Here is a 57,281-nt window from a genome sequence, read left to right as displayed (position 1 = left end):
CTGAAGAAGTAACGACGCTAGTTACGTATCTGTCTGTATTACACAATCAGTTTCTTACTGACCGGTCCAACTCAGCCTTCACCAATCAGGCTATGCGCGTACTAAATCACGAACATATTTTCGTTTATCCCTTTTTGGCCGAAAACGGATTTGACCTGAACACGGTGCAGGATGGGCTTCAAAAGCTGGCCGTGCCTTATAAAGAAAACACGACATTGGTTGAAGCTGCTCGTATGTTGGGGCAACGCTACCTGGCCAATGGGTCGGGTGAAGCTGTGACCCTGCTGCATGGCGATTATTATCCCGGAAGCTGGTTGCGAACGGCTGAGGGCGTGAAGGTAATTGATCCCGAATTCTGCTTTTATGGCCCCGCCGAGTTTGACCTTGGAGTGATGTTGGCGCACCTGCATATGGCTCAACAGCCCGACACTGTTCATGAGCAGGTGTTGGCTGGGTACGTTCGCCACGAGGCGTTTGATGAACAATTACTGCGGCAGTTTACCGGTATCGAGTTACTTCGCCGCCTCATTGGATTGGCCCAACTACCGCTCTCATTGTCGCTCAGGGAGAAAGAGGAGTTATTACAACTGGCCGAAAAACTGGTGTTGAGTTAACCTGTATGAAGATCAAAAATCAACGAATGTCTTTGCTGGCAGGCGCTATGCTGGGTACGTTGCTGGCCTTGCCATGGCTGAGTATGGCCCAGGCCACCATTGGTACCGGTCAGAAACCGGTTCAGCAGGCAACCTATGCCAATCGAACACCCCGCCGTATCTGGCTGGATACCGACATCATGGTGGGAATGCCCGATAAACGGGGTGCCCGTGAGGTTGATGACGCCATTACGCTCATGATGGCTCTGCGCCACACTGATAAAGTGAAACTGGTGGGCATCAGTACCGTTACCTACGTTGATTACGGGTATCAGGTGACGCAAAAGCTATTAGGATGGTATAACAAGACGGGGCAGCAAATTCCGGTTTACCGCGGGTCTGATACGTTGCGCGATATTGGCCGGGAAACAGATGCCAGTCGGGCAATGGCGGCGGCGCTTCGTCGGGAACGGATGCCGATTTTGGCCATTGGGCCGGTTACCAACGTAGCCACCGTTATAAAAAATCATCCCGAACTGGCCACGCAAATAGAAGAGGTGGTTGTTTGCGCGGGTCGTACGCCCGGTTTGCCGTTCCGCCCCGGTCTGGAGTCGGCTGCGGTGGGTGATTACAACTTCGAAAAAGATCCGGAAGCTTTTCGAGTGCTGTTTGAGGCCGGCGTGAAAGTGGTATTGTCGGGATATGAGTGTAGCGTTTACACGTTTTTGGGCCGTACCGATCTGGATTTTCTGGCCCGGGGATCGGAAGGTGATCAATGGCTGAGTAAAACAATCAGGCCGTGGCAGTTACTGAATAAAAATTTCTTTGGAACCGATGGGTTTGTTCCCTGGGATACTACTCCGCTCGGCTACCTGACTCACCCGAACTACTTCAAATATTACGAGTCTATTCCGGTGCGAATCAACACCCGGGCTGATGATACGGGCCGCACCAGCCAGAAACCATATCTGGAAGTTTCTTACGACTATAAAGACACCCCCTGGCGCGCCACCTACGCCTATAAAACGCTCCCCGGTTTCGAAGAAATCGTGATTGAGAGTTTGAAGAGGTGAGTAAGGGGTGAGGGGTGAGGGGTGAAGGGTGAGGGGTGAAGGGTGAAGGGTGAGGGGTGTTGCTTTCTCGAGAGCATTACGCTTGCGAAAGCAACACCCCTCACCCTTCACCCTTCACCTAATTCTCTATATCGCTCCATTGTGTTTTCCGGTACGAGCGGAGTAGCACAAAGGCGACGCCCGCCATGATGGGAATGGCAATCCAGCGGGCGTAGGGAACGTAGGTTAGGCCCCAGTGTGCAGCGCCAATCAATCCCAAAATAAACAGACTCAGAAAGCTGCGGGATGTGGCGTTGTTGCGGAGAACATCCTGTTCCATTGAGAAGGGGAGGTGTCGCTTGCTTACGATGGCAGAGACCAGCAACATGACCAGCGAATTGACAAACGCCAGGCAAATGTCGGGTAACACGCTACTGCCTTTCAGGTAAAGTACATAGGCCGCCAGTACCATGAAGTAAGGAACCATGAGCTTGACGACCAGAGCTTTCAGTGCACCCACCAGCAAAATGCCCGGTTCGCGCATGGGGGCCGATTCGTAAATCCAGGCCGCCTTGAAATTGTCGGAAATAGCGATCTGCATCAGCGCGGTCATGATGTAAATACCACCGAAGTACAGGATCAACAGGAAAAAACCATCGCCCTGCGCCATTGCCGATTTATTGTTCGTCGTCATGATAACGGCGTAGACCAGCCCAAAGCCCAGGCCGGGGTAGGTACGTAGTTTAAACTTGCGGTCGCGGCCTGTGATGAACCATACAAAGGTGAAGCCCGCCTTTTCGAGTGGGCTACTGGTAAGCCAGTTAGCCATACGGTTTGCGAATGAAAGCGATGGTTTCGACGCGTTGCTTGTCTTGACAGGGGCGGTTGTGGGTTTCGCCGTTTCGTCCTGATCGAGGTTGGCTAGTTGGCTGCTGAAGGCGGGCCCCAAGACCCGGATCATGATGTACAGACCAACAAACGGCATGGTCAGGGCCAGACCCAGCAAGCCCCAATGCTGCCCATCGACCTGTCGGTTAATGACTATGTCGAGGCTACCGGCACTCCAGAGCGGGGGAAGAAAGTAATGCCAGGCCTTCCAGATAAACGGCTGAAACCGGGCATCACCGTCGCTATTGATCAGGCGGGGGAGTATCTGATAGCCGCCGTAGAAGACCACGCCCATGCCGATCTGTACATAATTGATCACTTCCCGGATGCGCTCGTTGCTAACAAACTGCATGAGTCCCAGATAGATCACATTTGTCAGAAAAACGGCTAGTATGGCCATGAGCAGGCACATGACCAACGTCAGCAATCCGGCTACACTGCCAAACCGGTAGCCAATAACCAGAATGCCGGCTACGCCAACAGCCAGGGCAATGGCAAACAGGTAACTGACGATGTGTACAATGCGCGCCACCAGCATAGTCCGGCTGTCGACGGGCCTGAACAACATAATCTGGTTATCTGCCGAGTCGAGGATCACCGACGAGAAATCGCTGATGAGCGACATGGTGCAGATTGCCAGCACGTACCCAAAGAAGAGTGCGGCTGGCTTAACAATACCGGTTGGAGGCGCAAAACTCAGGAACATGGCGAATAGCAGGCCCAGAAACGCATACATGCCCAGCGATAGCCAGTACGAGTTTTTGGTTTCGCTGGCCTTTTTCCACTGGTTGAACGCCACAGGTCGCCGGTTATCAAGTGTCAGTTTAACCAACAGAATAGCCCGTAGCTGTCCGTAGTTGACGCCGAGAAAGCGCCACAAATACGGCAATCGGTCAGTGATGAGTAAGGTAGGTGGGGTCATTGGTTCAGCGCGTAGATAAACTCTTCGGCGGTGGTGTTGTGGCTATCAGAGCCAGTCAACTGACCAAAGAGCTGTTCGAGCGAACTGCCGGTTTCGCGTTGCGCCTGGAGTTCCGAGAACGACCCGTCGGCAATGATCTCACCGGCGTTGATGATGATAATACGGTCCGAAATTTTCTCTACCACATCCATAATGTGCGAACTGTAGAATACCGTCTTGCCCGAGTCGGCCAACTGGCGAATAATCTGTTTCACCAGCACCACCGCGTTGGCATCGAGGCCGGAAAGGGGTTCATCCAGAAAGACCAGATCGGGGTTGTGCAGCAGGCCCGAGATGAGCAGTACTTTCTGACGCATGCCTTTCGAGAAGGTCGTCATACGGTCGTGGGCCTGGTACTCAAGGCTGAACAAACGAAGAAGTTCAAGTGCCTTCTTTTCGACGGCTGCCGAATCCAGTTCATAGAGTTGCCCCACAAAATTGAGGTATTCCATGGGGGTTAGCAGGTCGTAGAGGGCGGCGTTCTCGGGTACGTACCCAATGCGCCGTTTTATCTCCATGGCTTCAGTACGTAGGTCGAGACCCAGTACCGTTGCTTCACCCTGAAAATCAGGTAGTAAACCAATCAGCGTTTTGATGGTGGTCGATTTGCCGGCACCGTTGGGGCCAATATAACCCACCACCTGGCCAGGGGCCACGCTGAGGTTAATTCCCTTCAAAATCTTTGTGCTTCCGTAATACTGAGTCAGCTCGTGGGTGTCGATGACGGGCGTCATAGCGATAAAGTCGGTTTTGATGCAGGAAGATACTATTCTTGTGGTTGAAACAACGAACCAGCCTTCGCCATCGTTAGTCAACACATGATACCAGCCCGCCTCTGCGCCAGTCTTTTCGTACTGGCTACGCTCACTTTTGCCGCCTGTACCTCGGCCAACGAGCCAAACTACGTACCTAAACCCAAAGGCTACCCCCGCTTCGATTTGCCAGCCGCCAGGTATGTTAGCAGTCCGGCGGGGCATCCGTACCAGTTTGAGGTAAACCGCATTGCCCGCGTATTGCCCGATACGTTTCCCCGCGCCGAGCCCCACTGGATTTTTGTGTATTATCCTACTCTGAAAGCCACCGTTCAGATCACCTACAAACCTGTGCTGAACGATGTGGAACGGTTGCGCGGTCTGCTGGCCGACGCCTATAAACTGACGGCCAAACACAACGTGAAAGCCTCGCTGATTGAGCAGCAGCAGGTACGTCTGAAAAACGGTCTGGCCGCCAGCCTGATCACGCTCGAAGGGGAAGTGCCCAGCCAGTTTCAGTTTGTAACCACCGACAGTACACGTCATTTTCTGCGTGGTGCCCTCTATTTCGACACCGCCACCGCCAATGATTCACTGGCACCAGCCATAAAATACGTTCGGGCCGATATGATGCAGTTGCTCAATACGCTGAAGTGGAAATGAAAAATACTACCGAAGCTCTAGCTTCGGCGCTACACAACATGAATAAGTATAAGTTTTTGACCCAGGTAAAAGAGCAGTACGATCAGGGAAATAACGTAATCGGGTTTCTAAAGAAACTGGACAACAGCACCACCAACTCGCTCGAAGATATTCTGATCAGCTACGATTTCCAGGCGGGCTCCTACGTACAGGGATACCGGCAGAACGCCGATCTGAAAGAAGCGTACTGCCAGAATATCGTGAAGGTGTTGCTTGGGTTGGGGTCGTTCAATTCTATTCTGGAGGCCGGCGTTGGCGAAGCTACTACCTTAGGCCGGGTAGTGCCGCAGTTGCCCCACGCCATAGGGCACGTGCTGGGGTTCGATCTGTCGTGGTCACGCATTCACTACGCGCTTGGTTTCATGCGTGAGCAAGGCATAAAGCACCCTACTTTGTTTACGGGTAATCTGTTTCAGATGCCACTGGCCGATAATTCTGTTGATATTGTGTACACCTCGCACTCGGTTGAGCCCAATGGGGGCCGCGAAAAAGAAGCTTTAGCCGAGTTGTACCGGGTAGCCAACCGATATGTGGTGCTACTTGAACCCAGTTACGAATTGGCCGGCGAAGAGGCCAGAGCGCGGATGCTACACCATGGGTACGTTACCAGTCTGGTGTCGGCGGCGCAGGAGTTGGGCTATAACATCATAGAACACCGCCTGTTCGATGTGTCGATTAATCCATTGAATCCGACGGGCTTATTGGTGATTGAAAAAAACGGCTCAACAACCGAAGCTGCTGAGCCGTTTCTGGCTTGTCCGCACACAAAGGCCAGGCTAAAGCCGTTCGATGATTCGCTTTTTGCCGAAGATAGCCTGTTGGCGTATCCCAAAATTCAATCAATTCCGTGTTTGCTACCTCAGAATGCTATTCTGGCCACTCATTTTTTGAACGCGTACGAGGCGTTATAGGGAGGGAATCAAAGCAACACAGCACCATTACCATCAATTAACTGAGCCTACTGCTCGTTCAAATCCCAATTGTAGGTCTGGTACGAGATTTTGGTGGCGTCGGTGATCTTGTTTTTCGAGAACTGATTTACCACATCTTTTACCGACTGTCCTTTCATTTTCTGAAAATCACCGCCATACCAGTCCAGAATTTTGGATAGGCTGGCTTGTTTGGCCGTCACCGAATTTTTGGCGGGGTTGTTCATAAAGTCAACGCCCTGGTCTTCCAGTTGCGCATCGAGGCGCTTGCCCTCAAAGGCTTCGTTGCGTAACCGTGGGCACGATTTAGCGGCGCAGACCAGCGCAAAGTGAATGCGCGGCTCCGAGAATTTTTTGCGGATAATGCCGTGTTCGATATTGTTTAGATCGTAAGTCTCGCCGCCGATCTTGATGAACTTCACATCCCAGGGCGTGTTCACAAACGGAATTTTGATCTTCGAGCCAATGTCTTTAATGCTCTTCACCGGGTAGTTATCAATGATGAGCTGAATGGTGAAGGCGTTATAGGCATTGATCCAATAGGCAAGCTGGTCATCTTTACTCCAGTTGCTGGCCGGGGCATTCTTGCCGAGCATATCGGTATACGCTTTCAGATCGGCTTTGTCTTTCTGAAACCCTTTGTAATTGACCATGCCCGACGCGTTGACGTGAGCTTTCAGCAGTTTGTCGAAGGCGGCGTGGCTGGGCGCAGCGGCAACGGTGACCGATGGCTCGTGAATGGCCGTGCGATGCGCCAGATAGCTGCCCGACAAGCTGATAGCCAGGCAAATGCAGACGCTGAGTGAAAACAGAAACTTCATAGTTGTGTGATGGTTTTAGATAGATATACGCTGGGAAGGTCGTAAAGGTTTTTCGGGTACGTTGCCGGGTGCGTTAACTTTGCTTGCATGAACCTCGATCTCACTCAAAAAACGGCTCTTGTCTGCGGCAGTTCACAAGGCATAGGCCGTGCCACCGCCATTGAATTGGCCCTGTTGGGGGCCAACGTGGTCCTGATGGCCCGCAATGCTGATTCGCTGGAAGCCGTGAAGCAAACACTCGACACCAGTAAAGGGCAGCAGCATCATATTTCCGTAGCCGATTTTAGCCAGCAGGGCAGTGTGAAAGCCGCTCTTACTGAGTTATTAACGACACATCCAGTTATCCACATACTTATCAACAATACGGGCGGGCCAGCGGGTGGGCCGCTGATTGAAGCAACCGATGAGGCCTTTGTGCAAACGTTTCATAATCACCTGATCAATAACCAAACGCTGGTGCAGCTATTGGCAACAGGTATGCGCGATGCCGGTTATGGCCGGATCGTCAATATTATCAGCACGTCGGTGAAGCAGCCAATCGTGGGACTGGGCGTATCGAACACGATTCGCGGGGCTGTGGCGCAATGGGCCAAAACGCTGTCTCTCGAACTCGGCCCCTGGGGTATTACCGTCAACAACGTGTTGCCGGGCTACACGCGCACTGCCCGGCTGGATGCTGTTTTGGCCATGCGGGCAACGTCATCGGGCAAAACAATTGACGAAGTAGCCGATCAGATGAAGCGTGAAATTCCGATTGGTCGGTTTGCCACCGCCGAAGAAGGTGCCGCCGCCGTTGCTTTTCTGTGCACACCGGCCGCCGCCTCTATCTCTGGCATCAACGTACCTGTAGATGGTGGCAAAACGGGTGGATTATAAAAAGATAATATTTTTTAATTCTCATTTTTGGCAAAATATTATACTGATTTATGGCTTAAGTTGATCTATATTATTTTACTTAGGGGTAAATATAAAAAATTATGCCCATGAGTAACTTGTACAAGAGAAAGAATATTGTCATGCTGTTTGTCTGCTTCCTGCTGACAATCAGTTGTGTTCTGGCGCAAACCGTTCGCGGCCGGGTCATCGATTCGGGAACTGGCAACGGTATTCCTGGTGCCAGTGTGGTAGCCATGCGTACTCAGATTGGTACCAGCGCCGATGGTGATGGAAATTATCTGCTCCGGCTTACACCCGGTACTTACCAGTTAGTGATCAGTTTTGTAGGCTATCAGAGTGTCACGGTTCCCGTTACGGTACCAACCAGCGGTGAAGTGAAATTGACGACTAAATTGGTTGAAAGTCAGTCGAGTTTAAGCGAACTGGTTGTGATCGGTTCGCGGGCTGCAACTGCTCGGATAAACATCGAAAGCGTTGTGCCGGTAGATGTAATTACCACGAAAGAAATGAAAAGCTATGCACAGGTCGATGTAAGTCAGATTCTGAATTTCGTAGCGCCTTCGTTCAATTCGAACCGCCAAACCGTTACCGACGGTACCGACCACATTGATCCGGCCTCGTTGCGGGGTTTAGGGCCTGACCAGACGCTGGTACTGGTAAACGGTAAACGGCGGCACAATACGGCCCTTGTCAATATCAACGGTTCGGTGGGCCGGGGTTCGGTAGGTACCGATATGAACGTGATTCCGGTAGCCGCCGTAGAGCGCGTTGAAGTGCTGCGCGATGGTGCGGCGGCTCAATACGGGTCTGACGCCATTGCGGGTGTGATTAACGTGGTGCTGAAAAAGAATTACGAAGGCCTAACGGCGTCGCTGATGACTGGGGGGAGCGTGTCGACAATGAATTATAAAGTGCCGGTGCTGGGTGGCGGAAGTGTAGATAAGAGCCAAAGTTTGCGCGACGGTAAAGTTTTTCAATTCGATATTTCGAAAGGATTTCGGATTGGTCAGCGTGGATCAGTAACGGTGTCGGGACAGATTGTTGACCGGGAACGGACCAACCGCTCGGCCGAAGACAATGCTCCAACTATTTATCTGGGTGCCTCGGGTGGTTTCCCGGGTACGGGTTTAGTGCCGGTTGCCAACCGTCCTGCGCTGCTGTCTGCTGATGCCCAATTGGTTAGTCAGCGCGGTTACAATCGCCAGAACATGGTGGTAGGTAACTCATCGGCCCGTAACTACGGCGTATTCGTCAATGGATCGTTGCCGGTTGCCACCAATTCTGAAGTGTACTTTTCGGCGGGTGTAACGCATCGGTCGGGTACTGGCTACGGTAATAACCGAATTCCTGTTTCGCGCACGCAACAGCCGCTTGGGGCCGACGGCTCCCTGTTCTATCCGGATGGGTTTCTTCCCGCCATTGAAGCCACATTAGATGATCAGTCGCTGGTGCTGGGTTACAAGACAAAACTGGGTGAGTGGAACGTTGATTTGAGCAATGTATACGGCCGAAACAGTATCCGTTTCGATGTCCTGAATTCGGGCAATGCCACGTTGCCAAGTGCTGCCAGTCAACAGACCGATTTTTATGCAGGTACGTTAAAATTCAATCAAAACACGACCAACCTCGATTTCTCGAGATTATACACGAAAGTGAGTGGATTCAATACCGTTAACGTGGCGTTTGGTGCTGAATACCGTCGTGATGGTTACCAGATTGTGGCGGGCGAATCAACGTCTTATTCAGGCGTGACCAAAGTGATTCCGCTGGCCTCAATGACCATTGGTGGCCCGTCGTCGGGTACAGGGCTGGCTTTACCTGGTGCGCAGGTTTTTCCCGGTTATCAGCCTGATAACGAATTGAATGAATCGAGAAGTAACATCAGTTTGTATGGTGATGTAGAAGCCGAGATAACCAGTAAGTGGTTGGTTGATCTGGCGGGGCGGTATGAAAACTATTCTGATTTTGGGTCGCAGGTGACGGGTAAACTGGCGTCGCGCTACAAGTTTGCCGAGTTCTTTAGTCTGCGCGGAGCGGTCAGCACCGGTTTCAGGGCGCCGAGTCTGCAACAGCGCTATTTCAACAACACCAGTACTCAGTTCGTCAATGGATTGCCTTCCAATACGTTGACGGTCAACAACGAAAGCCCGATTGCCCGTACTGTTATTGGGGTTGATGCCCTGAAACCTGAAACATCGGTCAACTATACGCTGGGCTTCGCCGGTCGAGTTGGCCGGAACTTCACCATGACGGTCGATGCGTACTTGATCGACATCAAGGATCGCATTCTGTATTCAGGTCCGTTTAGCCGGACCTTGTTGGGATTTTCGGCTACCGATTACCCTGGTGTAAACATTGTTCGCTTCTTCGCCAATGCTGCCAATACCCAAACAAAAGGGCTTGATATCGTAGCCACAGAACGACTCAATCTGGGTAAAGGTCGGCTGACCTTGTCGGCGGCTGTGAACTTCAACCAAACCAAGGTGACGGCAATTAACCCGTCGGCGTTCCTGAACAGCACGGCGAATAACGAAGCCCGAGGCGGTAACCCGGATAGCTGGCCCCGTACGTTGTTCTTCGACCGGTCGCAGGTGGCGTTGCTGGAAACGGGTTTGCCCCGCAGTAAGTTTAACCTGAGCGCAGCTTACACCGCCGGCAAGTTCGATGTCTCGTTCCGGACGGTTCGTTTTGGCGAAGTACGCAACCTGACCACGGCTGACCCAACTACAATTAACGCCGCTACGGGTACGTACTGGAACACGCAGTTTGCCCGCGACGCATCCGGCAACGCCTTGCTCGACCAAACGTTCGGTGCCATCTGGATTTCAGACATTACGGTAGGCTACAAGCTCACCAAGATTCTGAATTTGCAAGTAGGTGCCAACAACGTATTCGATGTGTACCCAGATCAACTCTACGTTGACCCTCGCAACGCCCAGGGTTCGCTCGATTACAACTCAGGCCGTGACCTCTCGAACCGGGGCCGCTTCCTGTACCCATCCAACCAGGGTGGTTTCAACGGCCGTTTCCTCTTCGCCCGCTTGTCGGCGACGTTGTAGGGAGGGAAGATCTAATGTTTAACGTTTAATGTTTAACGGGCTTTGCCTATTCACGATCTGTGAGTAAGCGAGGCCCGTTTGAGTTAACTCAAACGTATTAAATAAGGAATGGCCTTGCTCACACACATATCATGAATGAACAGGACCATTTGAACATTGGACCTTAGACGTTGAACGATTAAAAAAGGGCTTCGCTCACTCACAAACCGTGAATAAGCGAAGCCCTTTGAACATTGAACTTTAGAAAGTTGGACTCTAACTCCTACGCGCTCGTGCCTTCTTTCAACCGCTCAGCGTTCTCGGCGATGCGCAGTTGCTCAATGAACTGACCGATGTCGCCTTCCATCACCGCAGGAAGATTGTACACCGTCAGGCCGATGCGGTGATCGGTGACGCGGCTTTGGGGGTAGTTGTAGGTACGTATCTTATCTGACCGGTCGCCGCTGCCCACCATCGTTTTGCGTTGCGAAGCAATGGCGTCGTTATGCGCCTGGAGTTTGATCTCGTACAGGCGAGAACGAAGTACCGTCAGGGCTTTATCGAAGTTTTTCAACTGCGACCGTTCGTCCTGGCACTGCACCACAAGGCCCGTTGGAATGTGGGTAAGCCGCACGGCCGAATAGGTCGTGTTTACCGACTGACCACCTGCGCCCGACGAACAGAAGGTATCTTTCCGAATGTCGTTCATGTTGATCTCGACGTCAACTTCTTCGGCTTCAGGCAGAACGGCCACGCTGGCGGCTGAGGTGTGAATCCGGCCCTGCGTTTCGGTGGCGGGTACGCGCTGCACCCGGTGAACGCCCGACTCGAATTTCATCTTGCCGTATACGTCTTCCCCTTCAATCTCGGTGATAATCTCTTTATAACCGCCCGACGAGCCTTCGGTAAAGTCGACGAGGGTCATTTTCCAGCCCATTTTCTCGCAGAAGCGCTGATACATGCGGAAGATATCGCCCGCAAAAATGGCGGCTTCGTCGCCGCCGGTACCACCCCGAATTTCCAGAATGATGTTCCGGCTGTCGTTGGGATCTTTCGGAATCAGCATTTCTTTTAGCTGTTCTTCCAGTTCATCGCGGCGGGGAATCAGTTCGTCGAGTTCGCCTTTGGCCATATCGCGAAACTCTTCGTCTTTTTCCGTGGCGATAACATCGCGGGCATTCACAATTTCGGCAAGTACCTGCTGATAAGCCCGGTACTGCTGCACGATCTTATCAAGCTCTTTATATTCCTTGCTCAGCTTCATGAAGCGCTTGGGGTCCGCAGACACCTCAGGCTGCACAATCTGTTGTGCTACTTCGTTAAAGCGTTCGCTTATCGATTCAAGTTGTTCAAGCATACCGCAAAGGTACAAAAAACAGGGCTAAGGCAGGAAGGGTATGCCAGTGCGACAGTAAACGGATTAAGGTTTGTTATTTTGTACACAAATCAGAATCAGCCATGAGCCAATCATCACGCAGAACATTCATCAAGGGTAGTGTTGCTGCCGGAGTTACCGCCGGTCTGCCAGCCGTTGCCGCTAAAGAGACATTCGTACACCACGTACTTTTTTATCTGAAAAACCCCGGCAACGCCGCCGACAAAGCCAAGTTACTGGAAGGGTTAACTATGCTGGCAAAGGTGCCGACTATCAAGATGGTGCACATTGGCGAACCTGCTGCCACCAACCGCGCCGTTATCGAGCGGAACTATACCTATTCGTGGCTTTGCCTGTTCGACAGCGCCGCCGACGAAGAAATCTACCAGAAACACCCAATCCACGACGATTTTCGGAACAACTACGCGACCCTCTGGGAGAAAGTCGTGATCTATGACGCGATTGGCCCGAAGCGGAAGTAACGGCTGGGTACGTTGTTTTTTGTCATCCCGACGTCAGGAGGGATCTTAAGTTTTCTTAACCTGATGACAGGCCAAACTCAAGATCCCTCCTGACGTCGGGATGACAAAAGCAACGTACCCAATCTCTAATACAAAAACGGCCTCTGCACCAGTGCAGAGGCCGTTTTTGTATTAGCTATATGCCGGTTTATCGATATCCGGTTTCCCACCATCATTGCGATTGGGGTGTGTCATGGGTACGTTTTCGGCAGGCTCATCACCATCCATATACTTGTCTTCCATTTCGTTAGCGGGTAATTCGGGCGCATCAATCTCAGCACCGACACCACTGTTTCCTTCGGCCGACTGGTCTTCCAATCCGGCAGGGCTGATAGCCTGTTTTGCCCGGATCTCATCCTGGTTGTCTTGATTTTCCATAACGTTGGTTTTGTTGTCTAGTTATTTACTAGGCTAAACCCCGCCCTTGGTACTTTGTTAGCCCGCCCCCAAATTTTTACGTAAATTTGATTGTTATCTATAGCTGGGTGATGGCAAATAAACCGGCTAACCGGTGGTCTACCAGCCAGCATCGAACATCCATCGTCTTTTCATGATTGATTATATAGCCGGTCTGAACGACCCGCAGCGCGAAGCCGTGACACATGGCAACGGTCCGATGATGATCATCGCCGGAGCCGGTTCGGGCAAAACACGCGTACTGACTTATCGCATTGCCCACCTGATCGACAAGGGCGTTGATCCGTTTCGGATTCTGTCGCTGACCTTTACCAACAAGGCTGCGGGCGAAATGCGTCACCGGATCGAGAAAGTGATTGGCAACGAGGCGCGTAACATCTGGATGGGTACGTTCCACTCCGTGTTCGCTAAGATCCTGCGTATAGAAGCCAAAGCGCTGGGCTACACCAGTAACTTCTCGATCTACGACACCGACGACTCGAAATCATTGCTCCGCGCTATTATTCGGGAACGCGGCCTCGACGACAAGCAGTACCGCGCCAACGCCGTATTTAACCGCATTTCGAGTGCGAAAAACCGGCTTGTTGGCGCCGACGAATACCTGAACAACGCCATCATTCAGGCCGACGATGCGTCGGCGAAGATGCCGGAGGTGGGGGCAATCTACAAGGTCTACAGCACCCGTTGTTTCCAGGCCAACGCCATGGATTTCGACGACCTGCTGTTCAATACCAACATCCTCTTCCGCGACCATCTGGATATTTTGCATAAGTACCAGCACAAATTTCAGCACGTACTGGTCGACGAGTTTCAGGATACAAACGTGTCGCAGTACCTCATCACGCGCAAGCTGGCGGCGGTGCATCAGAACATCTGCGTGGTGGGCGACGATGCGCAGAGTATCTACGCGTTCCGGGGGGCCAACATCGAGAACATCCTGAATTTCCAGAAAGATTACGGCAAAGACACGGTGAAAATCGTGAAGCTGGAGCAGAATTACCGCAGCACCAACACCATTGTGCAGGCGGCCAATTCAGTGATTGCCCGCAACCGGAATCAGCTCGAAAAGCGCGTCTTCACCGACAACGAAACTGGCCCGCTGATCGAAGTCATCAAAGCCTCGTCAGATAACGAAGAAGGCCGGATGGTTGCTTCGAACATCTTCGAGGCCAAAATGCGCGACAGCCTGCACAACAACGATTTCGCCATTCTGTACCGCACCAACGCTCAGTCGCGGGCGTTTGAGGAAGCCCTGCGCAAGCTGAGCATCAAGTACCGGATCATCGGGGGGCTGTCGTTCTACCAGCGGAAAGAGATCAAAGACCTGATCGCCTACCTGCGCTTCACCGTCAATCAGGCCGACGAAGAGGCCTTCAAGCGGATCATCAACTTGCCCAAACGCGGCATTGGCGACACCACGCTGGCCAAGATTTCGGTGCTGGCATCGGAGAAGAACGTACCTATCTGGGAGATCGTCAGCAACATCACGTACCACATCACCGGCCGCGCGTCGATTGCGATCGAAGGCTTTGCGGAGCTGATCAAAAGCTATATGCTGCTGATCGACAAGAAAGATGCCTATGAAGTGTCGGCGCACGTGGCCAAGACGTCGGGTATTCTAAAGGAACTGTACGAAGACAAGACCGTGGAAGGGCTGGCCCGCTACGAGAACGTGCAGGAATTGCTGAACGCCATTAAGGAGTTTGTCGATAACCCCGATAACGAGGAAAAGAACCTCAGCGCTTTCCTGCAAACGGTATCGCTGCTGACCACCGCCGACGAAAAAGAAGAAGACGGCGACAACGACCGGGTGACAATGATGACCATCCACGCCGCTAAAGGGCTGGAATTCAAGAACGTACACATTGTTGGGCTGGAAGAAGACCTGTTCCCTAGCCAGATGATGCTCGAAAGCCGGGCCGATCTGGAAGAAGAACGCCGCCTGTTCTACGTAGCCATTACCCGCGCCGAAAAGCGCCTGACGTTCTCCTTCGCCGAGTCGCGCTACCACTACGGTCGACTGAAAATCTGCGAACCCAGCCGGTTCCTGATGGAAGTGGATCAGGGATTCCTGACGATGAGCAAGACCGTAACGCCGCCCAAACCCCGGTTCAAGGGTGATGATACGTACGCCAGCCGTAGCAAAGACGAGATGCCCTCGGCTGGTTCGATGAACTTCGTACGGTCGCTGGCCCAGAAAACGGCGCAACGCCAAGTTCCGCAGCCCACCGTCACCCACAAGCCCTCTGCCGATTTCGCCCCCAGCAACACGGCCGAACTAGCTGCGGGTATGAAAGTAGAGCACTCGAAATTCGGCTTCGGCGTCGTGAAATCCCTCGACGTAAACGGCACCGAACGTAAAGCCGTCATCCAGTTCGACGTAGTGGGCGAAAAAACACTGCTGTTAAGCTTCGCTAAGTTGCGGATTGTGTAGGTACGCTGTTGTACCCCGATGGGGCACTGGTGAACCTAACACCCGCTTCGTGGCCAGGTACGTTGCTATAGAAAGGGTATATTGTATTGATTTAGTTTTAACGTTCCCGAGTCATTAAGCCATATTAAGTTACTACATTAGTCCTATGGATTATTACATGGGCGTGACTGACTGGAATTGGTATAATTATCTGCGTGCTCGTTCCCCGGAAGATATAAATTTCTGGCAGCCTGGTGGTCAGGGTATTTTTCGGGCACTTAGCCCTGGTGGCGTATTCCTATTCAAACTAAAAAGTCCATACAACGCTATTGGTGGCTTGGGCTACTTTTGGGCGCACAGCCAACTTCCTTTAAACTTGGCTTGGGATACGTTTGGCTCCCGCAACGGATTCAACACGATAGAAGACTTCCGAAGATCTATTCAACAATATCGCAAGACGACTGAGCGTAACCCTGTTATTGGCTGTATTGCGCTAACAAACCCCATTTTTTTTAAGCAAGAAGATTGGATTTCGATACCTCCTAATTGGAGTAACAGCATTGTGCAAGGCAAAAAATACAATACCAACGATGCAATAGGGTTGGCTCTTTGGCAGCAGGTTCAGGCAACGTTCACTAAATACGTCTTACCAACATCGACTGAAAGAGCCTCATACGTAGAAGAAGTTGCAGCGCAATACGGCAATTCTGTTCTTACGAAAGTTCGAATTGGTCAAGGAGCTTTTCGACTTTCCGTGATCGATGCGTATAGCAAGCGATGTGCGATAACGGGTGAAAAAACATTGCCTGTTTTAGAAGCTGCCCACATCAAGCCCTTTTCAGAAGCAGGTTCCAATACCGTTTCTAACGGTTTATTACTCCGCTCCGATATGCATAAGCTTTTTGATGACGGGTACATAACCGTTACGCCCGAATTGAAAATTGAAGTGAGTCAGCGAATAAGAGAAGAGTTTAATAACGGTAAAGAATACTATCAGTACCACGGTAAACAATTAGCTGTGTTGCCAGCGCTAGAGGCAAATAAGCCCTCGCGGGTATACCTCGACTATCATAACAGTACGATATTTCGGTAGCATTTAGTGGTCATGCATCAAAATTGCCCTCACCCGTCTTGATATCCTTTTCCCAGATGTTCTTAGGGCCTTTTCCGAAGAAACCGTTCAAAACGGTGTTATCAAGGTTGCGTTTTTTTCGGTCGGGTGCTGGCGTAAGGCGCGTTGTTGATTTGGTTGTCGTAGGTTTCATGCAGACTGTTGACTTTACACAAAGCTATACAGTTTCATTACCTCAACCGACTATCCAACGGAATCTGAATCTGATTGACCAGCTCGATTTGGGCGAAGGCGGGGTGGTTTGGGTGAAGCAGCAGGTTGTAGGACAGATCGATGATGACGGAAGGCACGGCTACGGCCAGGCAGAAGGGGTCGACGAGCCAGTCGGTTAGGATAGACTGCGTTTCGGCTAACGTACCTGATCGCCAGTAGGCGGGTAAACGGGCCGGATCGGTCCAGAAAACAGTGTCAGGTACGTCGGGGTCGGGTAGGCGGAGGGTGCTTAGCCAAAGCTGCGGTAGTTCAGACAGGGTAAGCGCGGGAAGGTGAACCAGCGTTTCGAGTAGCGCCAGCTCGGGCGTTCGGCTGGTGTAGAGAATACCAATGCCTTTGGGGTTCCAGCGTCCGCCGTGCCGGTGGCTTCCCACTACTGATAGCGGCTCGGTATGGTAAGGCTCTTTGTTGATCCGGTAAACGTCCATACGTTCCTAGCCGACGATGCCCCACTCAATGCGGCCCAGCACGTCTTCAGCTAGCGAAAAGCCTGATACCGTGTCCAGCACCGCAATGGGCGACTGCGGTATGATAGCGGGCAACGTACCTGCGTCGGCGTCAGGTCTGGCTGGGCTTACTGCTCCGGTGTTGCCGCGTAGTGCTGGATCGGTGAAACTGCCCATGTTGCGCAACGGGGTTGGCTGATCATTGTCTTCGAGCGCCCCTTCGCGGTAAGCCAGTTCGTTCAGTGGCGTGTGCAGCCAACGGGCCAGCACATCGGCCCGCCCGTCGAACACCGCCAGGCCATGCTGCACCAGCCGTTCGAGCAGTAATAGCCGTTCGCTAGCCGCCAGTGTCAATAATTCGGTGTCTGATTTGCCGTGTAAACTCCGCACCGACATGTTCAGAATGCGGGCCATATCCTTATCGGTCAGGCTGACCAGACGCGCTATTTCATCGACCCGTTGCCGTAACACGCCATGACGTGCCTGTCGGATGAGTTCCGAAACAGGGCGAGCCTGAAGCCTGCCTGTAGCGTTGGTTCGAGAAGAAGGTATGGGTTGCATGGCCTAAACAAGTATCGTATAGTGCAAATATACAAAATAGTGATGGCAAAATTGCCATATTGGCGAGTTGCCTATTACAGGCTTCCGAATCAACATAGCAGCTCGACAGTAGGTACGGCAATCTGCACTTTCGTACCTTTGCTGATACTATGGCGCGAATCGTGGCGATTGATTACGGAAACAAACGGACCGGCCTGGCCGTGACCGACCCGATGCAGATCATCGCAACGGCCCTGGAAACGGTGCCTACCCATACGCTGCTCGATCGACTGAAAGCCTACGTAGCGGCCGAACCGGTTGAGGCATTCGTCGTGGGCTGGCCAACGAATACCGACGGCACCGATACCGATACAACGGCTCCGGTTCGCGGTCTGATTAAGAAATTGAAAGTGGTGTTTCCCGAACAGACTGTTTATCAGCACGATGAACGTTTTACGTCGCGGATGGCCATGCAGTCGATGATTGCGGGTGGCACCAGTAAGAAAGATCGGCGGGTGAAAGGCAACATCGACATGGTGAGCGCCACGATCATCCTCCAGTCATTTATGGAAAGCAAAAATTAGTTTCGGGTTTGATGTTTTGCGTTTGACGTTGCCCTGCTACGCGAGGTAGTCCCTGATTAGCAAAGCAACATCAAACGCAAAACATCAAACCCGAAACCTCCTTAAAAAATGATTCTCCCAATTGTAGCTTACGGCGATCCGGTATTGCGGAAGAAGGCCAAAGACATTGAAAAAGGTACGCTCGACGTGAAAAAGTTGAGCGAAGACATGTTCGAAACCATGTACGCGGCGTCGGGTGTGGGGCTTGCCGCTCCACAGATCGGGCAAAGCGTGCGGATGTTCGTGGTGGACGGGCAACCGTTCAACGAAGGCGAATCGGAAGAGGACATCGACCCGACGCTCGTTGGCTTCAAAAAGGTGTTTATCAATGCCGAAATCATTGATGAAGACGGCGATGAATGGGCATTTGAAGAAGGCTGCCTGAGCATTCCCGGCATCCGCAATGACGTCTACCGTCCCGAGTTCATCGTGATCCGCTATTTCGACGTTGACTGGAACGAGCACGAGGAAGAATACGAAGGCACCGCCGCCCGGATCATTCAGCATGAATACGACCACATCGAAGGCAAACTCTTCACCGACTATATGTCGCCGCTGAAACGCCAGCTCCTCAAAAAACGCCTCGCCGACATCACGCGTGGGAATGTGGACGTGGAGTATAAAATGCGTTTTCCAAAATAAAGGAGTAAAGGGAGGAGGGGGAAGAGAGGGAGGAAGGGGATTGCTCACGCACGCGTAGCTACTCCTGCGTAAGCAACCCCCTTCCTCCCTCTCTTCCCCCTCCTCCCTTTACTCCCCTTCTATGAACATCACCCTCCTTCAAACCGAACTTCACTGGCAGGACCCTGTGGCCAATCGGGCGATGCTGGAGGAGAAGATTTTTACCCTGCCCGAGCCGACGGACCTGATTGTATTGCCCGAAATGTTTACGACGGGTTTTACGATGGACGCCCGCGCCGTGGCCGAGCCGATGAACCTGACTACGTTCAAGTGGCTGAAGCAAATGGCGGCGCAGACCAACGCGGTGGTCACGGGCAGTTATGTGGTGAAGGAAAACGGCGGGTATTATAACCGACTGATCTGGATGGAACCCGACGGTCAGTTCGCCACCTACGATAAACGCCATCTGTTCAGAATGGCGGACGAAGACAAGACCTATTCGGCAGGTACGTCGCGGCTGGTGCGCGAATGGCGTGGCTGGCGCATCTGTCCGCTGATTTGCTACGACCTTCGTTTCCCGGTCTGGAGCCGAAACAAACAGATCGCCCCCGACCAACTCGACTATGATCTGCTGCTCTACGTAGCCAACTGGCCCGCCCCGCGCCAACAGCCGTGGGACACGCTGCTACAGGCCCGCGCCATCGAAAATCTCAGCTACGTAGCGGGCGTCAACCGCGTGGGTACCGACGGAAACGATCATCCCTACCGTGGCGGTTCAGCCCTGATCGACTTTAAAGGAGACGTGCTCTTCCGCCAATACGATACCGAAATCATCCACCAGCAAACGCTATCGCTGAACGATCTGCAAGCCTTCCGCGCCAAGTTCCCGGCGTATCTGGATGCGGATTGACGTAACACGGACTTCAGTCCGTCTTTAAGACGGGTGGAAAGACGGACTGAAGTCCGTGTTACATCAAATGCCCGCTACTTCCACGCTCGGTGCGATTTTCTTCACCAGACCTTGCAGGACTTTGCCGGGGCCGCATTCGGTGAAGAGGGTGGCGCCGTCGGTGGTCATGGCTTCGACCGACTGTGTCCAGCGGACGGGGGCGGTGAGTTGCGCAATCAGATTGGCTTTGATCGTGGGTACGTCGGTGGAGGGTTGCGCGTTTACATTCTGGTAAATCGGGCAACGGGGCGACTGGAACGGCGTGTTCTCGATGGCCTGGGCCAGATCAGCGCGGGCGGGCTCCATCAGCGGCGAGTGGAACGCACCACCTACGGGTAGCGGTAATGCCCGTTTGGCGCCGGCTGCTTTCAGGCGTTCGCAGGCAATACGAATGCCTTCGTTGCTGCCCGAAATAACCACCTGACCGGGGCAGTTGTAGTTGGCTGGCACCACAATCTCGCCCGTTTCACCGTTCACCTCCTCGCAAATCTGCTCGATGATGGCGTCGGGAAGGCCCAGAATAGCGGCCATTGTGGATGGGTTCAGTTCACAGGCGCGTTGCATAGCGTCGGCGCGTTGGGCAACCAGCCGAAGCCCGTCTTCAAACGAAAGCGCACCCGCCGCAACCAGCGCCGAGAACTCACCGAGCGAGTGACCTGCTACCATAGCGGGCGCGAAGTTTTCGGCCGTTAGCGCTTTCGCTACCGAGTGCAGGAAAATAGCTGGCTGCGTAACATTGGTCTGTTTCAGCTCCTCGTCGGTGCCGGTAAACATGATGTTGGTCAGGCTGAAGCCGAGAATCTGATCGGCCTGATCCATCAATGACTTGGCCTGTTCTGACTGTTGATACAGGTCGTGGCCCATTCCCGTAAACTGAGAACCCTGGCCGGGGAAGATGTATGCGTTCATTTTTTTCAGTTAAGAATTAAGAATTGCGCTGCTGTTGGAACAAGAGGAATGATTTAGCAGCGCAACTCTTAATTCTTAACTCTTAATTCTTAATTCGTTTAACGTAGTTTCAACGTCGCCAGCGTCATGACCGCCAGCATGATGCCGACGATCCAGAAGCGGGTGACGATTTTGGCCTCGTGATAGCCTTTTTTCTGGAAGTGGTGGTGGAGCGGCGACATTAGTAATATTCGCCTGCCTTCGCCGTACTTCTTTTTCGTGTATTTGAAGTAGCTGACCTGTGTAATAACCGAGACAAGTTCGGCCAGAAAAATGCCGCACATGACCGGAATTAGCAGTTCTTTCCGGATCGTGAGGGCTAGTACCGCAATAACACCACCCAGCATTAGGCTACCCGTATCGCCCATAAACACCTGGGCGGGGTACGAATTGTACCAGAGAAAACCCACGCAGGCCCCCACAAAGGCGGCACAGAAAATTACCAGCTCGCCCGAATTGGGAATGTACATGATGTTCAGGTAGTCGGCGAAGCGGGCGTTACCCGACACATAAGCCAGTACCCCGATGGTTAAACCGATAATGACCGACGTACCTGCGGCCAGCCCGTCGATGCCGTCGGTGATGTTGGCCCCGTTGGAAACCGCTGTGATAATGAAGATGCAAACCAGCGTATAGACGATCCAGGTGTAATCGGTCGAGACCATGCCGAAGAGTAGCGAGCTGTAATCGAACTCGTTATTTTTCAGGAATGGAATGGTGGACACCGTCGAGTGAATGTCCTGATAGCGAGTAAGTTGTCGAACAATGGCGCCAGCGGCGGGTTTTTCGTACACCCGGATGGTTACGTATTGATTGAACGACAGCGTCAGGCCAACAATTAAACCAAGGCCAATCTGCCCCACTACTTTGAATTTACCCTCCAGTCCTTCTTTGTTCTTCTTAAAGACCTTGATGTAATCATCGATAAACCCAATCAGGCACGTCCAGATGGCCGACACCAGCAGCAGGATGATGTAGACGTTCGAGAGTTTGGCAAACAGGAGCACCGGAATAATCAGCGAGGCCATGATGATGAAGCCGCCCATGGTGGGCGTTCCGCGCTTCTGCATCTGCCCTTCCAGCCCCAAATCCCGAATCGACTCGCCGATCTGTAATTTCCGGAGTTGGTCGATGATGCGTCGACCGAAAATGGCGGCAATCAGGAGCGATGTGATCACTGTGCCGAGTGCGCGAAACGAAATGTACTGAAATACCCTGGCGCCTGGGAAGTCAAAAGCACGGTCGAGGTACTGAAAGAGGTAATAGAGCATGGAGCAAAGTTAGTGGTTTTGAAATGCCTCGCGAAGCACTTGCCGGTCGTCAAAATCGTGTTTTACGCCCTGAATATCCTGATAAGTCTCGTGTCCTTTACCCGCAACCAGGATAATATCGTTGGGGCGAGCCAGTTTTACGGCGGTTGAAATAGCTTCGCGCCGGTCTTCAATGGTCTGCGCTTTCTTGTAATCCACCGGTGACAGCCCCGCCTGCATTTGCTCCAGAATAGTCATCGGGTCTTCAAATCGCGGATTGTCGGATGTTAAAATCACCCGGTCGCTGAATTTGCCGGCAATCTGCGCCATGATGGGTCGTTTGGCCGCGTCACGATTTCCACCGCAACCCACTACGGTGATTATTTGGGGGAAAATGCCCTGCTCGTTATCCTGACGAAGGTTCGTGATCGTTTCCAACACGTTTTGCAGCGCATCCGGCGTGTGGGCATAATCCACAATGCCGACGATCCGATTATCTGAAATAACCTGCTCGAAACGGCCCTGTGGCGGCAACGTACCTGAAAGTTCAGTCAGCACCTCTTCTTCGTCTTCGCCCAGCAACACCGCTGCGCCGTAGACCGCCAGCAGGTTGTAGGCGTTGAACCGGCCAATGAGTTTGAACCACACCTGCCGATCGTCGATCAGCATTTCGAGGCCAAACAATCCGTCGGCCAGCACCTTGCCTTTGAACGTACCTAGGGTTTGCAGCGAGTAGCTTTCCTTGCGGGCCAGCGTGTTTTGGAGCATTACCAACCCTCGCTTATCGTCGGCGTTGGTGAGCGCAAAAGCGGAGCGGGGCAGTTGGTCGAAGAACCCCTTCTTGGCTTTGATGTAATTGTCGAATGTGCCGTGGAAATCGAGGTGGTCGTGAGTGATGTTCGTGAAAATGCCCCCGGCGAAGTGCAATCCCGCAATGCGCTCCTGCACCACGGCGTGTGAACTCACTTCCATGAACACGTGCGTACAGCCCTGCGCCAGCATCTGCGTCAGCAGTTCGTTGGTCGTGATCGAATCCGGCGTGGTGTGCGTAGCGGGAATGACCGTCTCGCCAATCTGATTCTGCACCGTCGACAACAGGCCACAGCGATAGCCAAGCGCGGTGAACAGTCGGAAAAGTAGCGTGGCCACCGACGTTTTGCCGTTCGTCCCCGTCACGCCCACCAGCTTTACCTTTTTCGATGGATGCCCGTAGAAATTAGCCGCCGCGATCCCCATTGCCTGCGGGGCGTTGGCCACCTGAATATAAGTGATTGAGTCGGCGCGTTCGGTAGGGAGTTCTTCGCACAAGATAGCCGTAGCGCCCAGGTCGATGGCTTTCGGAATAAATGCATGTCCGTCTGAAACGGTACCACGCACGGCAATGAACAGGCTCCCGGAACGTACCTGCCGCGAATCCATCGTCAGGTGCGTCACCTCAGCGTTCATATCCCCCGCCGTGGCGAGGAGGGAGACTTTATAGAGAAGATCGGAAAGTTGCATAAGAGGGAGGAAAGGGAGGAGGGAGGAAAGGGAAGAGAGGGAGGGGGGGGGGGAATAAAGGGAGAAAGCAGATAACGCGTCAGCTTCCTTCTTCCCTTTATTCCCCCTCCTCCCTTTCCTCCTTCATTTATTCCTCCGCTAACGTTCGTGAAATGTTCATTCGGTATACGCCGATGGCAGGAAGGGCGGCCGCAACGAGGCCAATGCCAACGGCGACGGCCAGTAGCCACCATTCGTCGGGCAGAATACTGGCATCACTGAAACTGTAGTGGTAATTGCCTTCTACGAATTGGGAGAGCAGCCACAGGCCGAGGCGGCTCAGGGCCAGGCCCGCCACGAAACCGATCAGGGCCAGCACCAGTCCTTCAAGCAGGAGCATACCGAACAGTTGCGCCCGCGTGGCACCCATCGAGAGCATCAGGGCCATTTCGTAGCGACGTTCTTTCAGCGAGTTATAGAGCGATACAAATACGCTGATGCCCGCTACAATGATAATGGCCAGGGCCAGACCGCGCAGGGTCTGTACGCCAACGCCAAGCAGATCGAACAGGCGGTTTACCTCGATGGCGGGCAGCGCAGCCTGAAGTTTCGAGTTATTGTCGATACCGCGCTTGAGCATCATGCCCATTGGGTTCCGAAACTTCACCAGCATACTGGTAATTTCCGGGCCGGGACCTGCTTCGTGGTCATGCTCGTCTTCATGGGCTTCGTCGCCGTCATGATGTTCGTCGGCTGCGGTTGCACCGCCGGGGCCTGTAGCTTCCTCGTCGTGGTGACCCTCCTCATGATTATGCACTGCCCAGATGCTGGATACGTTGGTCAGGATCAGCTGATCGCAGACGCTGTTGCTGGGAGCCATCAGGCCTACCACCTTATATTTTTTATCACCGTGTTCTTCACCATTTCCATCAAGCCCGTGCTGACTGGCAAAGCTATCGCCTACTTTCAGACCCGTTGCGGCGGCCACGCGCGTACCAATTACCACATCGAGGTCTTCCTTGAACAGTTGCCCCTGCGCCACGCTCGCTCCGAAATGGTCGAGGTACTTTTTGTTCGTACCTACAATCCTGAACGACTTGTAGCTATCGCCCATCGCCAGCGGAATCGCCGTTTTGATCATCGGGTTACGCGTCAGCCGTTCAGCTTCCTCGAGCGGGATGTTCCCTACCGGCGAGTCGATTTGGTAAATGCTCGACAGGATCAGTTGCAACGGTGACCCTTTTGCGCCAATCACCATGTCGATGCCCCGAATGTTGCGGCTAAACTGATCCTGCAACTGCTTATTCAGCAGCAACAACAACGAGATAATGGCAATACCAAGCGTCATCAGCAGCCCACTCAGGAAACTGCTCAGCGGCTTGTCGACCAGATTACTCCAACTTATTTTGGCGAGGTTCATTATGTCAGTTTGAGCGAAAAATGATGACTGGTGATGTTAAATCGTTTATTCAAATAAAGCCGGTGGGCATCATAGCGGGTTGGATTCTGTCCCGAATCTAATGAAACCGTCTCGAAACCCATCTGCCGGGCCTGCTCAATCACAAAATCAACCAGCGCACCGGCATACCCTTTTCCCCGGGCCTCCGGCAACGTCGACAGGTCATCGATGTAGATCGTTTTGCCGGAAACCAGCATCGTCATCTGTCGATAAGTGATCACGCCAGGCGCAGCGGAATCATCGTCGAGGTCCACGAACGCAACGCTGAACCGGTCGTTAGCCAGTTGTTCGTGCAACAGGATCAACGCAGTATCTTCCGTTAAATGCGGCCGTAACGCCAGCAAAGCCGGTAAACAACGCCGCAAGTCAGTATCGGTATGAGCGAAGTTGATGGACATGGAAAAGGGGTTCGTTGTTTGTCGTTTGAAGTTTGTGGTTGCGTTGCTAAATCAGGATATGGTGATTTAGCAACGCAACCACAAACTTCAAACGACAAACAACGAACTGATTTATAGTGCTGCTCGAATGCTTTGCAAGATTTCGTCGCCGCCACGGGTTAGCAGCGCTTCGGCCAGGTCGTGGCCTAGTTGCTCGGCTTGCGCGGGTGGGCCGCTGAAGGTTTCACGGAGTATGTCGGTACCGTCGAGGCTGATGAGGCCGCCGGTTAGGTTGATTTCTTCGCCCGCCCACGTGGCCAGCGCAAACACCGGAATGCTGCAACCACCTTCCAGCCTACGTAGAAAGGCGCGCTCGGCTTTCAGGCAAGCTTCGGTTGGCTCGTGATTGGTTAGAAAACGTACCTGAGCAAGCTTATCGAGGGGTAGCGTGTCGGCGGCTTCAATGGCTACGCTGCCTTGCCCAACAGCGGGGGTAAACTCGCTGATCGGCAGGTGTTCGGCAATCAGATCGTCGTAATGCATGCGATGAACACCGGCATAGGCCAGCAACAGCGCGTCGCAATGCCCATCATCCAGCTTACGGAGCCGCGTTTGCAGGTTACCCCGCATGTCGACTACGTTGATGTGTGGGCAATAATGTCGAAGCATCGCTACCCGCCGCGTCGACGACGTACCTATCGTAAAGGCCTGCCCCGATGTGAGCGAAAGCGACCCGTTCCGGCTGACCAGTACATCGTTGACGCGCTCACGTTCAGTGAAGGCAATAATGCTGAGGTCGGCGGGGAGGCTCGACTGTAAATCTTTGGCCGAGTGCACGGCAATATCAACCGCACCCGACCGAAGCTGGTCTTCCAACTCCTGCGTAAAAATGCCTTTGCTGCCGATTTTCGACAGTGACCGATCCAGAATCTGATCGCCCTTTGTTTCAATCAACACCAGTTCAGACGTAATTTCTGCCGCCTGAAGTAGCTGCTGAATATATTCGGCTTGCCATAGGGCCAGTCGGCTGCTGCGCGTTCCAATTCGAATATGCATAGGGCAAAGGTACAACCAGACGTTCAGTTTCGTGGGTGTAGACCCCGTTTCACGCCTTTTTCAGAGACTGCGTAATTTTCGCTACAACTTACGCTACCTGCCGAAAATTAGTTGAAGTCCACTTAAGACTTTTTACACGTCAAAACGTCTGATTATCTGACGTTTTGCCCGTTTTTTTTCTGTCAATCTGGCACCATAAAGCGGCTTTAAACCATCAGGCACAGCTTTTGTCTATATAACATCGAACAGTAAACAACACGTACTATGAGAACAGTAGATCATGTGTTTAAAGGAACAGGCGGACAAATCGATTTGCTCAACACGTTGTATGGCGGATCGAGCCTGACAGAAATGAAAGTGAAGCGCGAAGACGACCGGCTGGTCATTCGCCTGTCGGCTCCCGGCGTCAGTGCCAACTCATTTAACGTGTTGGTAGAAGGAAACAAATTAGTGCTGTACACCTTGTTGGTTCACGATAGTGAAGCGGCAGGTCAACGGCTGGCAGTACCTATGTTTTTGAAAGTGATCGACATTCCTGATTTCATCGACGCCGAGAATATCGAGGCCGAGCATGAATACGGTCGGGTAATCGTGAACCTACCTTTCAACGACGAAGAGCACGAGTATCGCAACATCGACATTAAGAATTTATTCTAATGCTTCCTGTCTAGGGCCACTAGGGGCCCTGTTACATATAGATGCGTGCGGCCCGATCTTACGAGATCGGGTTTCTTTTTTTGTGGGTGTCTCGGTTGAGAATATTGGTTCGCGTTGTAGGTTGCTTTCGCGCGTCCCTTCGACAGGCTCAGGGTGACAGGACACCCAAGAATGTAAATGACTAACTTGAGTAAGTGGGTCACCCTGAGCCTGTCGAAGGGCCGCGCGAAAGCAACCTACAACGCGAAGCCATACAGCATACACGCCAGCTACACCTACTTCAACCGCGCCCGCACCACCGGCCCGAACGTTTTCCACTCCACCGCCACAATACAACCCAAAAACAGGCCAAACAGAGCCATGTGGTAGGGGACAGACAGCCACAGGTTGCTTATCTGAACAAATGAGGAAAGGTAGATGAGCAATCCACCGCCCAGAATGTAGCCCGCCGCTGAAAGCAAGTCGTAAGGAACGGGGTAATATTTCTCGCCCAATACATAACACATTACCGTCATCACCACGCTGGAAACCAGAAAGGCCCAGGCGCAGCCCATGTAGCCCATTTGTGGAATGAGCAGGTAATTCAGCCCAAACGTCACCGCTAGCCCGACCGCCGTAATCAGCGTACCGAACTTCGTCTTGTCCGACAGCTTGAACCAGAACGAAATGTTGTAATAAATGCCCAGAAATAGGTTTCCGAGCATCAGTAGCGGAACAACCGTAAGGCCGATTCGGTAGTTTTTTTGAAGAAAGAGTCCGGCTAAATCGATGTTAAGGCTTACGCCCACCCAGAGGGTTACGCAAACGATGATAAACCATTTAGTAACTCGAGCCAGCAGATCGGGCGCATTTTTGTCGTCGGCTTGTCCAAAGAAAAACGGCTCGGCCGCAAATTTGAATGATTGAATGGCCAGACTGATAAACACCGACAGCTTAAAGCACTGTCCATAAATTCCTAACGCCCATTCGGACGTGCGGCCCGGATAGAAATTATCGGGTAGGAACTCGCGGAGAAAAAGCCGATCTGTTAGGCTGTTCAGTACGCCCGCCAGTCCCGTCAGCATAATTGGGAACGCGTAGATAATCAGTGTTTTAGCTTGCGGCCAGGTCAGCATAGGCCGAAAACTGGCAAACACATCGCGCAGGATCAGGAAATAAAGCGCGTTGGCAATCAGGTTGGCCAGTAAAATATAGCCGGGGCCAATCTCAGGACGGTAGAAGAATGAGGCAAATGGAAGCAATTCTGGCAAAAACCGACCTTCAACAATGCCTTTGCAGAAGGTGATGAAAAACAGGTTTAGCGCCACGTTTAGCAGAATATTAATCAGCTTGGCAGCCACAAACCGTTTGGCTTTATTTTCAACCCGTAGCCGGGCAAACGGAATAGCCATGATCGCATCAATACCCACAAGCATGGCCGTCCAGCGAATAAACCGTTCCTCGCCGGGGTAGCCTAGGACGATGGTAACAGGCGTAGCGAAGATCAGAATCAGGGCGGTGGCAACCAGGCTAATAATGCCAACGATGGTAAGCGTTTGGTTGAAAATACGTTGCCGTTCCGGGGCATTTTCAATGCCTTTATTACGGGCGGCAAACCGAAAAAAAGCTGTTTCCAGACCTAGCGTATAGATCGTTAGCAACACCCCAATCCAGGCATAAAGCGTTACGTTCGATGAAAGGTCTTCCGCCTTAATAAACGCATAGGTCTGAATAGGCGCCAACAAAAAATTGACCGACCGCGCGGCAATGGTACTGATTCCGTATAGGGCCGTGTCGCCTGCTAATTTCTTAAATGCGCTCAATGTATTCGTAGGTTGCACCGTACCTGAAGCCGCATGAAACGGGTCAGATACGGTGCGAAGATACGGCGTATACGTCGACTGCCCGCAAAACGGATAGGCTGTCTATCTTTGCAGCAGTGAATGAACGCAGATCTGTATTGTTCATTCTGCACTGTACATTATACATTACCTAATGAAAATCTCCTCTGCGCTGCTTTCGGTCTATTACAAAGACGGCCTCGAACCCATTGTCCGGTTGTTACACCAACAGGGCGTTACGCTCTACTCGACGGGCGGTACCCAAACGTTTATCGAAGAACTGGGCATTCCAGTTATTCCCGTTGAGTCGCTGACCGGCTACCCGTCGATCTTCGGCGGTCGGGTAAAAACCCTGCACCCAGCTGTATTCGGTGGTATTCTCTACCGTCGCGACAATGAAGGCGACGTAGCGCAGGCGCAGGAACACAACATTCCCGCCATCGACCTAACGGTGGTTGACCTGTATCCGTTTGAAGAAACCGTAGCGTCGGGTGCTTCAGCTGAAGACATCATCGAGAAAATCGACATTGGTGGTATTTCGCTGATCCGGGCTGGTGCCAAGAATTTCCAGGACGCCCTGATCGTTTCATCGCGCGACCAGTACGCCGATCTGTTGCAGGTGTTGACCGAAACCGACGGGCAGCCCGATTTGGAAACGCGTCGCCGCTACGCGATGGAAGCCTTCGCGACCACCTCGCATTATGACACGGCCATTCACCAGTACTTCGCGGGAGAAACCGCGCAGAAGAAAAGCGAGCTTCGCTACGGTGAAAACCCGCACCAAAAAGCCACTTTCCACGGCGACCTCGACGCCATTTTCGATAAACTGCACGGTAAAGAGCTGTCGTTCAATAACCTGGTCGACGTTGACGCCTGCGTTGGTCTGATCGACGAGTTTACTGCCAGTGGTCCTACTTATGCGATCATTAAGCACACCAATGCCTGCGGTATTGCATCGGCGGCTACATCGGCCGAAGCGTACGCCAAAGCCCTGGCTTGTGACCCCATCTCGGCGTTTGGCGGCGTAGTGATCACCAACGTACCTGTGGATCTGGCAACGGCGGAGGAACTGAACAAACTGTTCATGGAAATCCTGATCGCGCCCGATTACGCACCTGAGGCACTGGAACTGCTGAAATCGAAGAAAAACCGCATCCTCCTGAAACGGAAACCGGTTGAATTGCCCACCACGCTGGTGAAAACCATTCTGAACGGCGTACTGGAACAGGACAAAGACAACGTGACCGAAACGGCCGATCAGTTCACGACGGTTACCGACAAAGCGCCAACCGATAGTGAGGTTCATGCCCTGGAGTTTGCCTTGAAAGTGTGCAAACACACGAAATCGAATACGATCATTCTGGCGAAAGAAGACGTGCTGCTGGCAAGTGGCGTAGGCCAAACCAGCCGCGTAGATGCGCTGAAACAAGCCATTGAGAAAGCGCATGCTTTCGGGTTTAGCCTCGACGGGGCGGTGATGGCGTCTGATGCGTTCTTCCCCTTCCCTGATTGCGTTGAAATTGCCGGTCAGGCGGGCATTACGGCAGTGGTGCAACCCGGCGGCTCTATCCGCGACAAAGACAGCATCGAGTACTGCAATCAGCACGGCATCGCCATGGTGACTACCGGCGTTCGGCACTTTAAACACTAATTGACGTTTTGTTGCTTCGCGCTGGCGAGGATTGTCACCCTGAGCCTGTCGGGGACGCCTAGTCGAAGGGCCCAGCGAAAGCAATCCTCGCCAGCGCGAAGTCGCACATTTATCGCAGCCATTCATTGGCTAGAATGTAGACAGTATACTGCAAGTAGTAAGCTGATTTTAGTAATATTAGGTTTTGACATCTCATAACCCCTGTGACTCGTGCTAAAATCCTGGCTCAGCTTACTTTACACGATCTGGTGCGTCATCATGTTTGTGGTGCTTTTCTTGCTGATGATGCCCTTTATTCTGTTGGGAAGCTGGTTGGCAAGTGGGAGAAGTAAGGTTGGGCTATCTCTGGCGCATGGAGCGGTACGGTTATGGGCAATCCTGTTGTTCTTCTTCATTAGAATGCCGATCCGTGTCGACTGGCAATTCCGGCCCGAGCGCGGTAAAGCCTATGTATACTGTGCCAACCATTTTTCGTACTTCGATATAGCCGTGGCGGCCGTAGTGGTGCCGGGTTTGTACGCTTTTATCGGAAAAATCAGCGTCAGGAAATTACCGCTGTTTGGGTATATGTATGCCAAACTGCATATCATGGTCGATCGGTCGAGTGCGCAAAGCCGAGCTTATTCACTGGCTAAGTGCATGCGAACACTAGGGGAGGGACGTAGCATCGTTATTTTTCCGGAAGGAGGCATCAAGGCGACGAACCCGCCCGAAATGGTATACCCCTTCAAAGACGGGGCATTCACGATGGCCATTCAGAAACAAGTGCCTATTGTGCCCATGACACTAGTGAATAATCACCGAATTTTACCCGACGCCAGCCCATTCCGAATAAATTGGGAGCCCATTCAGGTCGTTGTCCACGAACCCATACCAACTACCGGCCTAACCCAGGCTGATGTCGGCACACTCCGCGAACAGACATTCCGGATTATTGAACACGAATTGACCAAGCGTACGTTGTCTGTGGTGTAGAAGAGTTTGTTGTTTGTGGTTTGTTGTTGCGCTGCAGATCACAATACGTTATTAAGCAGCGCAACAATAAACCACAGACCACAAACAACAAACCCTAAAATTGTCCCCTCATGAAAGTCGATACCGAAACTTTACATAAAATTGCCCATTTGGCTCGTTTGGAAGTTAACGAGGCAGAAGAGGCTGGTTTGCTGAACAGTCTGAACAGTGTATTGGACTGGATGGAGCAACTGAACGAGGTTGGTACCGTCGGCGTGGCTCCGCTAATGCATATGTCGGAAGAAATTGATAACGTACTCCGGCAAGATGTAGTAGCTAATCAACTGCCTATTGCTCAGGCACTGACTAATGCGCCAGACCATGATGAACAGTTTATAAAGGTGCCAAAAGTGATGGAGTGAAGATTTTTTTTGGAATTTGACTTGATTTGAGACTCCTCAACTTCGTATATTTGCACTCGCAATTGCGAAATAGCTCGATAGTATAAGGGTAGTACATCAGATTTTGGTTCTGTCTGTCTAGGTTCGAATCCTGGTCGAGCTACTTACAAAAAGCCGATTCTTCACCGAGTCGGCTTTTTTTGTACCGTCTAGCGGAGTGGCACTCCGCTGCCACCTCCAATTGATCAATAAGCGGAGTACCACTCCGCTAGACCTATGAATTACCTATCAGCCGAAAACCTTGCTAAAGCCTACGGCGACCGGACGTTGTTCCGAAATATTAACTTCGGCATCAGCCGGGGCGATAAAATTGCCATTGTGGGTGCCAACGGGTCAGGCAAGACCTCTTTACTCGAAATTCTGGCCGGTGCTGCCCCTCCCGATGAAGGACTGGTGAGTGTTCGGAAAGATATAACAGTTGGTTACCTCAACCAACAACCCGATCTCAACGAAGCCCTCACCATTCTGGAAGAGGTGCTGTCTGGTGAAAGTGCGCAACTCGATGCCGTTCGGGCCTACGAAAAGGCGCTGACCAACGAAGATGATCCTGCCGCGCTGGAAAAAGCCATGAGCCAGATGGAAAAGCTGGAGGCTTGGGACTATGAAGCGCAGATCCGCCAGATTTTGGGCGAATTGGGCATTCAGGATGTCGAGCAACGCGTAGGTACGTTGTCGGGCGGGCAACGCAAGCGAGTGGCTCTGGCGCGGGTATTGATTCAAAACCCCGACCTGCTGATTCTCGATGAGCCCACCAACCACCTCGATCTGGAAGCCATCGAATACCTCGAAAGCTTCCTGAACACCAACAACGGCACGCTTTTGATGGTATCCCACGACCGGTATTTCCTAGATCGGGTGTGTAATCAGATCGTGGAAATGGACGCGGGCCAACTCTACAGCTACAAGGGCAACTACGCGTATTTTCTGGAAAAGAAAGCCGAACGCATTGCCATCGACGCTGCTGAGTTCGAAAAGAATAAGAATACCTACCGCCGCGAGCTGGAGTGGATGCGTCGACAGCCGAAAGCGCGGGGCACCAAAGCAAAGTACCGCGAAGATGCGTTTGAGGACCTGGAAGGGAAAGTGAAAAACCGCCGCAACGATGGCGAACTTGATCTGAACCTGCGCGTATCGCGGTTGGGCAGCAAAATTCTGGAAGTCGAAAATCTCAGTAAAAGCTTCGGCGAGAAGATATTGCTCGATCATTTTACCTACACCTTCAAACGGCAGGATCGTGTGGGTCTGATCGGTAAGAATGGCATGGGTAAGACCACGCTGCTTAATATGCTGATCGGCGAACTGCGCCCCGATTCGGGCAAGATTACGGCAGGTGGCACGGTGAATTTCGGCTACTACACGCAGAGCGAATTGAACATCGCCGACAATCAGCGCGTGATTGATGTGGTACAAGAGGTTGCTGAGGTGATGAAACTTGCCGACGGACAAACCATAACGGCCAGCCAGTTGCTCCACCATTTTCTCTTCGACCGGCAGAAACAGTACGATTTCGTGGCCAAACTGAGTGGCGGCGAAAAGCGGCGACTGCAACTGCTATTGGTGCTGGTGCAGAACCCCAACTTCCTGATTCTTGACGAGCCAACGAATGATCTCGACATCACGACGTTGAACGTACTGGAAGATTTTCTGCTCAATTTTCCCGGCTGCGTGATCATCGTTACCCACGACCGGTACTTCATGGACCGCCTGGTCGACCACGTATTTGTATTGGAAGGGCAGGGCAAAGTGCGCGACTATCCGGGCAACTACACCGACTACCGCGAATGGCGCGACGCCCAGCCAAAGAAGAACGCCGCCACCAAAGAATTGGCCTCTGCCAGTCATAAACTGGCCCCGGTAGATCTGTCGGCGAGCAAACCAGCCGTGTCTGCTCAGAAAAAGAAATTAAGTTTTAAAGAACAGCGTGAATATGAAGCGCTGGAGTCCGAAATTGACGCCCTCGAACAACGGAAAGCCGAGGTGATCAACTTGCTGAACAATGGCGGTCACCATGAACAGCTAACAGCCTGGGCAAAGGAGATCGAGGACATTGAAGCACAGGTTGCCGCCAAATCAGACCGCTGGCTAGAGCTGGCGGAACATATGTAATGGGAATTAAGAATTAAGAATTAAGAATGGCTCTGCCAAGTAACGTACCTGAGCGGAGCCATTCTTAATTCTTAATTCTTAATTCCATCGAAGGATGGACGCTATTCTTGACTTTTTCCGGTATTTGCTCAATTCCGAGGAGATCATCCGTACGGGTGGGCTCGTTGTTGTTACGCTGATTGTGTTTATAGAGAACGGAATCATTTTTGGCTTCTTTCTGCCGGGCGATTACCTCCTCTTTCTGGCCGGTGTGTTTGCCGGTACCAAGGTGCTGGCGGTGTCGCTGATGTTGCTGATGGGCTGCATCTTCGGGGCAGCAGTAGCTGGGGCCTTATTGGGCTATGGTATCGGCTATTTCTTTGGCCGAAAACTACAGAACCGACCCGACTCGCTGTTTTTCAAGCAGGAATACATCACCAACACCCGCAAAACGTTTGAGCGATACGGTAGTCAGGCCCTGATTGTGGCTCGCTTTCTACCCGTTGTACGCACCTTCGCGCCGTTACTGGCGGGAATTATTCACATGAACCTGGGCCGGTTTATGCTCTACAATGTCCTTGGCGGCGCCATCTGGACATTCGTACTGGTAGGTGGTGGGTATTTCTTCGGAGTGCAGTTTCCGTGGATCATCAACTACGTCCACTGGATCATCCTTTTCTTCCTGGCGGTTACTACGTTTACCGTTGTTCGAGGTTATTTAAACTCAAGGAAACCTACCGATAGATAAGAGATATAGTGCGCTGTTAGTTGTAATATCCAAAAGCTCACTTTATTTGTCTCGAGTTTCACTAAACAAGTAAATCCACTATGAAAAAGATTTTCGCAATCATTGCTTTATTCAGCCTAACCCTGCTGACAACCTCGAGCTTCGCTCAGATGGAAATTGATAAAGGCACCAAGTTTGTCAACCTTGGTATTGGTGTTGGTGGCTTTGGTTATGGGGGTATAGGTTTCAACGCTGCAGCTGATCTTGGCGTAGCCAAAAACATTACTGCTGGTGTTCAGGCCGGTTATAGAAGTGCGAGTATTATCTCTGGATACAATGTCAATTATTTAGATCTAGGCGTGCGTGGTTCATACCACTTTAATGAGTTGATCAGCATACCTGAGACTTTCGATGTTTACGCTGGCTTAACACTTACTTACGTAAACGTGTCTACGACTTATAGCACTTATGGCGGATCATCTAGTGGCATATACTTCCCCCTTCACCTCGGTGGCCGTTATATGTTCTCTGAAAAGCTGGGCGGTTTCGCTGAGCTTGGTTCTGCCGTTCAAACCCTGCGGGCAGGCGTGACATTTAAGCTATAAATTCTGGCTTTAACAGCTTCCTAGCAAAATGCCCCGGCCAAATAGTCGGGGCATTTTTGCATATAGGCCGTTGACATCGAACTACTTACTGGCTACTTCTTTCAACGTACCTACGCCCATGTTCCAGAGGATGAACGAATAGATATCGGCGGTTTGCTCGATGTTTTTCTTCGTATTGCTGGCGCCGTGACCCGAGTTTACATCTACACGGATCAGCATAGGGTTGGGGCCTTTGTAGGCTTCCTGCAACGTGGCGGCGTATTTGAACGAATGAGCCGGTACAACCCGATCGTCGTGGTCGGCGGTGGTGATGAGCGTGGCGGGGTAGTTCAGACCCGGCTTGATGTTGTGAATCGGCGAGTAGGGGTAGAGGTATTTGAAATCCTCGGCGTTGTCGGCGCTGCCGTAATCGGCAATCCAGTTCCAGCCAATGGTGAACTTGTGGAATCGAAGCATATCCATTACACCCACCTGCGGAATAGCCACCTTGAACAACTCGGGCCGTTGGTTCATGACCGCTCCCACGAGCAATCCGCCATTTGAACCGCCGCGAATCGCCAGTTTGGCCGACGAGGTGTATTTCTCCTTGATCAGGTATTCGGCCGCCGAAATGAAATCGTCGAACACGTTTTGCTTCTTGCCTTTCATGCCCTGCTCATGCCACTTTTCGCCGTATTCACTGCCGCCCCGTAGGTTGGCTTGTGCATACACGCCGCCCTGCTCCAGGAACGGAATCAGAAATGACGAGAAAGCCGGAGGCAGGCTGACGTTGAATCCGCCATAACCGTACAGAATAGTTGGGTTGGTGCCGTCGAGTTTCGTGCCTTTCTGATAGGTGATGAACATCGGAACCTTTGTGCCGTCTTTGCTGGTGTAGAAAACCTGTTTCGTTTCGTAATCGGTTGGTTTGAAATCGACCTCTGGTTGCCGGAAAACGGTGCTTTTCTTGGTGGCAATATCGTAGCGGTAAATGGTTGGCGGGAAGGTGAATGATGTGAACGTGTAGAACACAAACTTATCGTCGCGTTCGCCGCCAAAGCCACTCACCGAGCCAATGCCCGGTAGCTGAATCTCATTCTCCAGCTTGCCGTTCATATCGTACACATACACTCGCGAGGTTACGTCTTTGGCGTATTGCACAAACAGCTTGCCACCCGCACTGCCCGCGCTGGTCAGCGGCTCAGGCTTTTCAGGAATAACGACCGTCCATTTTTTGGTGGCCGGACTATAACGCATCACCTTGTTGTTGGGGGCATCGGCGTTGGTTTCAATCAGCATATCGCCGCCAATGTTATCAATCACGCCGTACTGATCGTTCGTAATCTCTGATACAACGGGCTGGAAGGTTGACCCTTTTGCCGTAGCATCCAGGAAGTACAACGCGTTGCCGTCTTTGCCTTTACCCCGGTCACTAACGGTCAGGAACGCAAACCGCTCATCGTCCGACGTTCCCAGCGTATGGAACCGCTGCGGATTCTTGGCGTCTTCAAACACCAGCCGATCAGCCGATTGGGGGGTGTTCAACTGGTGGAAGAATACCTGATGATTCTCGTTTTTAGCGGCTAGGGCCGACCCTTCGGGCTTCGGATACCGGCTGTAGTAGAAGCCATTACCCTGCCAGGCTGCTCCCGAAATTTTCACCCATTCCAGCTTTTCGGGCAAGTATTGCTTGGTGGCCATATCCATAATCTGGTATTCCTGCCAGTCAGACCCGCCTTTCGACGTACCCACCACGGCGTACTTACCATCTTTAGAGAGCGAAAAAGCACCCAGCCGAGTGGTGCCATCGGTCGAGAGTTTGTTGGGGTCTATTACAACCTCGGGTTTACCATCAAGCCCTTTTTGCCGGTATAGCACCGACTGATTTTGCAGGCCGTCGTTTTTCGAGAAATAGAAGTAGTCTCCTTTCCGCGATGGAGCCGAATATTTGGGGTAGTTGTACACCTTTTCGAGCCGGTCCTGTAACTGTTTCCGGTAGGGGATTTTGTCGAGAAAGGCGTTGGTGACCTCATTTTCGGCCTTTACCCAGGCCGCCGTTTCGGCCGACCGGTCATCTTCGAGCCAGCGGTAAGGGTCGGCCACGGTGGTGCCGTGGTAATTGTCAACATGGTCGACCTTGCGGGTGACCGGGTACGTAAGTGGTCCCGATTGGGCCAAAGCGGCGGTGGTGCCAAGCATAAGGGAGAAGCCGATAAGAGGTAGTTTTTTCATGTGCTTGATGAATAGTAAGACAACAACCCCTAAAGTTCGTTCATGCCGCACAGAAATGTGCACTACTGAAGGTTAAAATGCGACAGCCGTTTTCGATACCTTTGCTGTTTGTTTTCTCCCACCCGCATGAGACTATTTTTACTCATCAGTGCGTTTTGCCTTTTCAGCCTAACCGCCCGGCCGCAATCAGCCACCGATACCACGGCTTACCCACGCAAAGAATGGTTTCCCAAAAACCATTTGTTCGCCCCCATCCTGCTCGACCCGCTCGAAGCGCAGGTATACGGCAGTGCGTTGCCCTACTTCAACACCACCGGTGAACGAAAAGTGGGTACAACCGCAACTGATACCCGCGACAAAGACCTGAACCAGGGAACGGTGGTTCCCTTTGCATTTGGGTTTCACAAGCCGTTCTACCGCGTCACCACTGCGCCGGGACAAGCGCACGAATGGGGGCTCGATGTGGGTTCGTTTACCCAGTTTCAGGTGTTTGGCGACACCACCCGGTTTGCCAAGAAACCCGGTCAGGTGGTCTACAAGATCATCAACAACGATTATAAGCTTAGTTTCTGGTACAACCTCCGCAAAGGCCGTAATAGCTACCGTGTTCGATTATATCATATCTCATCGCATCTGGGCGACGATTATCTGGTTCGGTATCAGCTCAATTATTACACGCCAAACGCCGTTAACTACGAATTGCTCGACGTTACGGCCAGTCGCGATCTGCCCAATGGCCTGCGGGTGTATGGCAACGCGGGGGTATGCCTGCGTGGCCAAAGCGAACGCGAACGATTCAACGTGCAGTTTGGGGCCTATTACCGCGAACCGGGCAACAAACGGCAACGACTGGTAGGTGGTTTCGACGCCAAGTTCTGGCAACAAACCGATTTTAGACCAGGCATCCACGCGGGTATCGGCTACGAATTGGGCCGGTCTACCCAAAACCTGACCGCCATGCTCGATATGTATTACGGCTACCGGCCCTACGGCCAATACGAATACCAAACAGTTTCATGGGCCGGTATCGGCCTTTACTTTAATCCATTCTAAAATAGTTTGGAGTTTGTTGTTTGAGGTTTGTTGTTGCGCGGCTAGGCTAACCAAGTTTAGATGTAGCAGCGCAACAACAAACCTCAAACAACAAACTCCAAACCCCCTTTTATGTCCCTCACTGCAATTTCTCCCATAGATGGACGCTACGCCAAACAGGTGTCGGCGTTGGCGCCTTACTTTTCAGAGCTTGGCCTGATTCGCTACCGGGTACGTATCGAAATCGAGTATTTCATTGCCCTTTGCGAATTGCCACTGCCCCAATTGGCCGATGTTGACAAGGCAACTTACCCAGCCTTACGCGCGTTGTACGAGCAGTTTTCGGAGGCAGATGCCGTGCGTGTAAAAACGATTGAAGCTACGACCAACCACGATGTTAAAGCGGTTGAGTATTTCATCAAGGAAAAGCTGAAAGGGCTGTCGGTTGAGCCATTTCTGGAGTTTATCCACTTCGGACTGACCTCGCAGGATGTGAACAATACCGCCATTCCGTTGCTGTTACGGGAGGCGTTGACCGAGCAGATCGAGCCTACTTATCGGAAGATCTACATACGCTTGCAGGAACTGGCTGGCCAGTGGGCGGATGTATCGATGCTGGCACGTACCCACGGGCAACCCGCCTCGCCAACCCGCCTTGGCAAAGAGTTGATGGTTTTCTGTGAACGCTTGGAGAAGCAACTGACTATGCTGGCCAACGTACCTACTGCGGCTAAGTTTGGTGGGGCTACGGGGAATTTCAACGCCCACAACGTGGCCTATCCCGAGATTGATTGGCAATCATTCGGCAATGAGTTCGTCGGAAGTTTGGGTTTGGAACGTAGCCAGTTTACCACGCAGATCGAGCATTACGACATGCTGGCCGCCCTGTTTGATAACTACAAGCGCCTGAACACGATTCTGATCGACCTCGACCGTGACATCTGGACGTATGTGTCGATGAATTACTTTAAGCAGAAGATCAAGGAGGGGGAAGTGGGCTCGTCGGCGATGCCGCACAAAGTGAACCCGATCGATTTCGAGAATTCGGAAGGAAACCTGGGTATTGCCAACGCTATTTTCGAGCATTTGTCGGCTAAGTTACCCATCTCGCGCCTCCAACGCGACCTGACCGACTCGACTGTATTGCGCAACATTGGCGTGCCCTTCGCCCATTCGGTCATTGCCCTGAATGCAACCCTAAAAGGTTTGAATAAACTGGAGCTGAACCAGTCGGCCATTAACGCTGACCTGGAAGCGAACTGGGCCGTAGTGGCCGAAGGCATTCAGACGGTATTGCGCCGCGAGGGCTACCCGCAACCTTACGAAGCCTTAAAAACATTAACGCGTAAAAACGAAGCCATCACTGCCAGTACGATCAGTGAATTCATCGATGGCCTGAACGTAACAGACGCCATCAAAGCTGAGTTACGTACCATCACACCATTTTCGTACACGGGCGTGTAGAGACGCATCCTTGCGTCTATCATCTGGCGTCAGCAATTTCTTTAAACCGAGTTTGATATGACCCACTTTTTAGAAATACTGAAAACCCGGAATGAGGTGCTGTATTACCTGGGCCTTGTCTGCCTAGGTGCGGCGCTGCTATGCGTGGTGCTCATCAAAATCACCAATACAGACGTGATGGGCATCAACGCATGGTACAAACCGTTAAAGTTCTTTCTATCGACGACCATTTTCGTGTGGTCGATGGCTTGGTACACAGGTTATATGGGTACGTCGGGTGCCGTAGTTTGGTATTCGTGAGGCATGGTGGCGCTATTTGCGTTTGAAGATGGGTACGTTGCGTTTCAGGCAGCGCGGGGGCAACTTTCGCACTTCAACGTCAGCACGCCTGTGTATGCCGGTTTATATGGCTTAATGGCTGTCGGCGCCATTGGCATCTCGCTCTGGACAGCTTACATCGGGCTGCTTTTTTTTCGTACCGACTTTCCCGAGCTATCTCCCGCTTATGTATGGGGCATTCGGTTAGGCCTGGTCATTTTCGTGCTTTTTTCCATGCAGGGCCTGGCTATGGGCTCACGATTGACACATACGATCGGCGGTGAAAATGGCAGTCCGGGATTGCCAGTCGTAAACTGGAGCCGCACCTATGGCGATTTACGGATCGCCCATTTTCTGGGCATGCACGCTCTTCAGGTTATTCCGATTCTGGCGTATTACGTGGTCCAAAACGTAAGAGCCGTAGTTGTAATCGGCGCGTTATACGGATTACTCACTACGGCTCTTTTTATTCAGGCGTTACAGGGGAAACCATTGTTTGGGCAACGTACCCAGCCTACGACAAACGGAGGTCACTCAGCGTAAACGCCAGACCCGGCAACACATCTTCGCCAGTCAAAGGCTCATCGAACGATTTGAGGATTTGTACAGAGCCGTCAGCTCGATAGATATACACCAGTTCGGCTTCAGCATCAATTAGCCATGCCAACCGGCAACCGGCGGCCAGCCAATCGTCCTGAATTTTTCGCTGCAAAGCAGGGACAGAATCGGTCGATGAGCGCAACTCAACAATGAAATCCGGGTAGAGCGGTGGAAATTTCTTCCGTTGTTCGTCGGTCAGTGCCTGCCACCGATCATTCGTTACAAAGGCAGCATCGGCAGAGCGCACGGCAGTAGAAGGTAACCGAAAGGCCGTTGACGAATCGAATATTCGTCCTTGCTTAGTTTGTTTCTGCCACGCCATCAGTTGAAACATTATTTCAGCATTTCGGGCTCCAGACTCTCCACCTGTGTTCGACATAACTAGAATGGTACCATTGGGCTCACGTTCAAAACGGAGATTGTCGTTTTGTTGACAAAATTCATAGAATTCATCGTCGTTGAGTCGAAGGCGGTCGTAATGCAATTCGATTACCTCATCCATATTAGTCGTTGTTATTGTCGATTAACTTGATTCTGAAAGATAACAAACTTACTGCGGAAAGTTACCCCTTCGATAACTCTGTGGCACGTACCTGGGCAGCGTGAATGCCGGCTTGCAGCGTGTCTGACAACGTACCTGCCTCAAAGGTGCGGAGAGCGGCTTCGGTGGTGCCGCCTTTGCTGGCTACGGCCTTAATCAGATCGTCGAGCGATTTGTCGGCGTTGTTGATCAGGTGGTACGAGCCAAGCATTGTCTGTTTTACCAGCAGCGACGCCGTGCCTTCGTCGAAACCCATCTGCTTGCCTGCTTCGACCATCGCCTTCACCACGTAATAGAAATACGCTGGCCCACTGCCGCTGAGCGCCGTAACGGCATCGAGCATCGCCTCGTTTTCGAGGAATATCGACCGGCCCGTGGCGTTAATCAGGTTCTCGACCCGGCGTAGGCTGGTGGCGTCGACTTCGGGCGAGGCCGTAAAGCCGGTGATGCCCATGCCGAGCATTGCCGGTGTGTTGGGCATAGCCCGAATCACCATACGGTGGCTCAGCCGCTCCTGAATCAGGCTGATTGGAATACCGGCCATGATGGATAAAACTACCTGCCGGGGCTGAATCACGGCACGTAACTCGTCCTGCGCCGACGCAAAATCCTGTGGTTTTACCGACAAAATGATCAGGTCACTTTCGCCCACAAGCGGGCTAATGGTGTCGACCACAACGCCCGCTTTTTCGGCGCGTAACGTCTCCGACCGTTCGGCACTTTTCTCGATCAGCGTCAGGTTTTCTTTTTTTACGAGGTCGTATTGCAGAAAGGACTTGGCAAACGCCATGCCCATGTTACCACAGCCAAGGATAGCTATTTTCATAAGAGGAAGGTATAGAATCGTAGAGACGCAAGATTTTGCGTCTCTCATGCGTCAGCAATTTTTGCGCGTATTGCTGACGCATGAGAGACGCAAAATCTTGCGTCTCTACGTTACGGCTTATTTCAACATTTCAGTCAGTTTCGCCTCCAGCGCGTCGCCGCGTAGGTTTTTGGCGATGATCTTGCCGCTTGGGTCGAGCAGGAACGTAGCGGGAATGGCGCTGACGCCATACTGTTGCGCCGCATACGACTGCCAGCCTTTCAGGTCAGATACGTGTGTCCAGGTCAGGTTATCGTTCCGGATGGCACGTACCCAGGCTTCGCGTTTGCCGGGGTTATCGAGCGATACGCTGTAGATGGCAAAGCCTTTTTCTTTGAACTTGTCGTACATCCGAACCACGTTAGGGTTCTCGTTTCGGCAAGGTCCGCACCAGCTAGCCCAGAAGTCGATCAGTACGTATTTGCCGCGTAGCGATGATAGTGGTACAGCGGTTCCATTGGTGTCGGCCAGCGAAATTTCGGGCGCTTCTGAACCAACTGAGACACCCCGAATGCGGGAGATACTGCCTACAAACGCTTTTGAATGAATGCTGTTGGGCTTTTCCTTCTCGAACCGACGGGCTAAAGTATCCAGCACGGGAAAGTCGGTTTCTACGTTCAGAAAGTTGGTCGCATACAAAGCGGCAAGCGACGTACCCAGCTCGGGTAGCATGGCTTTCACTTTGGTCGTATTGGCCTTCGTTACATCATCGAACGACTTTTCAATCTGAGTCATCAGTTTGGCGTCATTCCGGGCCTGTGCTTCCTGATACGACTTCAGTAATTCTTTACCCTTTGCATCTACATCAGACTGCATCTGAAAGAGTTGCCGAAACTGATCGTTGGTTTTTGAACCACTCATGCTGACCTGTGGCTTGGGACGGTCCGCCGCTGCGGCAGGTGCGTTTTTCTCTTTACCTTTTACGCCAGGTGACACCATCACTTGAATGGTCTCGCCGCCTTCGAGCAAAACAGGCGTTTTGGTGGTAGAATTAAGCGTAAGTATGTAAATGTTGCCACCTTCGGGCACCGCTGTCTTTAGCGAAAAGCGATTGTCGGCACTCACAACAGCCGAATCAAGCCGAACGGCAGGGTTGTTATTGGTTTCCAGATAGACCTTGCTACCCGGTGCTACTGTTTTCAGCAGACCAGTTACGATCGACTCTTTTGTTTGCGCCTGAGCGGCCACGCCAGCCAGCAGGAAGGCCAGACCAAGAAATACTTGTTTCATGTTTAGTTTCAGTTAACTCCTTCGACGGGTTTGGTCGGGAGTCGTTTAATGACTAACAAAAATCAGCCCAACGTTTTAACCACTAATTGATTGACCAGTTTCGGATCGGCCGACCCTTTCGACTTTTTCATGACTTCGCCAACAAAAAGACCGAGCAGGTTCTTTTTTCCTTTCCGGTACTGCTCCACTTTGTCGGGCCAGGCGGCAAGTGTCTGATCTATTAACGATTGTAACGCGTCTGTATTACGGTTCTGTAACAAGCCGTTAGCCGTTGCCAGTTCAGCAGGGCTAGCATTTGGCTGGGCCACCATTAACCCGAAAATAGTTTGGGCCGCCGTCTGGCTCACCGTGCCCTCATCGATTAGGCGAATCAGCGAGGCCAGCGCCGATGCCGATACCGGAAATTGCCCTTCACGCGCCATCCGTTCGGTGAGTTGGGCCTTCAACGGACCCATCACCCAGTTCGAGGCGGCTTTGAAGTTCGGCGTTTCGGCGCAAACGGCTTCGTAGAAATCGGCCAGTTCGCGGGTGTCGGTCAGTAGAGCCGCGTCGTAGTCGGGCAGGCCGTAATGGGTAGTGAATTTTAGGTATCGTTCACGGGGGAGGGCGGGCATCTGGGTACGTATCTCTGCCATCCACTCGTCAGAAATAACCACCGGCATCAGATCGGGGTCGGGAAAATAGCGGTAGTCATTCATGCTTTCCTTTTCGCGCATGCCCAATGTCTGGCCGGTTGCCGCGTCGAACGTGCGGGTTTCCTGAATCAGTCGACCACCCGCTTCCGTAACGGTCACCTGCCGGTTAAACTCACTGTCGACAGCCCGCTGCACATTGCGGATCGAGTTCAGGTTTTTTACCTCCACTTTCGTGCCCAATTCGGTAGCACCTCGCGGGCGGATCGATACGTTCACGTCGCACCGGAGCGAGCCCTCTTCCATGTTGCCGTCGCAGATGCCGAGGTAACGAACCAGCCGCCGCACTTCGGTCAGAAACTGACCTGCTTCGTCGGCCGACCGCAAACAGGGGTCCGTCACCATCTCGATTAATGGCGTACCGGCGCGGTTATAGTCGAGGCAGGTGGCCATGGGGTCGGCGTCGTGAATGCTTTTACCGGCGTCTTCTTCGAGGTGAATATGATGCAGTTGAATGACCGTGTCGCGCACCACACCATCGAAATCGCGGGCTTTTACGGGAATACCGCCACCTACGCAGATTGGCCCTTTGTCTTGCGAAAGTTGATAGCCTTTAGGCAGGTCGGGATAGAAATAATTTTTGCGGGCAAACACGTTGCGGCGTGTAATCTCGCTGCCACAGGCAATACCCATCCTGACGGCGTAGTCTACCGCCACGCGGTTAGCTTTGGGCAACGCCCCCGGATGCGCCAGCGTCACCACGCTCACCTGCGTGTTGGGTTCGGCCCCGAACGCATTGGCATCGGCGGCAAACATTTTGCTTTGGGTCAGCAACTGGCAATGCACTTCCAGCCCAATAACAGCTTCGTATTGGGTTGTGGGTGTGTATACTACGGTCGGTTCGGTTTGCATCGGGGCAAAGATAAGGGGGGAAAGGGGTTTCAAGTGCGCTGCTACCGCGTAGCTGGCGCGAGCATGTGCTCGTGCCTTTCATGTCGCAAGCCGGGACGCCGGACCGATCCGCTTGCACAGCGCGAAAGCGCAATATGGTAGAATCTGACAAACGGTAATACTACAAGTAGGTTCTTTGCTCTACCGTATTGCCCTGTCGGGCAGCAAGCAAATGCTTGCGACATAGGGGGCACGAGCACATGCTCGCGCCAGCTACGCGGTAGCAGCGCACCTGAAACTTGAAATCTGAAACTTGAAACTCACTGATCACGTTGAACCCCCTGTAACCCGTCATTCGTTTCGCCTGCATGGATTGTCAATACGTGCCACTATCGGCCACCGGCCAGTTTTCGTCTCTATTTCTCGACTATTTGGCCCAAAAAGAGGCAGTCAAGCCCTTCTATGGCGAGTTTCCTACTCTCGATGCATTTCCCCGGCAGATTCAGCAGAAACAGTTTTCCGCCGAAAATCGGAATGTCCTGGCTGATGTGCTGACCCGGCAATACGCGAATCTCAGCAACCCCGCCGTAGCGGGGCAGGCCGTACCTGGCATCGACCTGTTACGGCAGCCCAATACGTTTACGGTCACTACCGGTCATCAGCTGAATATTTTTACAGGGCCGCTCTACGTCGTTTACAAGATCGTCACGATTCTGAATCTGGCAAAGAAGCTAAAGGAAACGTACCCGGACTACAATTTTGTGCCCGTCTACTGGATGGCGACGGAAGATCATGACTTTGCCGAAATCAACCATTTTCGCTTGTTCGGACGTACCCATACCTGGGAAACGGAACAACGCGGAGCCGTTGGGCGCATGAATCCCCGCGAACTGGCCGATTTGCTGAAGACCATTCCCGAAAAGTTACCGCTCTTTGAAAAGGCTTATCTGAACCACGATACGCTGGCCGATGCCGTTCGATATTACATGCACGAACTGTTCGGTGCCGAAGGCCTGATTTGCCTGGATGCCGATGATGCCGACCTGAAGCGAATTTTCTCACCCATCCTACGCGACGAGTTGCTGAAACAGAACACGAGCGCGCTGGTTAATGGCACTACCGAGACGTTGAACGAGCTGGGTTATAAAACACCAATTTCGCCCCGCGATATTAATTTGTTTTACCTCACCGATGGCCTTCGCGAGCGCATTGCCCGCACCGACGATGGGTATGAAGTGCTGAACACAAAACTGCATTTCACCGAAGCCGAACTACTGGCTGAACTGGAATCGAATCCCGAACGGTTTAGCCCGAATGTGGTGATGCGGCCTTTATATCAGGAAGCCATTCTCCCCAACCTGGCGTATATCGGTGGTCCGTCAGAGGTGCCCTACTGGCTACAGCTGAAAGCGGAATTCGAGCAGTATGGGCTGGCTTTCCCAATGCTGATGCCCCGGAATTTTGCGCTCTACGTACCCAGAGTGGCTGCCCGACGAATAAACAAACTGGGTCTGACCGTCACCGACATGTTTCAGGACGTGGTTGCCCTGAAACGAGCCTATGTAGAGCATCACGCCGAGCACAGCCTTAAGTTCGACGCCGAAAATAAGGTGGTGAATAAAGCGTTAGCTACTATTCTGCAAAAAGCGCAACTGGTTGATCCAACCCTGGAAAAAGCGGTTCTGGCCGAAACCAAGCGGTTTGCGAATGCCGTAGTTCGTCTGGAAAAAAAGATGCGCCGCGCCGAAGAGCATAATCAGGAAACGGGCGTTCGGCAGCTGCTGACGGTGAAAGAAGAACTCTTCCCCGGTGGCACTCCGCAGGAGCGCATCGATAATTTCCTGACGTTTTACCTCAACGACCCCCAATTCCTGCAAAAGCTGCTCGCCAGTTTTAACCCGCTCAATTACCAGATGCAGGTGTGTTTGGAGGGGTGAAATGATGTTTGTGGTTTGTGGTTTGAGGTTTGTGGTTGCGCTGCTAAGCCGCAGACTGGTTAGTGCGCAGCGCAAACACAAACCTCAAACCACAAACATCTTTTATGCTCAAAGCTGAACTTCGCCAACTCTATAAAGCCAAACGCGCTGCCTTGTCGGCTGACGAAGCCTACGATTTAAGTCAGCAGATCGCCGGTCATTTCTTTGCCAACGACCGAATTGTGGCTTGTTTGGCAAAGCCCAGTGCCATTGTGCATACGTACCTACCTATTCAGCGGCAGAACGAGGTCAATATCTGGCCCATTATTTACCACCTCTGGCGCGACTTTCCGCAGGTACGTACCTGGTCATCGGTAACTGAGCCGATGAGTCATACGCTACAGCACTTTCAGCTAACAGCAGATACGGTCCTGATAAAAACAAAATGGGGTATTCCCGAGCCATCAGGTACGTTCGAGCAAGTAACGGGGCAGCCTGATTTAGTCATTATTCCGCTATTGGCGTTCGATGAAAAGGGAAACCGTGTTGGTTATGGCGGTGGCTACTACGATCGCTTTCTGGCTGACGCGAAGAGCGATTGTCTGAAAGTAGGTTTGTCTTTTTTTGAACCGGTCGAGCAGATTGATGACGTGGAGAAAACCGACGTTCTGCTAGATGCTTGTGTAACGCCTGATGGCCTGATGTCTTTTCGCACAACGTAACTGAATAGTGTGTAGTTAGTCTATTTGGCGTATCAATCTGTCTCCTTATTTTTGACAAAACCACCGCCATGAAACTACATCTATCCACTTTCCTGCTATTTCTGTTTCTGAGTAATCATATCGTTCATGCCCAAATCGGCATCAGCGGATCAGCACACCCCTCTGCCGCACTCGATGTGAAGAGCCCCGGCAATGACAAGGTGTTTTACCCGCCCCGCCTCACCACCGCCCAACGCAATGCCATTCCAAACCCACAAGCCGGTGCCTTTGTGTATGACATAGAGAAGGGCACGATGTACCTCCACGACGGCCAAAGTTGGTTACCACTTGTTGTTACGTTGCCTGCTCTAACAACGCCTATTAACCGTACTGCCAGCGATGGAGGTGGGTACGATTATTTTGGCAGCAGCGTATTTATTCAAGGCGATTATGCTATTGTGGGGGCATCCACACACGCTTCGGCAACAGGAGCCGCCTATATCTTTGTTCGCACTGGCAATGGCTGGTCTGAGCAGCAGAAGATAACCCCTACTGACGCCGCTTCTCTTGATTTTTTTGGCTTTAGCGTCAGCTTGTCAGGGAATTACGCGTTTGTAGGGGCTATGGGTAAAACCATTAACGGAAATACAGGACAGGGCGCTGTTTATGTGTTTGTCCGTTCAGGGTCTACCTGGTCACAGCAGCAGCGAATTACAGCTAGTGATGGATCAAAAGGAGACAATTTTGGCCGTAATCTTGCCGCTTCGGGCGATTATATAGTTGTTGGCGCCCGAAGTAAAATAATTGGAGGTAATGCCGCTCAGGGAACTGCTTATGTGTTTATGCGGTCAGGAACTAGCTGGTCAGAGCAACAACGCATTATCGCGTCTGATGGAGCGGTCAATGATAACTTTGGCGATGCTGTAGCGATAGATGGCGACTACGCTGTAATCGGTGCCAGTGGTAAAACAATTAATGGAAATTCAGGGCAGGGGGCGGCTTATGTGTTTACCAGATCGGGAACATCCTGGTCTCAGCAACAGCGACTTGTCGCTACCGAAGGATCTACGGGCGATAACTTTGGCAGTAGTGTGTCTATTCTGAACGACCTTGCCGTGGTAGGCGCACCAAATAAAACGATTGCCGGTAACAGTGAGCAAGGGGCGGTCTATCTGTTTACTCGATCAGGGACCACCTGGAATCAGCAACAGTTATGGCTGAATGGTGGCGAAGGAGCAGCATATGATAATTATGGAAAAAGTGTTTCATTATCAGGAGACTATATAGTAATAGGGGCCCCCAGGAAAGTGGTTGCAGGTAATTATGCACAAGGTTTGGCCTACTTATTTAAGCGAAACAGCGGTGGGTATTGGTCACAATTTCGGCGAATTACAGACAATCCATCCACCAATACCTATAATGGCTGGGCTGTAGGTATAAGCAACGGCACATTTATCATCGGTAGTTCTTTTGGTGTAGGTAAGGTCGCTTTTGGCACGGTAGACTAACTGACTCGATTAGTGAGTAAAGAAGCAGGCAGATGAATTGACATCTGCCCGCTTCTTCCGTTTTTTGTGTCTATCAAACATGCTAATCAAGTTATGAAACGCTTTTGTCTAGCCGTATCTATTTGCTTACTAGCCGTTATCAGTGTATCTGCTCAGGTACGTTACGGTGTCATGGGTAGCGTACAGGCCAGTGATGTGACCTCGGTAGTGGATCTGACGTCGCTGGATGCAACGTTGGGTACGTTAGAGGTGCCTATTGACCAACGGGTAGGATTCCGGGCCGGGCTAATGGTCGATGTGCCTGTTACAGAACGACTGTCCATTCAGCCGCAACTGCTGTACTCGGTGAAAGGTGGCAATGTAGATGTAGGTACGTTCATACAAGATGCGCTGGTCCGCTTTGGCGTTTCCGGCACGTTTCCCATCGAAAATTCGGTCTCGAAAGTGGTTGTCAATTATGTTGAACTGCCTGTCCTTGTCACCTACCGCTTTGCGGCGGGTCCGGGGCAGTTTCTGGTAGGGGCGGGGCCTTATGCAGCCGTGGCTATCGGCGGAACCGTCAACGGTGAACCTATCGACTTCGATACCAATGGTTTTCGAAAACGCGATTTTGGCGCAACAGCCTCGCTTGGATATGAACTTCCCGGAGGATTGTCTTTGTCGGCATACTATGCACACGGGCTGTACAACTTCTCGAAAAATGCGACCCCCAATTTTGCGGCCATCAATCCAACTAACCCTACGGCATCCATAGACCCGTCGGCTTTTGGGGGTACGCTCCGAAACCGTAGCTACGGGCTAACAATCGGGTATTTTATCAGGTAAGCAGCCTGGATAAACTGCCATGTATCGAAAAAAGGCCGTACTTTTGCGGTCAATTTTTCAATAAAACGTCGAAAATTCTATGAAAATCGCAGTCGTTGGGGCCACGGGCTTAGTCGGTGGCGAAATGCTGAAGGTACTGGCCGAACGGAATTTCCCGGTCACCGAACTCATTCCTGTCGCTTCTGAGCGGTCGGTTGGTAAACAGGTGATGTTCAAGGGTAAACCCGTGACGGTGGTCGGCTACGATGAGGCTATCGCCCGCAAACCCGCGATTGCCATCTTCTCAGCTGGTGGCAGTACATCGCTCGAACTGGCTCCGCGCTTTGCCGAGGCTGGTATTACCGTAATCGATAATTCGTCGGCCTGGCGCATGGACCCTACCAAGAAACTGGTGGTGCCCGAGGTAAACGCCGACACGCTGACGGCCGAAGATAAGATCATCGCCAACCCCAACTGTTCAACCATTCAGATGGTGGTGGTGTTGAAGCCGCTGCATGAGAAATACAAGATCAAGCGGGTGGTAGTGTCAACGTATCAGTCGGTGACCGGAACGGGTAAAGCGGCTGTTGATCAGCTTTTTGCCGAACGCAATGGCGATGAGTCGGTAGCGAAGGTGTATCCGCACCCGATTGACCTGAACGTGTTGCCCCACATCGATGTGTTTCTCGATAATGGCTACACTAAGGAAGAGATGAAGATGGTGAAGGAAACGACCAAGATCATGGGCGATGACTCGATTCGGGTTACGGCCACAACGGTCCGGATTCCAACCATCGGCGGTCACTCAGAAGCCGTGAACATCGAGTTTGAAAATGACTTTGATGTGAAGGAGGTGATGGAATTACTGAGCAACGCCGAAGGGGTGATTGTGCAGGATGACCCCGCCAATAAAATTTACCCGATGCCCTTAACCGCTCACGGTAAAGACGAAGTATTTGTAGGCCGTATCCGCCGCGACGAGAGTCAGGACAATACGCTGAACCTCTGGATTGTGGCCGATAACCTCCGCAAAGGAGCCGCCACCAACGCCGTTCAGATCGCCGAATACCTGATGAAGCACGAATTGGTTGGCGAAAGTGCCACGTTAGCTTAAGCGAAGTATCAGCTCTTATCATAAAAAAATGCCCTGCTACACTAGTGGCAGGGCATTTTTACGTAACGCGGACTTTAGTCCGCATTTTATTCATTCAAATACGGACTGATGTCCGTGTTACGAATCAGTTCAGCCGCTCGAAAATACCGGCTACACCTTGTCCGCCGCCTACGCAGGCCGACACCATACCGTATTTCTCGTTACGACGACGCATCTCGTTCAGCAGTTGCACCGACAAACGGGCACCGGTTGAACCGAGGGCGTGGCCCAGGGCTATGGCGCCACCGTTGTGGTTGATTTTGCTCTTGTCGAGACCCAGTTCCTGAATAACGGCCAACGATTGAGCGGCAAAGGCTTCGTTTAGCTCAATCTGGTCAATATCGTCCTGTTTCAAACCCGCTTTTCGCAACGCGATGGGAATAGCCGCTACAGGGCCAATACCCATGATGCGCGGCTCAACACCTGCCGATGCATATGACATCATCCGGGCAATGGGCTTCAGATTCAACTCATTCACCAGCCGCTCTGACATCACAATCACAAACGCAGCTCCATCAGAAGTTTGCGATGAGTTACCCGCCGTTACCGAACCGCCCGTTGCAAAAACTGGCCGTAGCTTAGCAAGGCCTTCGGCACTTGTGTCTTTCCGGGGACCTTCATCCTGCGAAACCGTCCATTCGCGGGTTTTCTTCTTGCCAAGAGTCGCATCGAAGTACGTTTCTTTCACAGCAATTGGCACAATCTCGTCGGTGAATTTACCGTCGGCCTGAGCGGCCAACGCCCGCTTGTGCGATTCGAGCGCAAACTCATCCTGGGCATCGCGGCTGATCTTAAACTGATCGGCCACCTGCTCGGCGGTCAGGCCCATACCGATGTAATAGTCAGGATGCGATTTGGCAATGTCGTAGTTCAGTGCCGTTTTCCAGCCCATCGTTGGCACCATCGACATCGATTCGGTACCGCCGGCAATAATGCAATCGGCCATACCCGCGTGAATTTTGGCCGAAGCAATGGCAATCGCTTCCAGTCCTGATCCACAATAGCGGTTAATGGTTAGGCCTGGTACGCTGGTTGGTAGCGAAAGGAGGGCAATGTAGCGCGAAATCTGCATGCCTTGCTCGGCTTCGGGCACGGCGTTGCCCACAATCAGGTCTTCAACGCGGGCGGGGTCCAGGTTAGGTACCTGAGCCATCATGTGTTTAATCACCTCGGCGGCCAGGTCGTCGGGGCGGGTCAGGCGCAGGCCACCGCGTGGCGCTTTGCCAACGGGGCTGCGAAAACCAGCAACAATATATGCGTCCATAGAAAGGGCGTTTGATGTTTCGAGTTAACGACGTAACCCGCTATTGAGGTCAGGTACGTCTTACTTAGTAACAAAAGTTGATTCGGAATAGTACAAAGATAGAAAAAATAGTATGCGTGCATACTATTCTGAAAAGACACGTTCACCGCCTATCCAATAGCGAGTTTTATTTCGCCGGAAGCCTGTTAATTTTACAGGGTAATACGTTCGTTGCCCACCGGGCGACATTCCGAAACTGTTAGTTCATGAAAAAACTCCTGATTGGCGTCGCCTGTCTGCTTAGCTGGCAGGGTATGGCCCAAACTTCATCGACAACCACCAGCGGCTACGATCCACGTGTGTTGTTCCACCCCCTGTTCAATATGCAGCCCGGTAACGATTACCGTACGGGCAGCGGCGCACCGGGCCCCCGTTACTGGCAAAACCGAGCCGACTACAAAATCAACGTCACCCTCGACGATGTAGCGCAAACGGTATCTGGCGAGGTAGAGATTACCTACAAAAACAACTCGCCTGAGAGCATGAACTACGTTTGGCTTCAGCTCGACCAGAACGCGTTCAGCGACTCGTCGCGGGCGGCTAAAACGACCCCAATTCAGGGTGGCCGCTTTGGCAACAAAGATTTTGCGGGCGGTTATGGCATCACGAGCGTACAGGTTGAGCAGGGAGCGCGCAAGTTTTCAGCAGCGGCTAATATCGTAAGCGACAGCCGGATGCAGATCAAGCTAACCGAACCCATGAAACCGGGTGGCGATGTGGTGAAGATCAAAATCGCTTACTCGTTCAAGATTCCTGAATACGGCTCAGACCGGATGGGTCAATTGAAGCGGAAAGACGGTATTATCTACGAAGTGGCGCAGTGGTACCCACGGATGTGCGTGTATGATGATATCGAAGGCTGGAACACGCTGCCTTACCTGGGCGCGGGCGAGTTTTACCTCGACTATGGCGATGTTGAATACGCCATCAACGTACCTTGGGATCATATTGTGGTGGGCTCTGGCGATCTGATGAACCCCAACGAAGTGTTGACGGCTGAACAAATTAAGCGGTTGGCGCAGGCTAAGCAGAGCGATAAGACGGTGATGATCCGCAGCAAAGAAGAAGTAACCAGCACCGCTTCACGGCCTAAACAGTCGGGTCGATTAACGTGGCGTTTCAAGTGCATCAACACCCGCGACGTAGCCTGGGCTTCGTCGAAAGCGTTTGTTTGGGATGCCGCCCGCATTAACCTGCCAAGTGGCAAAAAAGCACTGGCTCAATCGGCTTACCCCGCCGAAAGCGCTACGAACGATTCGTGGAACCGTTCGACGGAGTATGTGAAGCACAGCATCGAGTTCTACTCTGATTACATTTTTGAATACTCGTATCCGGTAGCGACTAACGTGGCCGGTATCGTAGGCGGTATGGAGTATCCGGGCATCGTTTTTTGCCAGCACAACTCGAAGAAAGACGGGCTCTTCGGCGTAACCGACCACGAATTTGGCCACAACTGGTTCCCGATGATTGTGGGTAACAATGAGCGTAAATATGCCTGGATGGACGAAGGATTCAACACCTTCATCAACTTCCTGTCGACGGCGGCGTTCAATAAAGGCGAGTACAACCGCGAGCGCGGCACCATGCACGACGTAGCCCCCGCCCTGTATTCACCCGTTGAACCCATCATGACCATTCCTGACGTACAGGCGGCGCGGAACCTAGGTATTCTGGCTTATTACAAGCCGGGTATGGGTCTGCGTATTCTGCGCGAAAGCATCCTTGGCCCTGAGCGGTTCGACTACGCGTTCAAACAGTATGTAGCTCGCTGGGCATTCAAACACCCAACCCCACACGATTTCTTCCGCAGCATGGAAAACGGCGCGGGCGAAGATCTGGGCTGGTATTGGCGCGGCTGGTTCTTCGAGACATGGAAACTCGATCAGAGTGTGAAAGGCGTGAAATACACCGATTCGGCACCCGAAAAAGGCAGTATCATCACTATCGAAAACCTCGACAAACTGGCGATGCCGGCCGTAGTGGAAATTCAGGAAAGCAACGGCAAAAAGACGCGTGTGCAACTACCGGTTGAAATTTGGCAGCGGGGCGGCACCTGGAGCTTTCAGGCTAATACCACGTCGACGATCTCACAGGTAACGATCGACCCAGATGGTAAACTGCCCGACTACAACTCGAAAAACAACACCTGGAAAGGTGAGGTAAGCCCGAGTAACTAGATCAATTTGCTGTTCTCAGTTTGCCGTTTACTGTTGTTCTGCCTGGGTACGTACCTGACAGGAAGTAGCAGTGTAACATAAGACTAAAAAAGGGGCTGTAACTCTGTGTTATAGCCCCTTTCTTCATGTTATAGCTTCTTTTATTCCTAGAAAATCGCGTAATTTTGTAAGACCGGTCCGCCGGTGCGGTACTCTTGTATAACCAACTCATGAAAAGTAAGAAAGTAATACTCTGGAACTGGCTATTGGCGCTTGTATTGCTAGGTGCAGCGGGATGTCAATCAGCTAAACCGGAGGAATACATGCCGAAAGCAATTAATCCGGAGCGTTATAATGCCTGTGTCAATAAACTAACGGAGGTTGTTATTCACGACATATTTTCACCGCCGGTAGCCAGCCGTATTTATGGCTATGCCTCTCTGGCTGGCTACGAGGCTATGGCTCCTTTTAATCCCGATTTTGAATCGCTGGGCGGTAAAGTGAAAATGTTTAAAACCGGCCCTCAGCCAGAAGCGGGGAAAGATTACTGCTATCCGATTGCCGGGGCTAAAGCCTTTATGACGGTAGCCCGCGCCCTGACGTTTTCGACCAACTTCTACGACGATTTTGAGCCGGAATTCTACAAGCAATTCGAGAAAGACGGTGTTCCGAGCGACGTTATCGAACGATCGATGGCGTATGGCGAAGCGGTAGCGAAAAACGTGCTCGATTTTTCGGCAAAAGACCACTACAAGCAAACCCGTGGTTTTAAGCATACCGTTACCAACGACGAAGGAACGTGGGTGCCAACGCCGCCCGCCTACATGGACGCCGCCGAGCCCAAGTGGAACAATATCCGCTGCTGGGTAATGGACACCTGCAATCAGTTCATGCCACCACGCCCTTACGCCTACACTATGGCAAAAGGAAGTCCTTACGAAAAGGAGTTGATGGAGGTCTACGAAACCGGCAAAAAGCTAAGTAAAGAACAGTCGGACATCGCCTATTTCTGGGATGATAATGCGTTTGTGATGAACGTGGCCGGTCACGTCATGTACGCGTCGAAGAAAATGACGCCGGGTGGGCACTGGATGGCTATTGCGCAAACAGTTGGTCGCCAGAAGAAACTGAGCCTGATGCAGATGGCCGAAGCCTACACGCTAACCTCTTTCGCCCTCGCCGATGGGTTTATTGCTTGCTGGGATGAGAAATACCGCAGTAGAACGGTTCGCCCCGAAACGGTTATTAACAAATCGATTGACCCGAAATGGGCACCATTCCTGCAAACGCCACCGTTTCCTGAGTATCCAAGCGGACACAGTACCATCACCGCCGCCGCCGCCACGGTGTTGACCCAGCTGATGGGCGATAACATCGCATTCACCGATTCGACCGAATACAAATACGGCCACGGGGTACGTTCCTTCAAATCGTTTTATGATGCGGCCGACGAAGCATCTGTCAGCCGGTTATACGGTGGTATTCACTACCGCTCAGCGCTCGAAAATGGTTCAATAATGGGCCGCAAAGTTGGCCAGTACGTATTGGAAAAAGCCAAAACCCGCAAAGAGGGGGTGGCTGTAAAGTAGGTCCAAGGGTTTAATGTCTAAAGGTCTAAAGTGGCTTTGCTATCAACCATGATGGAGGTGAAGCAAAGCCACTTTAGACCTTTAGACATTAAACCCTTGAACTATCTTATTTCCCCTGCATCTCTCTCAACAACTTATTCGCGTAGATGAATTCGTTTAGATTGGGTACGTCTGAATGGGCGAGCGTGTCGCTGTTGCCTTCCCAGAGTTTATTTCCTTCGTAGAGGAACATGATTTTCTCACCAATCTCCATCATCGAATTCATGTCGTGCGTGATGACGACCGTGGTGATTTTGTATTCGTCGGTGATCTCTTTGATAAGCTGATCGATTTTAATCGACGTCAGCGGATCGAGGCCAGAGTTGGGTTCATCGCAGAACAGGTACTTCGGGTTCATCACGATGGCACGGGCAATACCGACACGTTTCTTCATACCGCCCGAAATCTCGGAGGGCATCCGCTGTTCGGCATTTTCGAGGCCAACGCGCTGCAACGACGCATGCGCCCGCTCCACTTTTTCCTCCTCTGTCATGGTCGTCAGCATATCGAGCGGAAAGCGGACGTTATCGAACACGCTTTTTGAGTCGAACAGAGCCGATCCCTGAAAGAGAACCCCCATTTCGCGGCGGATGGCCTTGCGGGTGTCATCATCGGCCGTCAGGAAATCGCGGCCATCGTACAGTACTTCGCCTACATCGGGTTGAACAAGGCCGATCATGCACTTGAGCAATACGCTTTTACCCGTGCCGCTTCCGCCAATGATCAAACTGGTTTCGCCCGGTTGAAAACAGCCATCTATACCCGCCAGAACCTGACGGTCGCCAAATGTTTTCTGAATATTTTTTATCTCAATCATATCCTCATAGTACCGAAACGGTCCGCCGCTGCGGCTCCAGCTTCGGTAGTAAAAAACTTGCGGTTTACTAGCTCTATTTAACTACCGAAGCTGGAGCCG

The 57,281-nt window shown here is 52.1% G+C and carries 52 protein-coding genes and 1 tRNA gene (1 of these 53 running past the window's edge); 31 read left to right on the top strand and 22 right to left on the bottom strand.

Translation table 11 applies throughout. The annotated features are described in order from the left end of the window. On the top strand, positions 1-614 hold the 3' portion of the coding sequence (locus ACAW87_RS15325) for a phosphotransferase (RefSeq protein WP_370724384.1). 385 nt of this gene lie to the left of the window's left edge; the window shows 614 of its 999 coding nt (coding positions 386-999); its start codon lies off the left edge, out of view; it ends in the stop codon at positions 612-614. A 26-nt stretch (positions 615-640) separates the two neighbouring features. Continuing rightward, positions 641-1,666 carry a nucleoside hydrolase gene (locus tag ACAW87_RS15320; protein ID WP_370724382.1) on the top strand — a complete coding sequence of 342 codons (1,026 nt, stop codon included), beginning with the start codon at positions 641-643 and terminating at the stop codon, positions 1,664-1,666. A 118-nt stretch (positions 1,667-1,784) separates the two neighbouring features. Here ACAW87_RS15320 and ACAW87_RS15315 read toward each other — a convergent pair whose 3' ends face one another. Both ACAW87_RS15315 and ACAW87_RS15310 read right to left on the bottom strand, forming a co-directional pair. Next, a complete protein-coding gene (locus tag ACAW87_RS15315; RefSeq protein ID WP_370724381.1) occupies positions 1,785-3,455 on the bottom strand; it encodes a hypothetical protein in 1,671 nt (556 codons plus the stop codon). Beyond that, positions 3,452-4,228: an ABC transporter ATP-binding protein gene (locus ACAW87_RS15310; RefSeq protein ID WP_370724379.1), complete on the bottom strand. Its 777-nt coding sequence runs from the start codon at positions 4,226-4,228 to the stop codon at positions 3,452-3,454. Before ACAW87_RS15310 ends, ACAW87_RS15315 begins: the two co-directional genes overlap by 4 nt. 84 nt (positions 4,229-4,312) lie before the next feature. On the opposite strand from ACAW87_RS15310, the gene gldD reads away from it, so the two are divergent. Together gldD and ACAW87_RS15300 are read left to right on the top strand one after the other, a co-directional pair. After that, positions 4,313-4,909 (top strand): gliding motility lipoprotein GldD, encoded by a 597-nt coding sequence (gene gldD / locus ACAW87_RS15305; protein ID WP_370724377.1) that lies wholly within the window; start codon positions 4,313-4,315, stop codon positions 4,907-4,909. 38 nt (positions 4,910-4,947) lie between these two features. Next, positions 4,948-5,859 (top strand): methyltransferase domain-containing protein, encoded by a 912-nt coding sequence (locus tag ACAW87_RS15300; RefSeq protein ID WP_370724376.1) that lies wholly within the window; start codon positions 4,948-4,950, stop codon positions 5,857-5,859. Positions 5,860-5,906: 47 nt separating this feature from the next. Here ACAW87_RS15300 and ACAW87_RS15295 read toward each other — a convergent pair whose 3' ends face one another. Continuing rightward, positions 5,907-6,698 carry a DUF547 domain-containing protein gene (locus ACAW87_RS15295; RefSeq protein ID WP_370724374.1) on the bottom strand — a complete coding sequence of 264 codons (792 nt, stop codon included), beginning with the start codon at positions 6,696-6,698 and terminating at the stop codon, positions 5,907-5,909. An 87-nt stretch (positions 6,699-6,785) separates the two neighbouring features. Between ACAW87_RS15295 and ACAW87_RS15290 the strand changes: the two genes are divergently transcribed. Both ACAW87_RS15290 and ACAW87_RS15285 read left to right on the top strand, forming a co-directional pair. Then, positions 6,786-7,574, top strand: coding sequence for an SDR family oxidoreductase (locus tag ACAW87_RS15290; RefSeq protein WP_370724372.1), 789 nt, complete (start codon positions 6,786-6,788; stop codon positions 7,572-7,574). 107 nt (positions 7,575-7,681) lie between these two features. Next, positions 7,682-10,654, top strand: coding sequence for a TonB-dependent receptor (locus ACAW87_RS15285; RefSeq protein ID WP_370724370.1), 2,973 nt, complete (start codon positions 7,682-7,684; stop codon positions 10,652-10,654). Positions 10,655-10,916: 262 nt separating this feature from the next. Here the strand turns inward: ACAW87_RS15285 and prfA are convergent, their stop codons facing one another. Then, positions 10,917-11,990 carry a peptide chain release factor 1 gene (gene prfA / locus ACAW87_RS15280; RefSeq protein WP_370724368.1) on the bottom strand — a complete coding sequence of 358 codons (1,074 nt, stop codon included), beginning with the start codon at positions 11,988-11,990 and terminating at the stop codon, positions 10,917-10,919. A gap of 101 nt (positions 11,991-12,091) precedes the next feature. Between prfA and ACAW87_RS15275 the strand changes: the two genes are divergently transcribed. Next, on the top strand, positions 12,092-12,490 hold the full coding sequence (locus ACAW87_RS15275; RefSeq protein WP_370724367.1) for a Dabb family protein: 399 nt from the start codon (positions 12,092-12,094) through the stop codon (positions 12,488-12,490). A gap of 171 nt (positions 12,491-12,661) precedes the next feature. Here the strand turns inward: ACAW87_RS15275 and ACAW87_RS15270 are convergent, their stop codons facing one another. Further along, complete coding sequence (locus ACAW87_RS15270) at positions 12,662-12,907, bottom strand: hypothetical protein (protein WP_370724365.1); 246 nt, start codon at positions 12,905-12,907, stop codon at positions 12,662-12,664. A 172-nt stretch (positions 12,908-13,079) separates the two neighbouring features. On the opposite strand from ACAW87_RS15270, the gene ACAW87_RS15265 reads away from it, so the two are divergent. Next, a complete protein-coding gene (locus tag ACAW87_RS15265; RefSeq protein WP_370724363.1) occupies positions 13,080-15,380 on the top strand; it encodes an ATP-dependent helicase in 2,301 nt (766 codons plus the stop codon). A 145-nt stretch (positions 15,381-15,525) separates the two neighbouring features. Next, positions 15,526-16,452, top strand: coding sequence for an HNH endonuclease (locus ACAW87_RS15260; protein WP_370724361.1), 927 nt, complete (start codon positions 15,526-15,528; stop codon positions 16,450-16,452). Positions 16,453-16,462: 10 nt separating this feature from the next. Here ACAW87_RS15260 and ACAW87_RS15255 read toward each other — a convergent pair whose 3' ends face one another. From ACAW87_RS15255 to ACAW87_RS15245, 3 genes are read right to left on the bottom strand one after another with little or no spacing between them, the layout of a single operon-like run. Next, positions 16,463-16,624 carry a hypothetical protein gene (locus tag ACAW87_RS15255; RefSeq protein ID WP_370724360.1) on the bottom strand — a complete coding sequence of 54 codons (162 nt, stop codon included), beginning with the start codon at positions 16,622-16,624 and terminating at the stop codon, positions 16,463-16,465. 37 nt (positions 16,625-16,661) lie between these two features. After that, a complete protein-coding gene (locus tag ACAW87_RS15250; protein WP_370724359.1) occupies positions 16,662-17,132 on the bottom strand; it encodes an RES family NAD+ phosphorylase in 471 nt (156 codons plus the stop codon). 6 nt (positions 17,133-17,138) lie between these two features. Further along, complete coding sequence (locus tag ACAW87_RS15245; RefSeq protein WP_370724357.1) at positions 17,139-17,711, bottom strand: antitoxin Xre-like helix-turn-helix domain-containing protein; 573 nt, start codon at positions 17,709-17,711, stop codon at positions 17,139-17,141. Between the two features lie 149 nt (positions 17,712-17,860). On the opposite strand from ACAW87_RS15245, the gene ruvX reads away from it, so the two are divergent. The 3 genes from ruvX (at position 17,861) to ACAW87_RS15230 (ending at position 19,844) form a co-directional block, all read left to right on the top strand. After that, a complete protein-coding gene (gene ruvX / locus ACAW87_RS15240; RefSeq protein WP_370724355.1) occupies positions 17,861-18,274 on the top strand; it encodes a Holliday junction resolvase RuvX in 414 nt (137 codons plus the stop codon). A 108-nt stretch (positions 18,275-18,382) separates the two neighbouring features. Continuing rightward, positions 18,383-18,955, top strand: a complete 573-nt coding sequence (gene def / locus ACAW87_RS15235; protein ID WP_370724354.1) for a peptide deformylase — start codon at positions 18,383-18,385, stop codon at positions 18,953-18,955. 121 nt (positions 18,956-19,076) lie between these two features. Beyond that, positions 19,077-19,844 (top strand): amidohydrolase, encoded by a 768-nt coding sequence (locus ACAW87_RS15230; protein WP_370724353.1) that lies wholly within the window; start codon positions 19,077-19,079, stop codon positions 19,842-19,844. Positions 19,845-19,907: 63 nt separating this feature from the next. Here the strand turns inward: ACAW87_RS15230 and fabD are convergent, their stop codons facing one another. From fabD to hemC, 6 genes are all read right to left on the bottom strand, one after another. Continuing rightward, a complete protein-coding gene (fabD, locus tag ACAW87_RS15225) occupies positions 19,908-20,792 on the bottom strand; it encodes an ACP S-malonyltransferase (protein WP_370724351.1) in 885 nt (294 codons plus the stop codon). Between the two features lie 98 nt (positions 20,793-20,890). Next, positions 20,891-22,102: a phospho-N-acetylmuramoyl-pentapeptide-transferase gene (mraY, locus tag ACAW87_RS15220; RefSeq protein ID WP_370724350.1), complete on the bottom strand. Its 1,212-nt coding sequence runs from the start codon at positions 22,100-22,102 to the stop codon at positions 20,891-20,893. Positions 22,103-22,111: 9 nt separating this feature from the next. Continuing rightward, entirely contained in the window at positions 22,112-23,581 is a 1,470-nt protein-coding gene (locus ACAW87_RS15215; RefSeq protein ID WP_370724348.1) for a UDP-N-acetylmuramoyl-L-alanyl-D-glutamate--2,6-diaminopimelate ligase, read from the bottom strand. 127 nt (positions 23,582-23,708) lie between these two features. After that, complete coding sequence (locus tag ACAW87_RS15210; protein WP_370724347.1) at positions 23,709-24,980, bottom strand: ABC transporter permease; 1,272 nt, start codon at positions 24,978-24,980, stop codon at positions 23,709-23,711. Beyond that, positions 24,980-25,417, bottom strand: coding sequence for a GNAT family N-acetyltransferase (locus ACAW87_RS15205; RefSeq protein ID WP_370724345.1), 438 nt, complete (start codon positions 25,415-25,417; stop codon positions 24,980-24,982). Before ACAW87_RS15205 ends, ACAW87_RS15210 begins: the two co-directional genes overlap by 1 nt. Positions 25,418-25,528: 111 nt before the next feature. Further along, positions 25,529-26,452 (bottom strand): hydroxymethylbilane synthase, encoded by a 924-nt coding sequence (gene hemC, locus ACAW87_RS15200; protein ID WP_370724343.1) that lies wholly within the window; start codon positions 26,450-26,452, stop codon positions 25,529-25,531. 264 nt (positions 26,453-26,716) lie between these two features. On the opposite strand from hemC, the gene ACAW87_RS15195 reads away from it, so the two are divergent. Beyond that, positions 26,717-27,109 (top strand): Hsp20/alpha crystallin family protein, encoded by a 393-nt coding sequence (locus ACAW87_RS15195; RefSeq protein WP_370724342.1) that lies wholly within the window; start codon positions 26,717-26,719, stop codon positions 27,107-27,109. A gap of 275 nt (positions 27,110-27,384) precedes the next feature. Here the strand turns inward: ACAW87_RS15195 and ACAW87_RS15190 are convergent, their stop codons facing one another. Next, positions 27,385-28,911 carry a polysaccharide biosynthesis C-terminal domain-containing protein gene (locus ACAW87_RS15190; RefSeq protein WP_370724340.1) on the bottom strand — a complete coding sequence of 509 codons (1,527 nt, stop codon included), beginning with the start codon at positions 28,909-28,911 and terminating at the stop codon, positions 27,385-27,387. 172 nt (positions 28,912-29,083) lie between these two features. Here ACAW87_RS15190 and purH point away from each other — a divergent pair, with 172 nt between their 5' ends. The 7 genes from purH to ACAW87_RS15155 all read left to right on the top strand — a co-directional run bounded on the left by purH (position 29,084) and on the right by ACAW87_RS15155 (position 35,412). Then, complete coding sequence (gene purH / locus ACAW87_RS15185) at positions 29,084-30,580, top strand: bifunctional phosphoribosylaminoimidazolecarboxamide formyltransferase/IMP cyclohydrolase (protein WP_370724338.1); 1,497 nt, start codon at positions 29,084-29,086, stop codon at positions 30,578-30,580. Between the two features lie 210 nt (positions 30,581-30,790). Further along, positions 30,791-31,555, top strand: coding sequence for a lysophospholipid acyltransferase family protein (locus ACAW87_RS15180; RefSeq protein ID WP_370724336.1), 765 nt, complete (start codon positions 30,791-30,793; stop codon positions 31,553-31,555). A gap of 110 nt (positions 31,556-31,665) precedes the next feature. Further along, positions 31,666-31,956 (top strand): Asp-tRNA(Asn)/Glu-tRNA(Gln) amidotransferase subunit GatC, encoded by a 291-nt coding sequence (gene gatC / locus ACAW87_RS15175; protein WP_370724334.1) that lies wholly within the window; start codon positions 31,666-31,668, stop codon positions 31,954-31,956. A 71-nt stretch (positions 31,957-32,027) separates the two neighbouring features. Then, positions 32,028-32,098, top strand: a tRNA-Gln gene (locus ACAW87_RS15170). Positions 32,099-32,211: 113 nt separating this feature from the next. Beyond that, the gene (locus ACAW87_RS15165) at positions 32,212-34,101 is read left to right on the top strand and encodes an ABC-F family ATP-binding cassette domain-containing protein (RefSeq protein WP_370724332.1); all 1,890 of its coding nucleotides are present in this window, start codon (positions 32,212-32,214) and stop codon (positions 34,099-34,101) included. Positions 34,102-34,195: 94 nt separating this feature from the next. Beyond that, positions 34,196-34,828 carry a DedA family protein gene (locus tag ACAW87_RS15160; RefSeq protein ID WP_370724331.1) on the top strand — a complete coding sequence of 211 codons (633 nt, stop codon included), beginning with the start codon at positions 34,196-34,198 and terminating at the stop codon, positions 34,826-34,828. An 80-nt stretch (positions 34,829-34,908) separates the two neighbouring features. After that, the gene (locus tag ACAW87_RS15155; protein WP_370724330.1) at positions 34,909-35,412 is read left to right on the top strand and encodes a hypothetical protein; all 504 of its coding nucleotides are present in this window, start codon (positions 34,909-34,911) and stop codon (positions 35,410-35,412) included. A gap of 81 nt (positions 35,413-35,493) precedes the next feature. Here ACAW87_RS15155 and ACAW87_RS15150 read toward each other — a convergent pair whose 3' ends face one another. Beyond that, entirely contained in the window at positions 35,494-37,623 is a 2,130-nt protein-coding gene (locus tag ACAW87_RS15150; RefSeq protein ID WP_370724328.1) for a prolyl oligopeptidase family serine peptidase, read from the bottom strand. A 126-nt stretch (positions 37,624-37,749) separates the two neighbouring features. Here ACAW87_RS15150 and ACAW87_RS15145 point away from each other — a divergent pair, with 126 nt between their 5' ends. The 4 genes from ACAW87_RS15145 to ACAW87_RS15130 all read left to right on the top strand — a co-directional run bounded on the left by ACAW87_RS15145 (position 37,750) and on the right by ACAW87_RS15130 (position 40,980). Next, positions 37,750-38,676, top strand: coding sequence for a DUF1207 domain-containing protein (locus ACAW87_RS15145; protein ID WP_370724327.1), 927 nt, complete (start codon positions 37,750-37,752; stop codon positions 38,674-38,676). 111 nt (positions 38,677-38,787) lie between these two features. After that, positions 38,788-40,119, top strand: a complete 1,332-nt coding sequence (gene purB, locus ACAW87_RS15140; protein WP_370724325.1) for an adenylosuccinate lyase — start codon at positions 38,788-38,790, stop codon at positions 40,117-40,119. A gap of 57 nt (positions 40,120-40,176) precedes the next feature. Beyond that, on the top strand, positions 40,177-40,419 hold the full coding sequence (locus ACAW87_RS15135) for a hypothetical protein (RefSeq protein WP_370724324.1): 243 nt from the start codon (positions 40,177-40,179) through the stop codon (positions 40,417-40,419). Between the two features lie 3 nt (positions 40,420-40,422). After that, a complete protein-coding gene (locus tag ACAW87_RS15130; protein ID WP_370724322.1) occupies positions 40,423-40,980 on the top strand; it encodes a hypothetical protein in 558 nt (185 codons plus the stop codon). On the opposite strand, the gene ACAW87_RS15125 is transcribed toward ACAW87_RS15130, so the two are convergent. The 4 genes from ACAW87_RS15125 to gatB all read right to left on the bottom strand — a co-directional run bounded on the left by ACAW87_RS15125 (position 40,952) and on the right by gatB (position 45,217). Next, positions 40,952-41,539, bottom strand: coding sequence for a Uma2 family endonuclease (locus ACAW87_RS15125; protein ID WP_370724320.1), 588 nt, complete (start codon positions 41,537-41,539; stop codon positions 40,952-40,954). The two genes, ACAW87_RS15130 and ACAW87_RS15125, sit on opposite strands and share 29 nt — an antisense overlap. A 61-nt stretch (positions 41,540-41,600) precedes the next feature. Continuing rightward, positions 41,601-42,404, bottom strand: coding sequence for a pyrroline-5-carboxylate reductase (gene proC, locus ACAW87_RS15120; RefSeq protein ID WP_370724319.1), 804 nt, complete (start codon positions 42,402-42,404; stop codon positions 41,601-41,603). A 117-nt stretch (positions 42,405-42,521) separates the two neighbouring features. After that, on the bottom strand, positions 42,522-43,673 hold the full coding sequence (locus ACAW87_RS15115; protein WP_370724317.1) for a redoxin domain-containing protein: 1,152 nt from the start codon (positions 43,671-43,673) through the stop codon (positions 42,522-42,524). 62 nt (positions 43,674-43,735) lie between these two features. Then, positions 43,736-45,217 (bottom strand): Asp-tRNA(Asn)/Glu-tRNA(Gln) amidotransferase subunit GatB, encoded by a 1,482-nt coding sequence (gatB, locus tag ACAW87_RS15110; RefSeq protein WP_370724316.1) that lies wholly within the window; start codon positions 45,215-45,217, stop codon positions 43,736-43,738. 347 nt (positions 45,218-45,564) lie between these two features. Here gatB and bshC point away from each other — a divergent pair, with 347 nt between their 5' ends. The 5 genes from bshC to ACAW87_RS15085 all read left to right on the top strand — a co-directional run bounded on the left by bshC (position 45,565) and on the right by ACAW87_RS15085 (position 51,239). Further along, positions 45,565-47,133 carry a bacillithiol biosynthesis cysteine-adding enzyme BshC gene (bshC, locus tag ACAW87_RS15105; protein WP_370724314.1) on the top strand — a complete coding sequence of 523 codons (1,569 nt, stop codon included), beginning with the start codon at positions 45,565-45,567 and terminating at the stop codon, positions 47,131-47,133. A 104-nt stretch (positions 47,134-47,237) separates the two neighbouring features. Continuing rightward, the gene (locus ACAW87_RS15100) at positions 47,238-47,834 is read left to right on the top strand and encodes a 5-formyltetrahydrofolate cyclo-ligase (protein WP_370724313.1); all 597 of its coding nucleotides are present in this window, start codon (positions 47,238-47,240) and stop codon (positions 47,832-47,834) included. 68 nt (positions 47,835-47,902) lie between these two features. Beyond that, entirely contained in the window at positions 47,903-49,321 is a 1,419-nt protein-coding gene (locus tag ACAW87_RS15095; RefSeq protein WP_370724311.1) for an FG-GAP repeat protein, read from the top strand. 93 nt (positions 49,322-49,414) lie between these two features. Beyond that, on the top strand, positions 49,415-50,146 hold the full coding sequence (locus tag ACAW87_RS15090) for a porin family protein (protein ID WP_370724310.1): 732 nt from the start codon (positions 49,415-49,417) through the stop codon (positions 50,144-50,146). Between the two features lie 79 nt (positions 50,147-50,225). After that, on the top strand, positions 50,226-51,239 hold the full coding sequence (locus ACAW87_RS15085; RefSeq protein ID WP_370724308.1) for an aspartate-semialdehyde dehydrogenase: 1,014 nt from the start codon (positions 50,226-50,228) through the stop codon (positions 51,237-51,239). A gap of 124 nt (positions 51,240-51,363) precedes the next feature. Here the strand turns inward: ACAW87_RS15085 and ACAW87_RS15080 are convergent, their stop codons facing one another. Next, a complete protein-coding gene (locus ACAW87_RS15080) occupies positions 51,364-52,542 on the bottom strand; it encodes an acetyl-CoA C-acyltransferase (RefSeq protein ID WP_370724307.1) in 1,179 nt (392 codons plus the stop codon). A gap of 245 nt (positions 52,543-52,787) precedes the next feature. Here ACAW87_RS15080 and ACAW87_RS15075 point away from each other — a divergent pair, with 245 nt between their 5' ends. Both ACAW87_RS15075 and ACAW87_RS15070 read left to right on the top strand, forming a co-directional pair. Then, on the top strand, positions 52,788-54,758 hold the full coding sequence (locus ACAW87_RS15075) for a M1 family metallopeptidase (protein ID WP_370724305.1): 1,971 nt from the start codon (positions 52,788-52,790) through the stop codon (positions 54,756-54,758). A 209-nt stretch (positions 54,759-54,967) separates the two neighbouring features. After that, positions 54,968-56,326: a vanadium-dependent haloperoxidase gene (locus tag ACAW87_RS15070; protein WP_370724303.1), complete on the top strand. Its 1,359-nt coding sequence runs from the start codon at positions 54,968-54,970 to the stop codon at positions 56,324-56,326. A 106-nt stretch (positions 56,327-56,432) separates the two neighbouring features. On the opposite strand, the gene ACAW87_RS15065 is transcribed toward ACAW87_RS15070, so the two are convergent. Next, on the bottom strand, positions 56,433-57,182 hold the full coding sequence (locus ACAW87_RS15065; RefSeq protein ID WP_370724301.1) for an ABC transporter ATP-binding protein: 750 nt from the start codon (positions 57,180-57,182) through the stop codon (positions 56,433-56,435). Positions 57,183-57,281: the final 99 nt, after the last annotated feature.

The sequence above is a fragment of the Fibrella aquatica genome, assembly GCF_041321135.1.
In the GTDB taxonomy this organism is placed as follows: domain Bacteria; phylum Bacteroidota; class Bacteroidia; order Cytophagales; family Spirosomataceae; genus Fibrella; species Fibrella aquatica.
Note: the sequence above shows the minus strand (reverse complement) of the source record. Positions and strands in the feature narration are given on the sequence as shown.

Excerpts from the sequence above, each read along its gene's own strand:
- mraY (WP_370724350.1), bottom strand. The coding sequence starts at position 22,102 with ATGCTCTATTACCTCTTTCAGTACCTCGACCGTGCTTTTGACTTCCCA.
- ACAW87_RS15255 (WP_370724360.1), bottom strand. The coding sequence starts at position 16,624 with ATGAAACCTACGACAACCAAATCAACAACGCGCCTTACGCCAGCACCC.
- ACAW87_RS15285 (WP_370724370.1), top strand. The coding sequence starts at position 7,682 with ATGAGTAACTTGTACAAGAGAAAGAATATTGTCATGCTGTTTGTCTGC.
- ruvX (WP_370724355.1), top strand. The coding sequence starts at position 17,861 with ATGGCGCGAATCGTGGCGATTGATTACGGAAACAAACGGACCGGCCTG.
- prfA (WP_370724368.1), bottom strand. The coding sequence starts at position 11,990 with ATGCTTGAACAACTTGAATCGATAAGCGAACGCTTTAACGAAGTAGCA.
- ACAW87_RS15265 (WP_370724363.1), top strand. The coding sequence starts at position 13,080 with ATGATTGATTATATAGCCGGTCTGAACGACCCGCAGCGCGAAGCCGTG.
- ACAW87_RS15295 (WP_370724374.1), bottom strand. The coding sequence starts at position 6,698 with ATGAAGTTTCTGTTTTCACTCAGCGTCTGCATTTGCCTGGCTATCAGC.
- ACAW87_RS15230 (WP_370724353.1), top strand. The coding sequence starts at position 19,077 with ATGAACATCACCCTCCTTCAAACCGAACTTCACTGGCAGGACCCTGTG.
- bshC (WP_370724314.1), top strand. The coding sequence starts at position 45,565 with ATGGATTGTCAATACGTGCCACTATCGGCCACCGGCCAGTTTTCGTCT.
- fabD (WP_370724351.1), bottom strand. The coding sequence starts at position 20,792 with ATGAACGCATACATCTTCCCCGGCCAGGGTTCTCAGTTTACGGGAATG.
- ACAW87_RS15155 (WP_370724330.1), top strand. The coding sequence starts at position 34,909 with ATGAAAAAGATTTTCGCAATCATTGCTTTATTCAGCCTAACCCTGCTG.
- purH (WP_370724338.1), top strand. The coding sequence starts at position 29,084 with ATGAAAATCTCCTCTGCGCTGCTTTCGGTCTATTACAAAGACGGCCTC.
- ACAW87_RS15275 (WP_370724367.1), top strand. The coding sequence starts at position 12,092 with ATGAGCCAATCATCACGCAGAACATTCATCAAGGGTAGTGTTGCTGCC.
- ACAW87_RS15245 (WP_370724357.1), bottom strand. The coding sequence starts at position 17,711 with ATGCAACCCATACCTTCTTCTCGAACCAACGCTACAGGCAGGCTTCAG.
- ACAW87_RS15300 (WP_370724376.1), top strand. The coding sequence starts at position 4,948 with ATGAATAAGTATAAGTTTTTGACCCAGGTAAAAGAGCAGTACGATCAG.
- ACAW87_RS15065 (WP_370724301.1), bottom strand. The coding sequence starts at position 57,182 with ATGATTGAGATAAAAAATATTCAGAAAACATTTGGCGACCGTCAGGTT.
- ACAW87_RS15115 (WP_370724317.1), bottom strand. The coding sequence starts at position 43,673 with ATGAAACAAGTATTTCTTGGTCTGGCCTTCCTGCTGGCTGGCGTGGCC.
- ACAW87_RS15165 (WP_370724332.1), top strand. The coding sequence starts at position 32,212 with ATGAATTACCTATCAGCCGAAAACCTTGCTAAAGCCTACGGCGACCGG.
- gatB (WP_370724316.1), bottom strand. The coding sequence starts at position 45,217 with ATGCAAACCGAACCGACCGTAGTATACACACCCACAACCCAATACGAA.
- ACAW87_RS15160 (WP_370724331.1), top strand. The coding sequence starts at position 34,196 with ATGGACGCTATTCTTGACTTTTTCCGGTATTTGCTCAATTCCGAGGAG.
- ACAW87_RS15215 (WP_370724348.1), bottom strand. The coding sequence starts at position 23,581 with ATGCAACTTTCCGATCTTCTCTATAAAGTCTCCCTCCTCGCCACGGCG.
- ACAW87_RS15320 (WP_370724382.1), top strand. The coding sequence starts at position 641 with ATGTCTTTGCTGGCAGGCGCTATGCTGGGTACGTTGCTGGCCTTGCCA.
- ACAW87_RS15090 (WP_370724310.1), top strand. The coding sequence starts at position 49,415 with ATGAAACGCTTTTGTCTAGCCGTATCTATTTGCTTACTAGCCGTTATC.
- ACAW87_RS15260 (WP_370724361.1), top strand. The coding sequence starts at position 15,526 with ATGGATTATTACATGGGCGTGACTGACTGGAATTGGTATAATTATCTG.
- ACAW87_RS15125 (WP_370724320.1), bottom strand. The coding sequence starts at position 41,539 with ATGGATGAGGTAATCGAATTGCATTACGACCGCCTTCGACTCAACGAC.
- ACAW87_RS15195 (WP_370724342.1), top strand. The coding sequence starts at position 26,717 with ATGAGAACAGTAGATCATGTGTTTAAAGGAACAGGCGGACAAATCGAT.
- ACAW87_RS15250 (WP_370724359.1), bottom strand. The coding sequence starts at position 17,132 with ATGGACGTTTACCGGATCAACAAAGAGCCTTACCATACCGAGCCGCTA.
- ACAW87_RS15290 (WP_370724372.1), top strand. The coding sequence starts at position 6,786 with ATGAACCTCGATCTCACTCAAAAAACGGCTCTTGTCTGCGGCAGTTCA.
- purB (WP_370724325.1), top strand. The coding sequence starts at position 38,788 with ATGTCCCTCACTGCAATTTCTCCCATAGATGGACGCTACGCCAAACAG.
- def (WP_370724354.1), top strand. The coding sequence starts at position 18,383 with ATGATTCTCCCAATTGTAGCTTACGGCGATCCGGTATTGCGGAAGAAG.
- ACAW87_RS15070 (WP_370724303.1), top strand. The coding sequence starts at position 54,968 with ATGAAAAGTAAGAAAGTAATACTCTGGAACTGGCTATTGGCGCTTGTA.
- ACAW87_RS15315 (WP_370724381.1), bottom strand. The coding sequence starts at position 3,455 with ATGACCCCACCTACCTTACTCATCACTGACCGATTGCCGTATTTGTGG.
- ACAW87_RS15270 (WP_370724365.1), bottom strand. The coding sequence starts at position 12,907 with ATGGAAAATCAAGACAACCAGGATGAGATCCGGGCAAAACAGGCTATC.
- proC (WP_370724319.1), bottom strand. The coding sequence starts at position 42,404 with ATGAAAATAGCTATCCTTGGCTGTGGTAACATGGGCATGGCGTTTGCC.
- ACAW87_RS15150 (WP_370724328.1), bottom strand. The coding sequence starts at position 37,623 with ATGAAAAAACTACCTCTTATCGGCTTCTCCCTTATGCTTGGCACCACC.
- ACAW87_RS15080 (WP_370724307.1), bottom strand. The coding sequence starts at position 52,542 with ATGGACGCATATATTGTTGCTGGTTTTCGCAGCCCCGTTGGCAAAGCG.
- ACAW87_RS15095 (WP_370724311.1), top strand. The coding sequence starts at position 47,903 with ATGAAACTACATCTATCCACTTTCCTGCTATTTCTGTTTCTGAGTAAT.
- gldD (WP_370724377.1), top strand. The coding sequence starts at position 4,313 with ATGATACCAGCCCGCCTCTGCGCCAGTCTTTTCGTACTGGCTACGCTC.
- ACAW87_RS15135 (WP_370724324.1), top strand. The coding sequence starts at position 40,177 with ATGACCCACTTTTTAGAAATACTGAAAACCCGGAATGAGGTGCTGTAT.
- ACAW87_RS15130 (WP_370724322.1), top strand. The coding sequence starts at position 40,423 with ATGGTGGCGCTATTTGCGTTTGAAGATGGGTACGTTGCGTTTCAGGCA.
- hemC (WP_370724343.1), bottom strand. The coding sequence starts at position 26,452 with ATGCATATTCGAATTGGAACGCGCAGCAGCCGACTGGCCCTATGGCAA.
- ACAW87_RS15210 (WP_370724347.1), bottom strand. The coding sequence starts at position 24,980 with ATGAACCTCGCCAAAATAAGTTGGAGTAATCTGGTCGACAAGCCGCTG.
- ACAW87_RS15075 (WP_370724305.1), top strand. The coding sequence starts at position 52,788 with ATGAAAAAACTCCTGATTGGCGTCGCCTGTCTGCTTAGCTGGCAGGGT.
- ACAW87_RS15085 (WP_370724308.1), top strand. The coding sequence starts at position 50,226 with ATGAAAATCGCAGTCGTTGGGGCCACGGGCTTAGTCGGTGGCGAAATG.
- ACAW87_RS15100 (WP_370724313.1), top strand. The coding sequence starts at position 47,238 with ATGCTCAAAGCTGAACTTCGCCAACTCTATAAAGCCAAACGCGCTGCC.
- ACAW87_RS15145 (WP_370724327.1), top strand. The coding sequence starts at position 37,750 with ATGAGACTATTTTTACTCATCAGTGCGTTTTGCCTTTTCAGCCTAACC.
- ACAW87_RS15310 (WP_370724379.1), bottom strand. The coding sequence starts at position 4,228 with ATGACGCCCGTCATCGACACCCACGAGCTGACTCAGTATTACGGAAGC.
- gatC (WP_370724334.1), top strand. The coding sequence starts at position 31,666 with ATGAAAGTCGATACCGAAACTTTACATAAAATTGCCCATTTGGCTCGT.
- ACAW87_RS15205 (WP_370724345.1), bottom strand. The coding sequence starts at position 25,417 with ATGTCCATCAACTTCGCTCATACCGATACTGACTTGCGGCGTTGTTTA.